The organism is Xanthobacter sp. SG618, assembly GCF_012932745.1.
Taxonomy (GTDB): Bacteria; Pseudomonadota; Alphaproteobacteria; order Rhizobiales; family Xanthobacteraceae; genus Xanthobacter; species Xanthobacter flavus.
This window is the reverse complement of record NZ_JABBHL010000001.1, coordinates 448,238-502,917: the sequence shown is the minus strand read 5'-3', so window position 1 is coordinate 502,917 and position 54,680 is coordinate 448,238. Positions and strand designations below refer to the sequence as shown.

The following is a 54,680-nucleotide window of genomic DNA, read 5'->3' as shown; positions in this document are numbered from 1 at the left end:
CGAAATCGACGCCTCCAAGGCCCCGCTCATCGAGCATCTGATCGAGCTGCGTTCGCGCCTCATCAAGTCGCTGGTGGCGTTCCTCGTGGCCTTCATCGCCTGCTTCATGCTGGCGAAGCAGATCTACAACATCCTGCTGTGGCCCTATGAGTTCGCCTCCGGCTTCGGCACCGGGGTGAAGCTCATCTACACGGCGCCGCAGGAATTCCTGTTCACCCAGATCAAGCTCGGCATGTTCGGCGCCGCCTTCATCTCCTTCCCGGTGGTGGCGACGCAGGTCTACATGTTCGTGGCGCCGGGGCTCTACAAGCACGAGAAGGCGGCCTTCCGGCCCTATCTCGTCGCCACGCCCATCTGCTTCCTCATCGGCGCGGCCTTTGTCTATTTCGTCGCCATGCCGCTGGCCATGACCTACTTCCTCGGCATGCAGCAGGTGGGCGGCGACGGGAAGGCCGAGATTTCGCTGCTGCCGCGGGTCTCCGAATACCTTTCGCTCATCACGACGCTGATTCTGGCGTTCGGCATCTGCTTCCAGCTTCCCGTCATCCTCACTTTGCTCGGGCAGATCGGCGTGGTGACGCGGGAGATGCTGGTGAAGGCCCGGCGCTACGCCATCGTCGGCGTGTTCGTGCTCGCCGCGGTGCTGACCCCGCCGGATGTCATCAGCCAGCTCTCCCTTGCCCTGCCGACGCTGCTTCTCTACGAGGTGTCCGTCTATCTGGTGGGCGTCGTCGAGAAGCGCCGGCTGGTGGCGGAAGCGGCGCGCAACGCAGCCGACGCCGCGACAGCGGACTGACGGCGGGGCCTTCCCGGATTATTGGAATTTGGGCGCGGGGTGGGTCTCCTCCCGGTCCGTCATGGCCGGGCTTGACCCGGCCATCCACGTGGCGCGGCTGGGCGCGTTTTCCGACCGCTAGCGCTGTCGGCGCGACGTGGATGCCCGGCACAAGGCCGGTCATGACGGTTGTGTGGGGGGCACGCCGCGCCCTATGAGGCGGAGCTTGCCATGCACGACATCAAATGGATCCGGGACGAGCCGGCCGGCCTGATCGACGCCCTCGCGCGGCGTGGCAACCGCTCCGACGAAGCCAAGGCGGCGGCGGAAGCTCTGGTCGCCAGGCTGCGTGGCCTCGACAATCGCCGTCGTGAGCTGTTGACCAACTTGGAAAACAAGCTGGCCCGCCGTAATAGCGCTTCCAAAGAGATCGGGCAGGCAAAAGCGAAGAAGGACGCGGTCGAGGCTGAGCGCTTGATGCGCGAGGTCGCCAACCTAAAGGCTGACATCCCGACTCTGGAAGCTGAAGTGAAGGAGGTGGAGAAATCGCTTGATCGCGAACTCGCCGCTATCCCCAACGCCCCACTCGCCGATGTGCCGCAGGGCGCAGACGAGCACGACAACGTGGAAAAGAGCCGCTTCGGCACGCCCCGCACCTACGCCTTCGCCCCGAAGCAGCATTTCGAGGTGGGCGAGGGCCTAGGCCAGATGGATTTCGAAACCGCCGCCAAGCTCTCCGGCGCGCGCTTTGTTGTCAACAAAGGCCCGTTGGCGCGGCTGGAGCGCGCGTTGGGGCAGTTCTTCCTCGATGTGCATACGGGCGAGCATGGGTACCTGGAGGTCAACCCGCCGCTGTTAGTGCGGGATGAGGCAATGTTCGGCACGGCGCAACTGCCGAAGTTTGAAGAAGATCAGTTCGGTGTGATCGACGGACTGACCTTTAGCCAGATTAAACATCAGTTTGATGAAGTGTCTGGACCTGACGCTAATCAATATCCTGAAGCGACCGTGAGCCTAGCCGGTGATGCGGCGAAGAAACTGGATCGCTGGATAGATATTTCTCGTCGTTGGCTCATCCCCACCGCCGAAGTCCCGCTGACCAACCTCGTGCGCGAGTCCATCCTCTCCGAGGAAGAGCTCCCTATGCGCCTCACCGCCTGCACGCCCTGCTTCCGCGCGGAAGCTGGCGCGGCGGGGCGGGATACGCGGGGGATGATCCGCCAGCACCAGTTCACCAAGGTGGAGCTGGTCTCCATCACCACGCCGGAGAAGTCCGCCGAGGAGCACGAGCGCATGCTCGCCTGCGCCGAGGCGGTGCTGAAGAAGCTGGACCTCGCCTATCGCGTCGTCACGCTCTGCACCGGCGACATGGGCTTCGCCTCACAGAAGACCTACGACATCGAGGTCTGGCTGCCGGGGCAGAACGCCTATCGCGAAATCTCCTCCTGCTCCGTCTGCGGCGATTTCCAGGCCCGGCGCATGAATGCCCGCTACCGGCCGGCGGAAGGGAAGGGGCCGCGCTACGTCCACACACTCAACGGCTCGGGTGTGGCGGTCGGCCGCGCCCTCGTCGCGGTGCTGGAGACGTACCAGCAGGAGAACGGCTCCGTCGCGGTGCCGGAGGCGCTGCTGCCCTACATGGGCGGGCTGAAGATGATCGAGAAGCTGAAGTAGGGCGGCAAGGGCCGTCCCGGTCGCCTCCGTCCCGTGATGTTGTCATGCCCCGGCTCGTACGGGGCATCCACCCCGCCGCCGGAGCGATCTCGGCGGACCGACGCCCAGCCCAACCGTGGATCCCCCGGACGAGCCGGGGGATGACGGCCCGGGAGGCGACAGAAGCAGATACTGCCGGCCGTGTGCCGGACAAAGGGACACCCCATGCGCATTCTGGTCACCAATGACGACGGCATCCACGCGCCGGGCCTCGACAGCTGCGCGGCCATCGCGCGCACCTTCACCGATGACGTGTGGGTGGTGGCGCCGGAGTTCGACCAGTCGGGCGTCGCTCACTCGCTCTCGCTCTCGGACCCGCTGCGGCTGCGGCAGGTGGAGGAGCGCCGCTATGCGGTGAAGGGGACGCCCACGGACTGCGTCATCATGGCCGTGCGGCATCTGCTCATCGACAATCCGCCCGACCTCGTGCTCTCCGGCGTCAATCGCGGGCAGAACATCGCCGAGGACGTGAGCTATTCCGGCACCGTCGCCGGCGCCATCGAGGGCACCATCCTCGGCATCCCCTCCATCGCGCTCTCGCAGGCCTTCGGCATGCGCACGCGGGAGAATCCGAACTTCGTCACCGCCGAAACCCATGCGCCGCGCATCATCAAGATGCTGCTGGACGAGGGCATTCCCCCCGGCATCGTGATGAACGTGAACTTCCCGGACCGCCTGCCGGAGGAGATCACCGGCATCGCCGCCACCGCCCAGGGCAAGCGCGACCAGCGCCTGATGCGCATCGACGAGCGTCGCGACGGCCGTAACAACCCCTATTACTGGATCGCCTTCGAGCGCCGCATCTACGAGACCTCCCCCGGCACGGACCTGCGCGCGCTGGACGAAGGCCGCATCTCGGTCACGCCGCTGCGCCTCGACCAGACCGACGAGCCCTGGATGACCCGCCTCGCGCTGCTGTTCGACGGGAAATAGGCGACAGGGCCCCTCCCCTCGTGCGGGGGGAGGGGAGATGCCTTCCGCAGCGGCATCTTTGCAAGGTGAGTCCCGCGTCGCCGAAACCGAAGCGGCCCGGCGCCGCCCCAGTCTTTTCAACAGCTGCGTGAGCCAAGCGGCCCCGCGTTTGCATTCGACGGGGCGGCCGCTATAGTCCCGCCGCTTCGCCGGACCCCGGCGGAATGCGGATTCCCTTCACAGACGAACGAGGATCGAGATGTTCATCACGCCCGCTTTCGCCCAAGGCGCCACGGGAGCCGGCGGCGGGGCCGACATGCTCATTCAGCTCGCCCCGTTCCTGCTGATCTTCGTGGTCATGTACTTCCTGATCCTGCGTCCGCAGCAGAAGCGGGCCAAGGCGCATCAGGAACTGGTGAACTCCCTGCGTCGCGGCGACGTGGTGGTCACCGGCGGCGGCCTCGTCGGCAAGGTCACCAAGGTGATCGACGAGAACGAGGTGGAGCTGCAGATCGCCGACAACGTCCGCATCCGCCAGATTCGCGCGCAGATCGCCACCGTGCGCGCCAAGGGCGAACCGGCCAAGGACGAGGTCTCGGCCGGTTGATCCGGCCGCATCACGCTTTCTGAAAGACCGCGCGCGATATGCTGCACTTCTCCCGTCTCAAGACCACGGCGATCCTCGTCACCATCGCCATCGGGATGCTGTTCGCGGTGCCCAACGTGCTCTCCCCGGGCATGCTCGACCACCTGCCCTCGTGGCTGGCGTCGAGCCGGGTCACGCTGGGCCTCGACCTGCAGGGCGGCTCGCACATCCTGCTGGAGGTGGACGGGCCGGCGCTCCGCAAGGAGCGCACCGAGCAGCTGCGCGACGAGGTTCGCCGCGTGCTGCGCGACCAGAAGATCGGCTATTCCAACCTCGCGCTGCGCGATACCAGCGTGACGCTTCGCCTGCGTGACCCCAACGACACGCAGAAGGCCGTCACCGAGCTGAGGAAGCTCGCGGCGCCCGTCACCAACGCCCTATTCGGCAATTCCTCCGGCGAGATGGACCTGACCGTCTCGTCGGGCTCGGACGGCACCGTCACGCTGCAGCTGACCGATGCCGGCCTCACCGCCAAGATGCGCTCCGCGGTGGACCAGTCCATCGAGATCATCCGCCGCCGTATCGATCAGCTCGGCACGGTGGAGCCCAACATCCAGCGCCAGGGCCTCGACCGCATCCTGGTGCAGGTGCCCGGCCTGCAGGACCCGCAGCGCCTGAAGAACCTGCTCGGCCAGACCGCCAAGCTCTCCTTCCGCATGGTGGACCAGTCCATGTCGCCGCAGCAGGCGCAGGAAGGCCGCGCGCCGCCGGAATCGGAAGTGCTTAAGGGCCAGGACGGCCAGCCCTATCTGGTGGAGAAGCAGGTGCGCGTCTCCGGCGAGGATCTGGTGGATGCCCAGCCGGGCTTCGACCAGAACTCCCGCGAGCCCATCGTCTCCTTCCGCTTCAACAATAACGGCGCCAAGCGCTTCGCCGCCGTCTCGCAGGAATCGGTCGGCCGGCCCTTCGCCATCGTGCTCGACAACCAGGTGATCTCGGCTCCGGTGATCCGCGAGCCGATCCTCGGCGGCGCGGGCCAGATTTCCGGCGCGTTCACCGTGCAGCAGGCCAACGACCTCGCCATCCTGCTGCGCGCCGGCGCCCTGCCGGCCCCGCTGAAGGTGGTGGAGGAGCGCACGGTCGGTCCGAGCCTCGGCGCCGACTCGATCCAGGCGGGCAAGACCGCGGCCTATGTGGCCGGCGGCCTCGTCACCGTGTTCATGCTTGCCGTGTATGGCCTGTTCGGCCTGTTCGCGCTCATCGCGCTGGCCGTGCACATCATCCTGATGTTCTCGCTCCAGTCGGTGCTGGGCGCCACGCTGACCCTTCCGGGTATCGCGGGTGTCGTCCTCACCATCGGCATGGCGGTGGATTCCAACGTCGTCATATTCGAGCGCATGCGCGACGAGGCGCGGGAAGGCCGGTCTGCCATCTCGGCCATCGACAAGGGCTTCGTGAACGCGCTGGGCACCATCCTCGACGCCAACATCACCTCTCTCGCCACGGCGGTCATCCTGTTCCTCATGGGTGGGTCGGGTCCGGTGCGCGGCTTTGCCGTCACCTACATCCTCGGCCTTCTGACCACCATGTTCACCGCCTACACCCTGACGCGGCTCATGATCGCCTACTGGGTGAAGTGGCGGCGGCCGGCGAAGCTGCCCATCTGAAGGTGCGCCGCACATGCCTTTGATCGATTACATCCCGGCGCAGACCAACATCCACTTCATGCGCCTGCGGCACTGGACGTTCCCGTTCTCCGCGGCGCTGTCCATCGTGGCCTGCCTGCTGTTCGCCATCCACGGCTTCAATCTTGGCATCGACTTCAAGGGCGGCACGCTCATCGAGGCCCAGACCAGCCAGCAGCAGGCCGATATCGGCGCGCTGCGCGAGCACCTGACCGACCTCGACGTGGGCGACGTGCAGATCCAGGAGTTCGGCTCGCCCCGCGACGTGCTGATCCGCATCGGCGCCTTCGGCACTACGGACGAGGCCCAGCAGGCCATCCTCGCCAAGGTGCAGGGCGTGCTCGGCACCGACTACAGCGTCCGTCGCGTGGAGACGGTCGGCCCGAGCGTGTCCGGCGAACTGGTGCGCCAGTCCATCCTGGCGCTCGTGCTCGGCGCGGTGGCGGTGCTCGGCTATCTGTGGTTCCGCTTCGAGTGGCAGTTCGCGGTGGGCGCCATCGTGACGACGATGCACGACATCTTCGTTACGCTGATGATCTATTCGGCGTTCGGTATCGACTTCGACCTGACGTCCATCGCCGCCATCCTGACCATCATGGGCTACTCGCTCAACGATACGGTGGTGGTGTACGACCGTATCCGCGAGATGCTGCGCCGCTACAAGAAGCTGCCGCTGCCCGAACTGCTCGACATCGCGGTGAACGCGACCTTCTCGCGGACCATCATCGTCTCCACCACCACCTTCTTCGCTACCCTCGCGCTCTATTTCTTCGGTGGCGAGGTGCTGCGCGGCTTCTCGCTGGCGATGACGGTGGGCGTGGTGATCGGCACCTATTCCACCATCTTCGTCGCCGCCCCCATCCTCATCCATCTCGGCCTGCGCGCCTCCACGGTCAGCCTGCCGACGAAGGACGCGGCCGATCCGGAGGTGAAGGAGCTGGACGAGTTGGTGAAGCTGGAGGCGAAGGACGCCGCCGCCGCAATCCCGCCCGAGGCCGCGCCCGCGACCGGCGTGTCGGCCAAGGGTGGCAAGGGCAAGAACGGAAAGCCCAACGGCAAGGCTGGTCCCGCCCGCCCGGCCAAGGCCTGAGGCGCGGGTGGTGGCCGCCCCGGACGGCGCGCCCTTCCTGCCGCGGCAGGTCGCCATCGACGGTTATGGCGACACCTTCTTCCACTTTGCCGGCATGTCCCATGCCGGCTCCATCCTCGCGCTGCCCTCGGGCATCCGCGGCTGGGCGCCTGTGCGCGTGGCCGAGATCGACGCCGCCTCGCTCGCCCCCGTGGTGGCGGATGCCGCTTCCGTCGAACTGCTCCTCATCGGCACGGGCAAGGACCCGGCGCACCTCAAGGAGCCGCTCAAGCAGATCCTGCGCGAGGCCGGCATTCGTTTCGAGCTGATGCCCACGCCGTCCGCCGCCGCCACCTACAACGTGCTCCTCGCCGAGGGCCGGCGGGTGGGTGCGGCGCTGATTGCGGTCTGAGCCATGGAAAGCCCGGCGCTGGACGACAAGGCACTCGACGAGGCCTATGCCTATTGCGCCGCGCAGGTGCAGGCGCAGGATCGCGACCGCTTCCTCGCCGCCTTGTTCGCCCCGCAGGACAAGCGCATGCACCTCCTCGCGCTCTACGCCTACAATCTCGATGTCGCCCGCGTGCGGGAGGTGGTGCGCGAGGCTCTGCCCGGCGAGGTGCGCCTCGCCTGGTGGCGGGAGGTGATCGAGGGGGAGGGCAGGGGCGATGTCTCCGGCCACCCGGTGGCCGCCGCGCTGCTCGATACCGTCGCGCGCTTCCGCCTGCCGCGCGCGAGCCTGATCGCCATGGCCGACGCGCGGGTCTTCGACCTGTACGACGATCCCATGCCCACCGTGGGCGATCTCGAGGGCTATGCGGGCGAAACCGCCTCGGCGCTGCTCCAGCTTTCCGCGCTCATTCTGCTGCCGGACGTGGGCCGCTCCGGCGACCTTGCGGGGCACGGGGGGGTCACCATCGCCATGACCGGGCTGATGCGCGCCTTCCCCATCCATGCGGCGCGCGGGCAGTGCTACATCCCGGTCGATGTCCTCGCCCGCCATGGCGTCGGGCGCGAGGAAGCGGTGTCGGGCAGTGTCACGCCCGGCCTTTTGGCGGCGCTTGCGGAGCTGCGGGAGACGGCGGCCCGTCACCTGTGGGAGGCACGGGAAGCGGCCGGGCAGACCTATGCTGCCACCTCCATCGCCGCGCCCTTCCTGCCGCTGGCGCTGGTTTCCGGCGATCTCAAGGCGCTGGCCAGGGTGAGCGACCCGTTCCGCCAGCCCGCCGGCCTCTCTCCCTTCCGCCGCCAGTTCGCCTTGTGGTGGGCGGCCCAGCAGGCGGTGCGCGGACGCATCTGGTTCTGAGAGTGGGCGTGACCCCTCCAGCCGTCATACCCCGGCTTATCCGCGGCATCCACTGCACCGTTTGAGCCGTGCCCCGGAAGGAAGATTCCGCCCGGCCGCCGGGTGGATCCCCCGGACAAGCCGGGGGATGACGGTGACGCAGAGGCGGTGAGCCCGGCGAACCGAATCCCCCTCAGCCTTCCCACAGCGGCAGGTCGCCCCGCGCCCAGCCGGCTTTGGTCTCGGCCACATAGTCCGCATATCGCCCGGCCGCGATGGCGGCGCGGGCGCCGGCCATGAGCTGCTGGTAATAGTGGATGTTGGCCCACGAGATCAGCATGGCCCCCAGCATCTCCTCGCAGCGCACGAGGTGGTGGAGATAGGCGCGGGAATAGTCCCGCAGGGCCGGGCAGTCGCTCTCCTCGTCGAGGGGACGGGGGTCTTCCGCGTGCCGGGCGTTCTTCAGGTTGATGCGGCCGAAGCGGGTGAAGGCGAGCGCGTGCCGCCCGGAGCGGGTGGGCATCACGCAGTCGAACATGTCGATGCCGCGCGCGACGCTCTCCAGAAGGTCGTCCGGCGTGCCGACGCCCATGAGATAGCGCGGCTTGGTGGTGGGCAGATGCGGCGCCACCGTCTCGATCATGGCGAGCATGACCTCCTGCGGCTCGCCCACCGCAAGGCCGCCGATGGAATAGCCGGGGAAATCCATATCCGCGAGAGCGCGGGCCGACTCGACCCGCAGCGCCGGCACGGCGCCGCCCTGGACGATGCCGAAGAGCGCGCGGCCCTTGGGCTGCGTCTCGAACGCACGCTTGGAGCGCTCCGCCCAGCGAAGCGACAGGCGCATGGCGCGCTCGGCCTCCTCGTCGGTGCAGGGCAGGCGCACGCACTCGTCGAGCTGCATCTGGATGTCGGCGCCGAGCAGGCCCTGGATCTCCACCGAGCGTTCCGGGCTCATCTCGTGATAGGCGCCGTCCACATGGGAGCGGAAGGTGACGCCCTGCTCGGTCATCTTGCGCAGGCTGGACAGGCTCATCACCTGGAAGCCGCCGGAATCGGTGAGGATCGGCCCGTCCCAGCGCATGAATTTGTGCAGGCCGCCGAGCTTCGCCACCCGCTCGGCGCCGGGGCGCAGCATGAGATGGTAGGTGTTGCCGAGCACGATGTCCGCGCCGGCCGCCTTCACCTGGTCGAAATAGAGCCCCTTCACCGTCGCGACCGTGCCCACCGGCATGAAGGCCGGCGTGCGGATGCGCCCGCGCGGGGTCGAGACGAAGCCGGTGCGGGCGGCGCCGTCAGTGGCGGAGAGGGTGAAGGAGAAGGTGTCGGCAGGCGTGTCGGACGTCATGCGCCGCCTTGTGGCAGAAGCAGGCACGCATCGCCATAGGAATAGAAGCGGTAATTTTCCGCGATCGCATGGGCATAGGCCCGCTTCTGCGGCTCGTGGCCGATGAAGGCCGCCACCAGCATCACCAGCGTGGAGCGCGGCAGGTGGAAGTTGGTGAGCATTCCGTCCACTGCGCGGAAGCGGTAGCCGGGGGTGATGAAGATGTCCGTCTCGCCCACGAAGGGGCGGATCAGGCCGTCCTCTCCCGCCGCGCTCTCGATGAGGCGGGTGGAGGTGGAGCCAATGGTGAAGATGCGCCCGCCCTTCGCCTTCACGGCATTGAGGGCGTCCGCCGTCTCGCGCGTCACCTCGCCCCACTCGGCGTGCATGGTGTGGCCGGAGGTGTCCTCCGCCTTCACCGGCAGGAAGGTGCCGGGGCCGACATGCAGCGTCACCTTGTGCAGGGTCGCGCCGGTTGCAGCCATGCGGGCAAGGAGGTCGGGCGTGAAATGCAGGCTCGCGGTCGGCGCCGCCACCGAGCCGGCGACGCGGGCGAACAGGGTCTGGTAGTCGTCCTTGTCGCGGGCATCCTCGTGGCGGCGGGCGGCGATATAAGGCGGGATGGGCATATGGCCCACCGCCGCCACCGCCTCGTCGAGCACGTCTCCGGCTAAATCGAAGGCGAGGACGATGGAGCCGTCCTCCTCCTTGGCTGCCACTGTCGCATCGAGCGTGCCGAGGAGGCAGGAGCCGCCCTCGCCGCCGAAGCGGATGCGGTCGCCGACGCGCAAGCGCTTGCCGGGCTTGGCGAAGGCGCGCCAGCGGTCAGGCGCGAGGCGTTTGATGAGCGTCGCCTCCACCGCCACGTCCGAGCCGCCTTCGCGCGAGCGCGCGCCTTCCAACGCGGCCGGTATGACGCGGGTGTCGTTCACCACCACCGCATCGCCGGGGCGCAGGAAATCCGGCAGGTCGCGGACGCTGCGGTCCTCCAGCTCTGGCGCGGCGCCGGGGCGGACGACGAGCATCCGCGCCGTGTCGCGCGGCTCGGCGGGGCGCAGCGCGATGCGGTCCTCGGGGAGGTGGAAGTCGAAGGCGTCAACGCGCATGGGGCAGGGCAGACATCAGGGAGGGCAACAGCTCAGAAGATGGCGACGGCGCCCTGGTAGATGGCCCAACTCATCAGCGCTGTCACCATCAGGCCGAGGATCGTCGCGGCGAAGCCCGCGAGGATGACGAGACCGTCCCGCTCCACCAGGCCAAGGCCGAAGATGCACACGGCAAATCCCGGCGGCAGATTGCCGAGGAAGGGGATGGGCAGCAGCAGGATGAAGCCCAGCAACACCACCGTCGCGCCCACCACCCGCCGTGCCGTGGGGCCGGCGAACTTCTCGAAGCGGGGGCGGGAGACGCGCTCGAACCGCTCGATCCACGGCCGCGAGCGGGTGACGATCGATTCCAGCATGGCGCGGGAGAAGGTGCGGCGGGCGATCCACGCCGGCAGCCACAATTCCTGCCGGCCCAGCATCATCTGCAGGCCGATGAGGCCGAGGATGATGCCGCAGACCACCGGGATGCCCGGCGGCATGGGAATGCAGTTGGGGATGCCGAAGATGAGGAAGAGAATGCCGAAAGCGCGGTTTCGCAGGGCATTGACGAGATCGCCGATGGCGATCTGATCCTCTTCCTGCGCCGCGAGCACGGCGGCCAGCAACTCGGAAGTGCGTGGAGTGCGGTGGTCCAAGGCGCCCTCATGACGTGGACGCTTGAGCTACAACGGGAAAACGGCAGCGGGAGGGCACTGGCGCGCAAAAATTCCGCTAGGTCACGTTTGCGCTGGTCCGATCGCGCCACTCACGCAATAGAGCGGACATGCACGCCCCACCCCCGCGGGGACGTGCATGTCCTCACCGCCCCTTCGGAACCATAAAGACCGTTGACTGATACGGAAAGCCCCTGACGTTCCGAGACTGATCCACATCAGTTCAAAAGGAACATTCCGTCCACGGACCGCAGCTCGGCGGGCTTGATGAGGCCGGAATGGGCGACACGCACGGAATGGAGCCGCCCCTCGATCTCGCGTTGCCAGAATTCCAGAAACTTGTTCAGCTCCGGAAAGCGCGGGCACAGATCGTACTCCTGCCAGAGGAAGGTCTGGAGCAGGCCGGGATGGTCGGGCATGCGATAGAGGATCTCGGCCGTGGCGAGGCCGTAGCCTTCCATCTGCAGGACGAAGTCACGCGACACCTTGGCAGCCATGGGTCACACCTCCAATCCACGGCCCCGCCGCCAACAGGGCTGGGGAAGACGGGACCGGACACTTCATTGTCGGCTACACACTTTGCCGGCGCCAAGGCTAAAGATTGGTTTCCGTCTGCAAAAACAATGCTCTAGCAGCCATTCCCGCCGATTGCTGACAATGGCACCAACTGCCCGGTGGCCCGGGACGCCGGAGCCGCGGGGCGGGCGGCTCCAGCGCAAATCCCGCGGAATGCGGGCTGCTAGCACTCCGTTCCATCGAGTGCTAAATTTTTTGGGCCGACCCCTTGCGGCTCCAATTTGCCGCCCTTAGATCGCGGTCGGGCCGGGTGGAGGGGTTCCCGGCGCCTTCAAAACAGGCAACCCCGATGGACAACATCGAACCGGAGGTTTCCCTATGGGTTTCCGTCCCCTGCACGACCGCGTGGTCGTCAAGCGCATCGAGGCCGAGCAGAAGTCGGCCGGCGGCATCATCATCCCCGACACCGCCAAGGAAAAGCCGCAGCAGGGCGAAGTCGTCGCGGTCGGTCCCGGCGCCCGTAACGAGAAGGGCGAACTGGTGGCGCTCGACGTCAAGGCCGGCGACATCGTGCTGTTCGGCAAGTGGTCCGGCACCGAAGTGAAGATCGACGGCCAGGATCTCCTCATCATGAAGGAGAGCGACATCCTCGGCGTCATCGAGAACGCGGCCGGCGCCAAAAAGGCGGCCTGAACTTAAGCGGCCTGTTTTTCAGTCGCAGGACCGAGGCAGCCCGAGGCGCCCTGTCCCGCGGCATTCGCCATCCCATTCAATCGTCCCAATCTGAAGGAGCACGCCACATGGCTGCCAAGGACGTGAAATTCTCCGTTGACGCGCGCGACAAGGTTCTGCGCGGCGTCGACATCCTCGCCAACGCCGTGAAGGTCACGCTCGGCCCCAAGGGTCGCAACGTGGTCATCGAGAAGAGCTTCGGCGCCCCCCGCATCACCAAGGACGGTGTGTCGGTGGCCAAGGAGATCGAGCTCGAGGACAAGTTCGAGAATCTCGGCGCCCAGCTCGTGCGTGAGGTCGCCTCCAAGACCAACGACCTCGCCGGCGACGGCACCACCACCGCCACCGTTCTGGCCCAGGCCATCGTGAAGGAAGGCGCCAAGGCGGTTGCCGCCGGCATGAACCCGATGGACCTGAAGCGCGGCATCGACGTCGCCGTGGACGCCATCGTGAAGGACCTCGCCGCCAACTCGCGCAAGGTGACCTCCAACGACGAGATCGCCCAGGTCGGCACCATCTCCGCCAACGGCGACGCCGAGGTCGGCAAGTTCCTCGCCGAGGCGATGAAGAAGGTCGGCAACGAGGGTGTCATCACCGTCGAGGAAGCCAAGACCGCCGAGACCGAGCTGGATGTCGTGGAAGGCATGCAGTTCGACCGCGGCTATCTCTCTCCGTACTTCATCACCAATGCGGAGAAGATGCGCGTTGAATTCGAGGAGCCCTACATCCTCATCAACGAGAAGAAGCTCGCCGGCCTGCAGGAGCTGCTGCCCGTGCTCGAGGCGGTGGTGCAGTCGGCCCGTCCGCTGCTGATCATCGCCGAGGACGTGGAAGGCGAGGCCCTCGCCACCCTCGTGGTGAACAAGCTGCGCGGCGGCCTAAAGGTGGCTGCGGTCAAGGCCCCCGGCTTCGGCGATCGCCGCAAGGCGATGCTGCAGGACATCGCGATCCTGACCGGCGGCACCGTGATCTCCGAGGAAGTCGGCATCAAGCTCGACAGCGTGAACCTCTCCATGCTCGGCCGCGCCAAGAAGGTGGTGATCGAGAAGGAGAACACCACGATCGTCGACGGCGCCGGCGAGAAGGCCGACATCGAGGCGCGCATCGCCCAGATCCGCGCGCAGATCGAGACCACCACCTCCGACTATGACCGCGAGAAGGCCCAGGAGCGCCTCGCCAAGCTCGCCGGCGGTGTTGCCGTGGTGCGCGTCGGCGGCTCCACCGAGGTCGAGGTCAAGGAGAAGAAGGATCGCGTTGACGACGCCCTGCACGCCACCCGCGCCGCGGTGGAAGAAGGCATCGTCCCCGGCGGCGGCGTCGCCCTGCTGCGCTCCATCAAGGTGCTCGACGGCCTGAAGGTCGACAACGCCGACCAGAAGACCGGTATCGAGATCGTCCGCCGCGCCATCCAGGCCCCGGCGCGCCAGATCGTGCAGAATGCCGGCGACGACGGCTCCGTCGTGGTGGGCAAGATCCTCGAGTCCGACGATTACACCTTCGGCTACAACGCCCAGACCGGCGAATATGTGGACATGGTGAAGGCGGGCATCATCGACCCCACCAAGGTCGTGCGCACCGCTTTGCAGGACGCGGCCTCCGTGTCCGGCCTGCTCATCACCACCGAAGCCCTCATCGCCGAGCTGCCGAAGAAGGCCGGCCCGGCCGCCCCGGCCATGCCGGGCGGCGGCATGGACTTCTGAGGCAACACAAGCCTCTGACGCCGCCCGGCCTCTTCGCGGGGGTCGCAAACCGGCAAGCCGGTTTGCTGGGGCGGCGGCATGGACTTCTGAGGCAACACAAGCCTCTGACGCCGCCCGAGTTTTCGGGCGGTCCTTGAACGGGAGCGGCCGGGCATTTTGCCCGGCCGTTTTCGTTTTGACGCTGCTGACATGCATTCCCCGGCGTTACGCAGAATTCCCCTGCGCAGATTGAAATCGCTCTATGTAACAGAGCTTTGGCCACATTGTTGGCCGGCACGGGTTAGCGTCGGCGATGAATGGGGGTATAAGGGCGTCAGCCAGCAATTCCCGGTTGGAGGGATCGCCAGCCTGTCCGTTTTGACTATTGGTGATGCGCGATGCCTGTTCGCTCGATCTCGCGCACGTCTCCCGGGCGTGCTGTTTTCCGTGGTTCTTTCCTGGCGCCGAAGGGCGCTGCGATCCTTTCCCTCGGGCTTTTCCTGGCCGTGACCTCCGGGCCCGCCGCCGTTTGGGCGCAGCCGGCCGCTCCCGCCGAGACGCACCAGCACGCGGCGCCGGCTGCCGTAGCGGCTCCCACCCCCGTTGCGGCTCCCTCCACGGGCGCTCCTGCCACGACCGCCCCTTCCGCTGCCGCTCCCTCCGCTTCCGTTCCTGCCGAACCCGCGCCCGCCCCCGCGGCGCCGACGCCGGTCGAGGCCGTCCCTTCTGTGCCGGCGTCCGAGAGCGTGGCCGACGCGCGCCTGCCCCATGACCTGTCCCCCTGGGGCATGTTCATGGCCGCCGACCTGGTGGTGAAGGCGGTGATGCTGGGCCTCGCCTTCGCCTCCGTCCTCACCTGGAGCGTGTGGTTCGCGAAATCCCTCGAACTGCTGTTCGCCCGCCGCGCGGTCTCCCGCACGCTGAAGGCGCTGCGCAGCGCCGTCACCCTCTCCGATGCCGCGGCCGAGATGCCCAAGGCGAACAGCCCAGCCACCGCCACCGTGCGCGCCGCGCTCGCCGAGTGGCACGCTTCCGCCGGCCTGCCGGTGGACGGCATCAAGGAGCGGGTCGCTGTCGCCCTCTCGCGCATCGAGGCCAAAGCCGGCCGGCGCATGACAGCGGGCACCGGCGTGCTCGCGACCATCGGCGCCACGGCGCCCTTCGTGGGCCTGTTCGGCACGGTGTGGGGCATCATGAATGCGTTCATCGGCATTTCTAAAGCCCAGACCACCAACCTCGCGGTGGTCGCGCCCGGCATCGCCGAAGCGCTGCTGGCCACCGCCATCGGCCTCGTGGCCGCCATTCCGGCAGTGGTGATCTACAACGTGTTTGCCCGCGCCATCGCCGCCTACAAGGCCAACCTCGCCGACACGTCCGCCGAGGTGATGCGCCATCTCTCCCGCGACCTCGACCGCGCCGCGGCCGAGGTGGAGACCCCGCGCCTGCGCGCTGCGGAGTGACCCGGGATGGCCGCCAAGCTCGATCATGGCGGGGACGACCTCGCCGAGAACCACGAGATCAATGTCACGCCGTTCATCGACGTGATGCTGGTGCTGCTCATCATCTTCATGGTGGCGGCGCCCCTCGCCACGGTGGACGTGAAGGTGGACCTGCCGGCCTCCAACGCCCAGCCGCAGCCGCGCCCGGACAAGCCGCTGTTCCTTTCCGTCAAGAAGGACCTCACGCTGGCGCTGGGCGATGATCCCGTCTCCCGCACCGGCCTCGGCGCGATGCTGGACGGCCGCACCAACGCCGATCGCCAGCAGCGCGTGTTCGTGCGCGCCGACAAGACGGTGCCCTATGGCGACGTGATGGAGGTGATGAACCTCCTGCGCACCGCCGGCTATCTCAAGGTCGCCCTCGTCGGCCTGGAAGGCGGTGAGCCGGCCCCCGCAGCCCCCGCCGCGCTTCCTGCCGTCGCGCCTGCGCCTGCCGGAGCACCCGGAGCGCCCCGGTGAGCGCGATTCACCATCACCACCACTGGCACGACTTCGACCGCTACCATCTGCGCAACATGATCCTGCGGCTTGCCGCGGGCGTGTTGCTGGTGGTCGGGCTCCATGCCGCCGCGGTCTATGTGGCGCTGAACTGGAACAAGGAAGCGCCGGGCGAGCAGTCGCCGCCCGCCGCCATCATGATCGAGCTGGCGCCCATGGCGGTGAGCCAGCAGTCCCAGGAGGAGGTCGCGCCCGGCCCGCAGATGGTGCAGGCGCCGGAGCCGGTGCCTGACGCCAAGGATGAGCCCGAGGAAGAGGCGGAGCCCCCGCCGGTTCCCCAGGTGAACGAGATGGTCGAGAAGATGCCGGAAACCCCGCCGGCGCCGGCCGAGGCCGAGGTGGTGCTTCCCAAGCCCGAGCCGAAGAAGGTGGAGGAGGCGAAGCCACGTCCGAAGGAGCCGGAGAAGCCGAAGAAGGAGGCAAAGCCCACCCGCCGGCCGTCCGCTCCCACCACCGCCGCCGCGCCGCGCTCGGATGCGCCGACCGCCCAGACCACGGCCGCGCCCTCGCCGGGCGCCGCGGCCGCACGCTCGGCCGCGCTGGCGGACTGGAAATCGCGCGCCTTCGCCCACCTCAACCGCTTCAAGCGCCCGCAGGGCTCGAACGTGGGGCGGCCGGGAATCAACATCTCCATCTCGGGGTCGGGCGCCGTCACCGGTGTGTCGCTGGCGAGTTCCTCGGGCAATTCGGTGCTGGACCAGGAGGCGGTGGCCATGGCTCGCCGCGCCTCGCCCTTCCCCGCGCCGCCCGACGGCAAGGGCATGAGCTTCGGCGTGGCCATCAACTTCCGCAACTGAGAGAAAGCGCGGCCCTGCGTCATGGCCGAGACAAGACCGGCCATGACGCAGGGGAGGGGGACGAGGAGCGCGGCACCCCAGTAGGCCTCCTTCGTCCCGGCTCAGCCCGCTTCCGCGCGCCGCCATCCCTGGCCTTTTCCGGGGGACCGAGCCCACACGCCGCACCAGCCGGCTTTGGACTTCACCTTCGCCCTGTGATAAGCGCAGGGTCCGCTCCGGCCGGGCGCCAGCCGCCCTTGCCCGGAGCCTCCACGCCATCACCGGAGACCTGCCATGGCCTCGCAGGACGCGAACCGCTCCTCCGTCACGGAGGAAATGAACCGCTTCTTCACCGCCTCTCTCGCCGAGACCGATCCCGAGATCGCCGGCGCGGTGCAAGCGGAGCTGGGTCGCCAGCGGGACGAGATCGAGCTGATCGCCTCCGAGAACATCGTCTCGCGCGCCGTGCTCGAAGCGCAGGGCTCCGTGCTCACCAACAAGTATGCCGAGGGCTATCCGGGCAAGCGCTACTACGGCGGCTGCCAGTTCGTGGACGTGGCCGAGAATCTCGCCATCGAGCGCGCCAAGAAGCTGTTCGGCTGCGGCTTCGCCAACGTGCAGCCCAATTCGGGCAGCCAGGCGAACCAGGGCGTGTTCTTCGCGCTGCTCCAGCCCGGCGACACCTTCCTCGGCCTCAACCTCGCGGCCGGTGGGCATCTGACCCACGGCTCGCCGGTGAACATGTCCGGCAAGTGGTTCAAGCCGGTACCCTACACCGTGCGCGAGGACGACCAGCGCATCGACTATGAGGCGGTGGCCCAGCTCGCCGACCAGCACAAGCCGAAGCTCATCGTGGCCGGCGGCTCCGCCTATCCGCGCATCATCGACTTCGCGAAGATGCGCGCCATCGCCGATTCCGTCGGCGCGCTGCTGATGGTGGACATGGCGCATTTTGCAGGGTTGGTCGCCGGTGGCGCCCATCCGAGCCCCTTTCCGCACGCCCATGTGGTGACCACCACCACCCACAAGACCCTGCGCGGCCCGCGCGGCGGCATGATCCTCACCAATGACGAGGACATCGCCAAGAAGGTCAATTCGGCCATCTTCCCTGGCATCCAGGGCGGCCCGCTGATGCACGTCATCGCCGCCAAGGCGGTGGCGTTCGGCGAGGCGCTGCGGCCCGAGTTCAAGCTCTATGCGAAGAACGTGGTGGAGAATGCCAAGGCACTCGCCGAAACCCTGAAGGGCCACGGCTTCGCCATCGTCTCCGGCGGCACCGACACCCACCTCATGCTGGTGGACCTGCGCCCCAAGCGCCTCACCGGCAAGGTCTCCGAGGCTGCCCTCGGCCGCGCCCACATCACCTGCAACAAGAACGGCATCCCGTTCGATCCCGAGAAGCCGTTCGTGACCTCGGGCGTGCGCCTCGGCACGCCGGCGGGCACCACCCGCGGCTTCGGGGTGGCGGAGTTCCAGCAGGTGGGCAACCTCATCGCCGAGGTGCTCGACGTGCTCTCCCAGAAGGGCTCGGACGAGGACAGCCTGGTGGAGGCTGCCGTGCGCGAGAAGGTCTCGACGCTGCTCGCCCGCTTCCCCATCTATCCCTGAGGTTCGATCGACGGGGAAGGCGTGAAGGATGCGGTGCCCCTATTGCGGCGGCCTTGAGACGCAGGTGCGCGATTCCCGGCCGACGGAGGACAACACCGCCATCCGGCGCCGCCGCATCTGCCCGGATTGCGGCGGCCGCTTCACCACGTTCGAGCGGGTGCAGCTGCGCGAGCTGATGGTGCTCAAGCGCTCCGGCCGGCGCGTGCCGTTCGAGCGGGAGAAGCTGGAGAAGTCCGTTAGCGTCGCCCTGCGCAAGCGGCCGGTGGAGAACGAGCGCGTCGAGCGCATGATCAACGGCATCGTGCGCCAGCTGGAAAGCGTCGGCGAGGGCGACATCACCTCCGAGACCATCGGCGAGATGGTCATGGAGGGGCTGAAGCAGATCGACGACGTGGCCTATGTCCGCTTCGCCTCGGTCTATCGCAACTTCCGCGAGGCCAAGGACTTCGAGAACGCCCTCGCCGAACTCTCCCACGAAGGCGAGCCCCGTTTGGGTGAGCCGCGTTTGGCCGATGCCGAGCCGGCGGTGGAAAAGCCGCGCACCCGCCCGACGACCCCGCGGAGCGGGGAATGAGCGGCCGTCCGGTGCCATCCGCGCCCGTCCTTTCGCCGCGCGAGGACGAGCTGTTCATGGCGGAGGCGCTGAAGGTCGGCCAGACCGGCCTCGGCCGCACCTGGCCCAATCCCTCTGTTGGCGCCGTGGTGGTGCAGCATATGGACGGCGTGCCGCGCGTCGTCTCCAGCGCCGCCACCGCCGCCACCGGCCGCCCCCATGCCGAGCCGCAGGCGCTCGCCGCCGCGGGTGAGCTGGCACGCGGATCGACGCTCTATGTCACGCTGGAGCCGTGTTCCCACCACGGCCGCACGCCGCCCTGCGCCGATGCCGTCATCAATGCCGGTGTCGCCCGCGTGGTCGCCGCCATCGAGGATCCCGACCACCGGGTGAAGGGCAGGGGCGTCGCCCGCCTGCGCGCCGCCGGCATCTGGGTCACCGTGGGCGTCGGGGCCGAGCAAGCGCTGTTCGACCATGCCGGCCACATCCGCCGCGTCACCGAAGGCCGGCCCCATGTGCTGGTGAAGATGGCGGTCTCCGCCGATGGCAAGGCCGCCCATGCCGGGCCGAATCCGGCCGTCGTCACAGGTGCGGAGGCACGGGCGCGGGCGCATCTCATGCGCGCCCATACGGACGCGATCCTCGTTGGCCTCGGCACCGTGCTCGCCGACGACCCCATGCTGACCTGCCGGCTGGAGGGCTATGAAAACCGCTCGCCGGTGCGGCTTGTGCTGGATGCCGAGCTGGACATTCCGCTCACCGCGGCGCTGGTGCGCACCGCCTGCGATGTGCCCCTGTGGGTGATCGCCGCCGAGGACGCCCCCGCCCACCGGGCGGCGGCCCTCAACGAGCGGGGCGTCGAAGTGCTGCGTGCGCCGCGCGGGGCGGACGGGCACATCAATATTCCGGCCGTGGTCAAGCTGCTGGGCCTGCTCGGCCTCACCCGCCTGATGGTGGAGGGCGGGCCGACCACCGCCGCCCGCTTCCTGGATGCAGGGGTGGTGGACGAGGTGGCGGTGTTCCGGAGCCCCGTCATTCTGGGGCCGGACGCTTACCCCGCTTTGGCCGGCCGTCCGCTCATCCGGCTGACCCAGCCGGTGGGATTTGCCGAGGTGGAGCGCGCTGAACTCGGCGCCGACCACCTCGTCCGCTTGTGGAGACGCTGAGATGTTCACCGGCATCGTGACCGACATGGGTGACCTCGTGAAGGTCGAGCGCAAGGGCGAGGTGAAGACCCTCACTGTCGCCACCGACTTCGATGCGGCCGGCATCGACATCGGCGCCTCCATCGCCCATGCGGGCGTGTGCCTCACCGTCACCTCGGTGACGCCCGGCGGCCCCCGCGCCACCCTCTTCACCGTGGATGCCGCGCCCGAGACCCTGGCCATCACCACCGTGGCGGGCTGGGACGAGGGCCGGCGCATCAATCTGGAGCGCTCGCTCAAGATGGGTGACGAGCTGGGCGGGCACATGGTTTCCGGCCATGTGGACTGCACGGCGAAAGTGGTGTCGCGGGAGGATCTCGGCACCACAACGCGCTTCGTGTTCGAGGTGCCGGAGAAGCTGGCGCGCTTCGTCGCGGCCAAGGGCTCCGTGGCGCTCGACGGCACCTCGCTGACGGTCAACGAGGTGAACGGCAACACCTTCTCCTGCCTGCTCATTCCCCACACGTTGGCCGTCACCACCTGGGGCGGCGTGAAGGCGGGCGATACGGTGAATTTCGAGGCCGACCTGATGGCCCGCTATGCCGCCCGGCTTGCGGAGTTCCCCCGGGCCAGCTAGGCCTTCGGCCCAATTCCGGCGCGGTGCGCCGTCCAGATTTCGGAGAATGCCCATGGTCACGACGCGCAGGGAAACCGCCGTCGAAGCCGACTCCGCGCTTGAGGGCGCGCGTGTCGTCATCGTCGAAGGCCGCTATTACGAGGCACTGGCCGACGAACTGCTCGCCGGCGCCCGCGCCGTGCTGGAGGCCGCCGGCGTCGCGTTCGAGGTCATCACCGTGCCCGGCGCGCTGGAGATTCCCGTCGCCGCCGAGATCGCCATCGCCGCGTCCGAAGAGGGTGGCGAGCCGGTGGATGCGGTGGTCGGCCTTGGCGTCGTCATCCGCGGCGAGACATTCCATTTCGACATCGTGGCCGGCGAATCCGCGCGCGGGATTATGGAACTGGGCATGGCCCACGCTTTGCCGGTGGGCAACGGCATCCTCACCGTGGATACCGAGGCGCAGGCCTGGGAGCGCGCCCGCGTTTCCGAGGGCAACAAGGGCGGCGGTGCCGCCGAGGCCGCGCTCAGCCTGCTCAGGCTGAAACGCCGGCTGGAAGCGTGACCGTCATGAGCGACCAAGCCAAGAGCCAGGCCGAGAAGACCGCGCCGCAGAAGCCCATGAAGAAGAGCGCGGCCCGCCTCGGCGCGGTGCAGGCGCTCTACCAGATGGATATGGCCGCCACGCCCCTCAACGATGTGCTCGCCGAGTTCGAGAGCCATTGGCTCGGGCAGGAAGTGGAAGGCATCGAGTTTCCCGAAGCCGACCGCCGGCTGTTCCGCTCCGTGGTGGAAGGCGTGTTGAACGCCCAGAGGCAGATCGATCCGCTGGTGGACGGCACCCTCTCCAAGGGCTGGCCGCTGAAGCGGGTGGAGGCGGTGCTGCGCGCCGTGCTGCGCGCCGGCGCCTTCGAGCTGATGGCGAAGGACCCGCCCGCCCGCGTGGTCATCACCGAATATGTGAACGTGGCCGGCGCCTTCCTCGACCGCGACGAGACCGGCATGGTGAATGCCGTGCTCGATGCGCTGGCGCACGAGCTGCGGCCCGACGAATTCAGGGGCGCCTGAGATGGAGGGCGGCGGCTCGGGCGAGGATCGCTTCATCGCCCGCTACTTCCGCCCCATCGCCGGGTCGCAGGGCGCGCTCGGCCTTCTGGACGACGCCGCGCTCCTGTCGCCGCCCGAAGGCTGTGACCTGGTCCTGACCAAGGATGCAGTGGTGGCCGGGGTGCACTTCTTCCCCGACGATCCGCCCGCCGCCATCGCCCGCAAGGCGCTGCGGGTGAACCTCTCAGACCTCGCCGCCAAGGGTGCGGCGCCTATTGGCGCCTTGATGGCCATCGCTTTGCCCAAGGGCACGTCCGATGCGTGGATGGAAGCCTTCGCCGCCGGCCTCGGGGCCGATGCGGAGGCCTTCTCCTGTCCCATTCTCGGCGGTGACACGGTCTCCACGCCCGGCCCGGTGACCATCACCATCACGGCGCTGGGCGCGGTGCCCAAGGGCGAATTCGTGCCGCGCACCGGGGCGCAGGCGGGCATGGCCATCTTCGTGTCCGGGACCATCGGCGATGCCGCCCTCGGCCTCCGGCTGCGGCAGGACGGCGACGCGCCGGCCTTCGCCGGGCTGTCCGGCGAGCAGCGCGCGCATCTGCTGGATCGCTATCTGAACCCCCAGCCGCGGCTTGCCCTCGCCCGCGTCCTGCGCCGGCATGCGGCTTCCGCCATGGACGTGTCGGACGGGCTCGCCGGCGACCTCGCCAAGATGCTCGCCGCCTCCGGCTGCGGCGGGAAGGTGGAGGCGCGGCGCGTGCCCCTCTCGGCTGCGGCCGTAGCTGCAGTGAAGGCCGATCCAAGTCTGCTTGCGGTCGCCCTGTCGGGCGGCGACGATTACGAGATCCTCGCCTGCGTGCCCCATGCGGCCATTCCGGCTTTCACCCTCGATGCGGCGCAGGCCGGTGTGCCCGTGGCGCTGATCGGCGAGACGCGGGCGGGCTCCGGCCTCGACGTGACGGATGCGGGCGGCCATCCGCTCGACCTTGGCAGCGGCAGCTACAGCCACTTCTGACGGCTGCGCTCAGCCGAGCGCCACCAGCACCGCCCCCGCCGCGATGAGCGCGACGCCGAGGGCGGCGACCGCCGACAGCTTCTCCCCCAGGAAGATCACGCCGAACACCGCCACCAGCACGACACTGAGTTTGTCCACGGGCGCCACGCGGGCGGCATCGCCCATCTTCAGGGCGCGGAAGTAGCACAGCCACGAGGCGCCGGTGGCGAGGCCCGAGAGCAGCAGGAATAGCCACGTGCGCCCCGACACGCTGGCGATTGGCTGCCACGCGCCGTGCGCGAAGGCGATGACTGCCACCAGCGCGAGGATGACGACGGTGCGGATCAGCGTCGCGAAGTCGGAATCAACACCCGCCACGCCGACCTTGGCGAAGATGGCCGTGAGCGCGGCGAATGCGGCCGAGAGAACGGCCCAGAACACCCAGTTGGCGAGAAGCGACCGCGTCATGCCGGCTCCATCCTGTTGCTCCCGGCAGCATACGGGTCCGCCCGGCAGAGGATAGCGGGGGCATGGTCGCGGTGACCGGTGTTTGGATAACGAGCCGCTCTTCTCTGCGCGGCAATCGGGGCTACCTTAAGGGAGAACGAATCCCCGCTCTGCGAACGGTGCCCCGAGCTTCATGTCCACGGATCCCGGCTTCATCCACCTGCACGTCCATTCCTCCTATTCGCTGCTGGAGGGCGCGCTCTCCGTCGGCAAGCTGGCGGACCTGGCGAAGGCGGACTATCAGCCGGCCATCGCCCTCACCGACACCGGCAATCTCTTCGGCGCGCTGGAGTTTTCCGAGAAGATGTCGGGCTCGGGCATCCAGCCCATTCCCGGCGTGTCGCTGGCGCTCGATCTGCCTGAGCCCGCCGGGCCGCGTGGCGGCTTGCGCCCGCGGAAGCCGCGTGTGGTGCTGCTGGCCAAGGATGATGCGGGCTGGCGCAGCCTGATGCGCCTCGTCTCCCGCTCCTTCCTCGAAACCGCGAGCGAGGACGAGCCGCGCATCCTGCCCGAATGGTTGGCCGAGGCGAATGACGGCCTCATCTGCCTCACCGGCGGCCCTTCCGGCCCGCTGGACCGCGCCATCGTCGGCGGGCATCCGGAGATGGCGGCGGACCGGCTGGATCTGCTCACCTCCCTGTTCGGCGACCGCCTCTATGTGGAGGTGCAGCGCCACGGCGCCGATCCCGAGCGTCTGGCCGAGCCGGCGCTGCTCGATCTCGCTTATGCCAAGGGCGTTCCGCTGGTTGCGGCCAATGAGCCCTTCTTCGCGGCGAAATCCGACTATGAGGCCCATGACGGCCTCCTCGCCATTGCCGAGGGGCGTCTGCTCTCGGAAGGCGACCGGCGGCGGCTGACGGCGGAGCACCGCTTCAAGACCCGCGCCGAGATGCTGGACTTGTTCGCGGACCTGCCCGAGGCAACCGCCAACACGGTGGAGATCGCCAAGCGCTGCGCCTACCGCGTGCGCACGGTGAAGCCCATCCTGCCGCGCTTCACCACGGCGGACGAGAAGGCCGAGGGCTCAGATCCGCTGGAGGCGGAGGCCGCCGAGCTGAAGCGGCAGGCGGAGGAGGGGCTCGCGGCCCGCCTCGCCAAGCACGGGCCGGCGCCGGGGCTGGACGAAGCCGCCTATCACGACCGCCTCGCCTACGAGGTCTCGGTCATCACCAAGATGAAGTTCCCCGGCTACTTCCTCATCGTGTCGGACTTCATCAAGTGGGCCAAGGCGCACGACATCCCGGTGGGGCCGGGCCGTGGATCGGGCGCCGGCTCGCTGGTCGCCTATTCTCTCCAGATCACGGACCTTGATCCGCTGCGGTTCGGCCTCCTGTTCGAGCGCTTCCTGAACCCGGACCGCGTGTCCATGCCCGACTTCGACGTGGACTTCTGCCAGGAGCGCCGCGACGAGGTAATCCGCTACGTGCAGGAGCGCTACGGCCGCGCGCAGGTGGCGCAGATCATCACCTTCGGTACCCTCCAGGCGCGCGGCGTGCTGCGCGACGTGGGGCGCGTGCTGGAGATGCCCTATGGGCAGGTGGACAAGCTCTGCAAGCTCGTGCCGCAGAACCCGGCCAATCCCGTCACCCTCAAGCAGGCCATCGAGGACGAGCCGCGCCTTCAGGCGGCGCGCGATCAGGAAGAGGTGGTCAAGCGCGCCTTCGACATTGCGGTGAAGCTGGAGGGGCTGAACCGCCACGCCTCCACCCACGCCGCAGGCATCGTGATCGGCGACCGCCAGCTGCACGAGCTGGTGCCGCTCTATCGCGATCCCAAGTCCGACATGCCGGTCACCCAGTACAATATGAAGTGGGTGGAGCAGGCCGGCCTGGTGAAGTTCGACTTCCTCGGTCTCAAGACGCTCACCACCATTGAGAAGGCGGTGAAGCTGGTTCACCAGAGGGGCATCGAGCTCGATATCTCGAAGATCCCGCTGGATGATGCCAAGACCTACCACATGCTCGGCAAGGGCGAGACGGTGGGCGTGTTCCAGGTGGAAAGCGCGGGCATGCGCCGCGCGCTCGTGGACATGAAGGCCGACCGCATCGAGGACATCGTCGCCCTCGTCGCGCTTTACCGGCCGGGCCCCATGGCCAACATCCCGGTTTATTGCGACTGCAAACACGGGCGGGCGACGCCGGATTATCTCCACCCCATGCTGGAGCCGTACCTGAAGGAGACGTTCGGCGTCATCATCTATCAGGAACAGGTGATGCAGATCGCCCAGGCCATGGCGGGCTACTCGCTCGGCGAAGCCGACCTGCTGCGCCGCGCCATGGGCAAGAAGATCCGCGCCGAGATGGAGAAGCAGCGCGAGCGCTTCGTCTCCGGCGCCGCCGGGCGGGGCATCGAGAAGGCGCAGGCGGACACCATCTTCGACCTCTTGGCGAAGTTCGCCGACTACGGCTTCAACAAGTCCCACGCCGCCGCCTACGCGCTGGTGGCCTACCAGACGGCATGGCTGAAGGCGAACTACCCGACCGAGTTCCTCGCCGCCTCCATGACGCTGGATAAGGGCAACACCGACAAGCTCGCGGAATTCCGGCAGGAGGCGCAGCGCCTCGGCATCGAGGTGGTGCCGCCAAACATCAACCTGTCCGCCCGCGAGTTCGGCGTGAAGGACGGCAAGATCATCTACGCCATGGCCGCCATCAAGGGCGTGGGTGAGGCGGCGGTGGAAGCACTGGTGGCAGCGCGGGGCGACCGGCCGTTCCGCTCCTTCGCCGACTTCGCGACGCGCCTGCCGGTGAAGCTCGTGAACAAGCGCACGCTGGAAAGCCTCATGGCTGCCGGCTGCTTCGACGTACTGGAGAAGAACCGCGCCCGGGCTTTCGCCGCCATCGAGCCTATCGTGGCCGAGGCGCAGCGGGTGGAGGCCAATGCCCAGTCCGGCCAGAACGACATGTTCGGCTCTGGCCCGGCAGCGGCGGCGTCCCTCCCCATTCCAGAGGCGTCGCCCTGGCTGCCCTCCGAGCGGCTGCAGAAGGAATATGATTCCATCGGCTTCTTCCTCACCGGCCATCCGCTCGACGACTACGCCGAGGCTCTGAAGAAGATGCGGGTGCAGTCCTTCGCCGACTTCTCCCGCGCGGTGCGCTCGGGCGCTGCGGCGGGACGGCTGGCGGCGACGGTGGTCTCCAAGCAGGAGCGGCGCACCAAGTCCGGCACCCGCATGGGCATTGTCGGCCTCTCGGACCCCTCCGGCCATTACGAGGCGGTGATTTTCTCCGAAGGCCTCGCGCATTACCGCGACCTGCTGGAGCCCGGCACCCCGCTGCTCATGATGGTCGCGGCCGAGATGAACGGCGAGGATGTGCGGGTGCGCATCAATTCCTGTGAGAAGCTCGATCCCGTGACCGCCAAGCACCAGAAGGGCCTGCGCATTTTCCTGCGCTCGCCGGAGCCCATCGAGGGCATCGCGCGGCGCCTGTCGGACGGCAAGTCGGGAGAGAAGGGCGCGGGCGAGGTGAGCCTGATCCTGCTGGTCGACGACGCCCATGCCGAGGTGGAGGTAAGCTTGCCCGGCAAATATTCCGTGTCGCCTCAGATTGCCGGGGCGATCAAGGCCATTCCCGGTGTCGTGGCGGTTGAAGCGGCGTGACGGTGCGTCTATCAGACCTTCGGTAAGCGGCGGGTGCGGGCGGCCCCGTCATTCGAGGAACCACCCGTGACGACAGACAAGCGCGCCGTCCTGGTGCTGGGCATGCACCGAAGCGGCACATCGGCGCTCACCCGCATCATCAACCTGATGTGCTTCTCCGCCCCGAAGACCCTCATGGCCGCCACCGAGGCCAACGAGGCGGGTTTTTGGGAGAGCGAGGTCTTCATGGACCTCGACGAGCGGATCCTGAAAGCGTGCGGCCACAAATGGTCCTCGCGCAAGCGGCTTCAGGAGGACGCCATGGCGGTGGCCCGCCGCACCGGTCTGCTCGAAGAGGTGCGCCGGGCACTCGCCAACGAATATGGCGACGCGCCGGACATCGTCCTCAAGGACCCGCGGATCTCCCGGCTCATGGCCATCTATGGGCCGGTGCTGAAGGAGGCCGGCTACCGCATCCTGCCGTTGCTGGCCCTGCGCAATCCCGTGGAGGTCGCCGCCTCCCTCACCAAGCGCGACGGCTTCGATTTGGGCAAGGGGCTCGGCATCTGGCTGCGCTACACGCTCGATTCGGAGATCGCGACCCGCGGGATGCCGCGCACCGTCATCTCCTTCGACGGCCTGATGGGCGACTGGCGCAGCACCATGGAGCGGGCCGCGCGCCAGCTGGGCGAGCCGTGGCCGCAGCTTCCGCCGGAAAGCCTCGCGGAGATCGACGGTACGCTGAAGCCGAACTTGCGCCACCATGCGCTGCCGCCGCCGTCCCGCACCAGCTGGCGGGGCCTTCTGGCCGCCCAGACCTACGATGCCATGCAGCGCCTGATGGTCGATCCACAGGATCGCGCCGCCTGCCGCAGACTGGATCTGATCCGTGCGGTGTTTCGGCCCCTTTGACTTTCACGCGCGCGGGCCCGGCGGTTTCGCGCTATGAAGCCGCTGTTGCTTGGAACACCTGCGATCACCGCGAGCGTCTGGGGGAACCATGGTTTCGGACCGGGATGTGGCACGGCGTGTCGCCATCGCGTGCATCGTCATCGCGCTCGGCTGGCTCTCGTGGAAGATCTACGACGTCATCCTCCAGGTGTTCGCCGCGTGCCTCGTCTCGCTCGCGCTTCATGCGCTCGCCGAGCCCTTCGCCAAGTGGACGCGCTTCCCGGAGCGCTATGCGGTGATCCCGGTGGGGATCCTCGTCTTCGGCGGGCTCGGGCTCGCGCTCTATCTGTTCGGTTCGACCATTCAGACCCAGGTGACTCAGCTGGTGAACGAGCTGCCCACCGCCTGGTCGGCCTTCGAGCAGCGCTTTCATCTGGAGGGGATGAGCGATGACCTGCTGAAGCGGGCGGAAGCGGCCGCGCCCTCGGGTGAAACCGTCCTCTCCTTCGTGCAGGGCTTCACATCCAACCTGTTCCAGGTGGTGCTGGGCACCTTCCTCGTGGTGGTTGGCGGCATCTATTTCGCGGTCTCGCCGGAACTCTACCGCCGCATGTTCCTGTCCCTGTGGCGCCCTTCGGAGCGGCCGGCGGCGGCGCGGCGGCTCGCCATGGTGTCGGAGGATCTCAGGCACTTCCTCAAGGCGCAGCTGATCGCCATGGTGGTGGTGGGTGTGCTCACCTTCATCGGCCTCACGGTGGTGGGCGTGCCCTCCTCGCTAGCCTTGGCCCTCTTCGCCGGCCTCGCGGAATTCGTGCCGATGATCGGGCCGGTGATGGCGGCCGCCCCGGCGGTGCTGATCGCGCTGACCATGGGCGCGGACACCGGGCTGTGGACGCTTCTCGTCTTCGTCGGTGTCCAGCAGGCGGAGAGCAACATCATCACGCCCCTGCTGCAGCAGCGCATGGTGTCGCTGCCGCCGGCGGTGACGCTGTTCGCGGTGGTGGCGTTCGGCAGCATCTTCGGTGCGCTGGGCGTGGTGCTGGCCACGCCGCTGACCGTGGTCGCCTTCGCCGCCTTCAAGGCGCACAGCGAGCAGGTGGCCGAGGAAGACGCCGCGGCCTGAGGCCGTGTGCCCATCTCGATCAGTTCGGCAGAACCAGCCGCCCCGCCGCCCGATCATAGCGCCACATGGCGCCGGCGCAGATGCGCGTGCCGCCGAGGTGGCGCTCCACCCCGTTGTTCGCGGCATGGTCAAAGGCCCCCTTCAGCGCCGCGGCGCCGGCGGGGGTGAGGGACACCTCGGCCGCGGCATAGGCCCGATAGCTGCGCTCCGCCGCCCCGTCCTCGCCGGGCGTGAAGCTGAGGCTCGGTGCCTCGCTGGAGCGGAAGGGCAGGCCGGTGACGAGCGGCTCATGGGCGAAGGCGAGCCCGTCGAGCCGCAGGAAGAAGGGCAGGTCGGCCAGGAACTGCGCCTGATCCATGGAATGGACCGCGGCAAAGAGGTGGGCCACCTTCATTGGCCCGCCGGCCAGATGCCGCAGGATGCGCTCCTCGGTGAGCGACAGGCCGCTGTCCGGCGCCGGCAGCTCGCAGACGAGGCGGGAGAGCGCGGGCGACAGGTAAGGCAGCGCCTCGTGCGGTCGTTCGAGAAAGCTGGAGAGCAGACGCGGTGTCGGCGCGGTGAACGCCTCCCACGCCTCGCGCGCCGTCTCCATCTGAACATGGGTGACGGGGGCGCGGTGTGCTTCGAGGGCGCGCAGGTCCTCAAGCTCCATCACGGCGAGATAATGGGAGGCCTGCACCAGGCTCACCCCCATGCGCTCGGGCTCATGGGCGAGGTAGTCGAGGATCTGGATCAGCTGGAGCTGGTCATAGAGGTCGTGCTCGAACCACAGCTCCACCTCACCATAGGCCGAATGCACCTCCATCTGCGCGTCGCGATGGGCGAAATCGGCCCTCACCTCGTCGAACGGGAGGCCCAGCGCGGAGGAGAGGAAATCGGCGCGCACGTCGGAGACGTCGTCGAGCAGGGTGGCGGCGGGCACCGGGCCGTCATGCAGCATGTCCCGCCACGGGATGATGTGGCCCTTAATCCCCGCCTCGCGCAGCCGCTCGGCCGCGCTGTCGCCGTTGGTCACGATGAGCTTCGGCATCCTGATGCCCTCGGGTTGGCCCGCGCAGCGCGGCTTCCCCAGCGCGTGGCGGCGTCATTCATCCCCCCGTCGGCCGTCTCATGCGGCTGTCGGCCCCAGCTTCACCCGCGACCGCGATAGGGCGCAACCCCCGTGTCGGGCAGCCAGACGCCCTCGGGCAGCTTACCCGTTTGCCAGAACACGTCGATGGGAATGCCGCCGCGCGGATACCAATAGCCGGCAATGCGCAGGAAGCGCGGCTCCAGCAGGCTCACCAGCCGCTTGCCGACAGCGACGGTGCAATCCTCATGGAACGCGCCGTGGTTGCGGAAACTGCCCAGATAGAGCTTGAGCGACTTGGATTCCACGAGGTGTAAATCGGGCACGTAGTCGATGACGAGGTGCGCGAAATCCGGCTGGCCCGTGACCGGGCAAAGCGATGTGAATTCGGGGCAGGTGAAGCGCGCCACATAGTCGGCATCGGGGTGGGGATTGGGCACGCGGTCGAGCACCGCCTCCTCGGGGGACGGGGGCAGGGCGCTCTGGGCGCCGAGCTGCAACGGGCGGTCGGTCATCACGCTTCCTTGGGAATGGATCGGCGGCATAGCTTTCGGGCCGGCAATGTTCAACCGTCGTCGGGCGGTTTTGCGACCGATCACCTCTTTGCGATCAAGCCCCTTCGCATCCGCGAAGGTTCGCGCTAGAAGCACGGCGCTTGGAGGGCGCCTCGCCTTCCACTCCCGGGGGCGGGCGAGGTTGAAGGGTGAGGGGGTCCGTCACGGCCCCGCGGGCAGCCATCAGGCCGCCGCCGCTCGCCGCCACGGGCGCCCCCACGCGGGACACCAAGGAAGGGACCTTCATGACCGCCATCGTGGATATCATCGGCCGCGAGATTCTCGACAGCCGCGGCAATCCCACCGTCGAGGTGGACGTGGTGCTGGAAGACGGCTCCCTCGGCCGCGCCGCGGTTCCCTCGGGTGCCTCCACCGGCGCCCACGAGGCGGTGGAGCTGCGCGACGGCGACAAGAGCCGCTATCTCGGCAAGGGCGTTTCCAAGGCCGTGGACGCTGTGAATGGCGAGATCTTCGACGCCGTCGGCGGCTACGAGGCCGAGGACCAGGCCCATATCGACGCGGTGCTGCTCGGTCTGGACGGCACCCCCAACAAGGCCCGCCTCGGCGCCAACGCCATCCTCGGCGTGTCGCTGGCGGTGGCCAAGGCCGCGGCGCAGGCGAGCGGCCTGTCGCTCTACCGCTATGTGGGCGGCGTGAACGCCCGCGTGCTGCCGGTGCCGATGATGAACATCGTCAATGGCGGCGCCCATGCGGACAACCCCATCGACTTCCAGGAATTCATGATCCTGCCCGCCGGCGCCTCCTCCTTCGCCGAGGGCCTGCGCTGGGGTGCGGAGATCTTCCACACGCTGAAGAGCGGCCTGAAGAGCGCCGGCCACAACACCAATGTGGGCGACGAGGGCGGCTTCGCCCCCAACCTCGCTTCCGCCGAGGCGGCGCTGGACTTCGTGATGGGCGCCATCGACAAGGCCGGTTTCAAGCCGGGCGAGGACGTGTTCATCGGCCTCGACTGCGCCTCCACCGAGTTCTTCAAGGACGGCGCCTACCACTATGAGGGCGAGGGCAAGGTGCGCGACATCGAGGCCCAGGTGAAGTACCTGGCCCAGCTCGTCGCCGGCTATCCCATCGTCACCATCGAGGACGGCATGGCCGAGGACGACTGGGCCGGCTGGAAGCTCCTCACCGACACCATCGGCACCAAGTGCCAGCTGGTGGGCGACGACCTGTTCGTCACCAATGTCGAGCGCCTGTCGCGCGGCATCAAGGACGGCGTGGGCAACGCCATCCTCGTCAAGGTGAACCAGATCGGCTCCCTCACCGAGACGCTGGATGCGGTGGAAATGGCCCACAAGGCCGGCTATCGCGCCGTGATGTCCCACCGCTCGGGCGAGACCGAGGATTCCACCATCGCCGATCTGGCAGTGGCCACCAACTGCGGGCAGATCAAGACCGGCTCGCTGGCCCGCTCGGACCGCACCGCCAAGTACAATCAGCTGCTGCGCATCGAGCAGGAGCTGGGCGACTCCGCGCGCTACGCCGGCAAGGCCGCGATCAAGTCGCTGGCCTGATCCCTCTGCGCCGCGCTCGCGCGCGGCGTGTGATGACATAAACAGGAAAGGCCGCCGCGGGCTCGGGCTCGCGGCGGCCTTTCTTTTTCGCTCAATGCCGATGGCGGAACACGCGCCCCCTCAGTCCGGGCCGCGCACCGCGATGGGGTCGCTGTCGGGGAAGCTCTCTTCCAGCGCTTCGTCCAGCCGCGCGCTGATCTCGGCCTGCTCGTCGCTGACATCGGCGGCGTGCTTGAGGGCGACGATCTGCGTGAGCAGCGCATCGCGCCGCTGCGCCAGATCCGTCATGGAGCGGCTGGCGGCCTCGGCCTCCACGCCCGCCACCAGCGCCGCCTGAAGCTCCGGCGTCATGGTGGGGGCGCCGAGGTCGTCCCACCAGGTCTCCACCGCCGGCAGCAGGTGGTGCATGAAGTGCCCCAGCCCGCCCGCGCCGCCGCCCAGATGGAAGGTCATGTGCTGACCCATGAGGGCCCAGCGCAGGCCCGGCCCCTCGGACACCGCGGCGTCCACATCTTCCACCGAGGCCACGCCCTCCGCCACCAGATGGATCGCCTCGCGCCACAGGGCCGCCTGCAGGCGGTTCGCCACATGGCCGGGCACCTCCTTGCGGATCTCGATGGGATGCTTGCCAAGCCAGCGATAGAAGGCCATGGCCCGGGCGATCGCGTCCCGGCTCGCATGCGCGCCGCCCACCACCTCCACCAGCGGGATCAGGTGGGGCGGGTTGAAGGGATGGCCGATGAGGCAGCGCTCGCGGTGGCGGCAGCCCTCGGAAATGCGGCTCGCCAGAAGGCCGGAGGAGGACGAGGCAATCACCACCTCCGGCGGCAGCACCGCATCGAGGGCGGGAAACAGCTTCTGCTTTACCTCGTAGCGCTCGGGCGCATTCTCCTGCACGAAATCAGCGCCTTCCACCGCGGCCACCGGGTCCGGTTCGAAACGCCAGGCGGTGGGGTCGATCCAGCCCTCGCCGCCGAGCTGGGTCAGTATCGGCCAAGCCCCGGAAATCAGCGCCTGCGTCGCCTCGCATGCGCCGGGGGCGGGATCGCTCACCACCACCTCCAGCCCGCGCGAGAGGAAGAGCGCGGCCCAGCTGGCCCCGATGGTGCCGGCTCCTATCACGGCGACGCGGCGGATGGGGGGCGACAGGTGGGACATGGTCCAGCTCCGGATCGGCAGTCAGGGAGGCACCGTTCTAGCAGCCGGATACGTCAGGCTGCACGGCCTGCGAAGGTATGACAGGATTGCGCGGGCCTCCGCCCTCAGCGCGGCAGCTGGATGATGAGCGCTTCCACGCCCAGCCAGATGATCTGCACGCCGATGGCGAACAGGATGAAGGCAAACAGGCGCACCAGCACATTGGTGCCGGTCTTGCCCAGCACCCGTTCCAGCGTGGGCGCCTCGCGGAACGAGAAATAGACCGTCAGCGACACCGCCAGCAGCCCCGCCAGCGCGCCTAGGACGGAGGAGAGCTGGAACAGTGGGTCCGTCTTCCAGGTGGGCGTATGGCCGGCCGCGAGTGCCACGGTCGCGGCGATGGAGCCGGGTCCGACCGTCAGGGGGAGGGTGAGGGGATAGAAGGCCTCGTCCTGCGCGCGCGCCTCGTCTAGTTCCACGCCCTGCGCCTTGTCGGGGGCGTTCTCATCCTCGTGCAGGATGTTCCAGCCCACCACCGCCACCACCAGTCCGCCCGCGACCCGCAGAATGGGAAGCGAAATGCCGAAGAACAGGAGGATCTGCGCGCCGATGGCCAGCGAGCCGAACAGCAGCAGGAAGCCGTAGATCGCGACGCTGCGGGCGATGCGCTCGCGCACCTGCGGCGAGCAGCGGCGCACGAAGGTCAGGAAGATGGGCGCCGTCCCGAGCGGGTTCACGATAGGGAAGAGCGCCGCGAAGACGGTGATGAAGATGTTGACCGCGTTGGTCAGATGCATCCGGCTCCCCCTGCGCGGTGCCTTGCTCCGGCTCTATTCGTCGATGCGCTCCCAGCCGTGGGGCGAGAGGCGTTCCTGCGGCAGGAAGCGCCGCTTGTAGTCCATCTTCCGCGACCCGTGCACCCAATAGCCGAGATAGACGTAGGGCAGGCCCATCTGCCGCGCCCGCGTCACATGGTCGAGGATCAGGTAGGTGCCCAGCGAGCGGTCCTGCGCCAGCGGATTGTAGAAGGAATAGACCATGGAGAGGCCGTCGGAGAGGATGTCGGTGAGGGCCACCGCCATCAGGTCTCCGGTGCCATAGCCGAGGATGCGGCTGTCCGGTCCGCGCTTGCGGTATTCGACGAGGCGGGTGTGGACGTGGGTGTCCTCCACCATCATCGCGTAGTCGAGCACGCTCATGTCCGCCATGCCGCCGGTGCCGTGGCGGGAGGTCACGTAGGTGCGGAACAGGCTGTATTGCTCGGAGGTGGGCGTGGGCGGCTTCACCTGGCCCACGATGTCTTCGTTGTGCGCCTTCACCCGCCGGAAGCTGCGGCTCTCCTCGAAGTCCGCCACGCAGATGCGCACGGAGACGCAGGCCTTGCAGCCCTCGCAGGCGGGGCGATAGGCGATGGACTGGCTGCGCCGGAAGCCACCTTGCGTCAGCACATCGTTGAGCGCGGCCGCGCGGTCGCCGACGAGGTGGGTAAACACCTTCCGCTCCTCCCTGCCCGGTAGGTAGGGGCAGGGGGAGGGCGCCGTCAGATAGAATTGTGGTGTGTCGCGGGGGTGCTCACTCACGGGGATCTGGCCTCTGAACCAGGATCATCGCGCCTGCGTGCAGGCAGGTCAAAGGCGCAGTCGCCGGGCGGGTGAAATTTCAGCGGATGCGGCGCAGCGCCTCGGCCCGCTCGGCGCTGTTGATGACCACGGTGCCGCAGAGAAAATCGTGCAGCAGCCGGCGCCGGTCGTTGAACAGGCCCACCAGCAGCACGAACGGGGTCAGCACCGAGACCGACACCCAGAAGCACACCGCGCGCACGCCGCCCAGCAGCGCGTAGCAGGGCGCGCCGTACCAGGTGCGCAGCTCGATCTCCATGAGTCGCATCCCGAGGGTGGCGGAGGCGGGCGAGCCGAGGGTGAAGGCGTAATAGGCGACGGCCCACAGGATGAAGACCGGCCCGATCAGCCAGAACAGCAGCCAGCCAAGGCCCAGGGTCACGATACCGAACACGAAGACGAACACGCCGAACAGCACCACCGGCCCGATGACCATCAGCGCATCCACGAGGAACGCGATGATACGGCGGGAGAGGACGCCCTCGAACAGTTCCGGCTGCGTCACCGGATCAAACGCGTGCGGCCGATACGCGATATCGGTGTCGGCAGGCTCGCGGGACGTGTCGCCGGTGTAGCTCATGGCAATGCAACTCCTTCAGCACGCAAACGTGGTGACGCAGCGCGGGCGACGCAAGGGGACGCAATGACCGGGAGAGGCACGGGAGAGGATAGGCTGGCCGGCGGGGAACGGGCGGGGAGGCCTCCCGCGACGCTCACCCACCGGCCAAACCCCACGGACCCAGGAGATGCGGCGGACCTGAGCACTCCGTAGGGTTGTCTGGCGGCGAAAGGACCTCTTGACCGGCATGGCCGGCCGCGCACCTTCCGCCTCGCATCTGGAAGCCACGAAGACTAGCACAACGGGGCGAAAGGAAAAGCCGGTGATTCGGCCGTCCCCACCTCAGCCGCCGGTATACTGGCGCACCGTCTCGAGGAATCGCGCCACCGAAATGGGCTTGGAGAGATAGGCCTCGCAGCCGCCGGCGCGGATGCGCTCCTCATCGCCCTTCATGGCGAAGGCGGTGACGGCCACCACCGGGATGGCGCGCAGTTCGGGATCGGCCTTCAGCTTGCGGGTGACGTCGAGGCCGGAAATCTCCGGCAGCTGGATGTCCATGATGATGAGGTCCGGCCGGTTGGCGCGGGCGAGCTCCACCGCCTCCACGCCGGAGCGCGTCTCCACCGTGCGATAGCCGTGCGCCTCCAGGAGATCGTGGAAGAGCTTCATGTTGAGCTCGTTGTCCTCCACGATCATCACCGTCTTGGTCATCGCGTCCCCCGAACCCGGCCCGACTTCGCCGCATCCTGCCACCCTTCGCAGCACGCGGCGAACGTGCTGGAATGCCGCCGACAGCTAGACCTCAATCCTTGCGGAAGCGCAAATGCCCATTCAGGACAAACCAAGGGGCCTCAAGGCCCAGCGTGACGCGGCGCAGGAGGTGGCGGTATCCGCCCTCTCCTTCATCGCCGCCGATGGCGAGCGCCTCGTGCGATTCCTTGCCGAGACCGGCCTCACCCCCGCCAGCCTGCGCGAGGCTGCGAGCCGGCGCGATTTCGGTGCCGGCGTGCTCGCCTTCGTCATCGCCGACGAGCCTCTTCTTCTTGCCTTCGCCGCCGAAAAGGGGCTCGATCCGCGCCATGTGGTTGCTGCCCACGAGATCCTGTCGCCGCCCATCGATCCGGACGCCATCGTCCGCCGTCCCATGTAGCCGGCGGCGCCGCCCCCTGAAGCCATGACCGCGCCCGGCCTCTGCCGCGACTGCCTCTCGGACGTTCCCGCGCTGGATGGGCCCCGGGGTGCGCGGTGCCCTGCGTGTGGCAGCCCGCGGGTGGTGCGGCATGGCGAGCTGCACAGCCTCAGCGTCGCCCATGTGGATTGCGACGCCTTCTATGCGGCGGTGGAAAAACGGGACAATCCGGACCTCGCGCATGTCCCGCTCATCATCGGCGGCGGCAAGCGCGGGGTGGTTTCCACCGCCTGCTACATCGCCCGCATCCACGGGGTGCGCTCGGCCATGCCCATGTTCAAGGCGCTGGCCCTGTGCCCGGATGCGGTGGTGTTGAAGCCCAACATGGAGAAATACGTGAAGGTCGGCCGGGAGGTCCGCGCCCGCATGAAGGCGCTGACCCCACTGGTGGAGCCGCTCTCCATCGACGAGGCCTTCCTTGATCTCTCGGGCACCGAAGCCCTGCATCTGGCCAGCCCCGCGCGGACGCTCGCGCGTTTCGCCCGGGATGTGGAGCGGGAGGTGGGCATCACCGTCTCGGTGGGGCTCGCGGCCAATAAGTTCCTCGCCAAGATCGCCTCGGACCTCGACAAGCCGCGCGGCTTCTCGGTCATCGGCCAGAGCGAAGCGGCGGAATTCCTGGCGCCCCGCCCCGTCACCTTCATCTGGGGGGTGGGGGCGGCCTTCGGCGGCAAGCTGGCGCGGGATGGATTCTCCACCATCGGCGATCTGCAGCGCGCCGAACCGGCCGACCTCGCCCGCCGCTACGGCGCGGAGGGCTTGCGGCTGTCGCGCCTCGCCTTCGGCCTCGACACGCGCAAGGTGGAGCCGGAGCGGGAGGCGAAGAGCGTGTCCGCTGAGACCACCTTCGATCGCGACATCGGCGCGCTGCGCCCGCTGGAGCAGACGCTCTATGCGCTGTCTGAGGAAGTGAGCGACAGGCTCAAGCGCGCCGGCATCGCCGGGCGCTCCGTGACCCTGAAGCTGAAGAGCGCGGATTTCCGCCTGCGCACCCGCTCGCGTACGCTGGATGCCCCGACCTGCCTCGCCGCCCGCATCAACGCGGCGGCCCATGAGCTGCTGGTGAAGGAGACGGACGGAACCCTCTTCCGGCTGATCGGCATCGGCGTCTCCGACCTCGGCCCCATCGCCGATGCCGACCCGGCCGATCTCGTGGACACCACCAGCCAGCGCCTCAAGGCCACGGAGACGGCCATGGACGCCCTGCGCGCCAAGTTCGGCCGGGGCGCCGTCTCCCGCGGCATCCTGCTCGACGCCACCACCGATCGCCGCAACCGCAAGAAGTGACGGCTCTCACGCCGCGGGCCGCTCGCAGGCGGAACGCGGAAGGCTCCCCTGCGCTTTTCTCCTTCAGGAGGACGCGCCATGAACCATGTGATCGGCATCATCCGAGAGGAAGAAAGCGGGCTTCGTCTGAGTTTCCCGGATTTTCCCGGGCTTCAGGCGGATGGCGAGACGCTCGCCGCAGCCGTGGGCCGGGCCGCCGAGATGGTGGCAGCGGAGATTTCAGACGGAAAGGCCCCGTTCCCCGCTCCGGCAAACATGGACATGCTGGATACGGGACAGCCGGACTGGATGGGGCGGGGCATCGCCGTGCTGGTCCCGTTGCCGCTCCAGGCGGCCACAGCGCAAGAAGATGAGGTGGGGAGGCCTTCGCCGGGCGATGCGCCACCGGCCGAAGGTCAGGTGCCCCTCAGCGGACGGGTATCACCGGAAGAAGTGCCGACCGACAAGGCAAGGTCTGCGGCGCGCCAAATGACGGACGGTGGAGCGGCGGCGGTTCAGCGGTCCACCGACGACTTGTAGACCCAGCCGCGCTTGTCGCCGGTCGAGACCTCGCACCAGCTCTTGCACGAATAAAGCTTCACCTTCGTGCCACCCTCCAGCGTGCCAATGGCCGAGGCGGAGCGGCGTGGGCCGGAGCGGAGCGTGACCGCCGAGCGGATGCGGGCGGATGTGGCGGAGTCGTCGTCGGAGGCTGCGGTGTCGGCGGACGCCATTTTCACAGGACGGGGCACGGGCAGCGGCGCGGCGGCGTCGGGCGGGGTGCGTTCGGCCACCGTCTCCACGGCGCTCGCCGGGAGGGTTTCCTCGTCCGTATCGTTGAGAGGCTCAAGGAAGGCGGGCCGGGAAAAGTCGGCGGCCGTCGGCCCGGCTTCGGCCGTAAGGGGGGCCGCAGTCTCCCCGCCAGCGCCGAGAATGGAGGCCACTTTCATGGCGGACTGGCCGTGCCCTGCGTCGGCGATGCGCTTGGGTTGAGCTGGCGTCGCGGGTTTCGGCGCCGTGGTTGCGGCTGCGGTGGCAGGGGCGGCGACGGGGGCGGTTGGAGTCGGCTGGGTGGGAGCGGCTGCGGTCTGTGATGTGTCGGAGCACGGAGAAACAAGATTGTAAGCCAGCAAACCACCCATCCCGAGGATGAGCACCGCCGCAGATGCGCCGAGCACCCGCCAGAGCATGAGCCCGTCGCGGCGCTTGGAACTGCGGCGGGGGCGGCTTCCGGCACCTATGCGGGCCGGAACAGTGGGGCGCTGGTTCTGCGCGGTCTCTGTGCGATAGCGCATCGGGTATTCGGGGCGGGTGGCCTCGAATTCATCCCGGCCGTGCGCCGCAAGTCCAGGGCGAGCCATCGAATTCACCTCCCAACGGAGCCCCTCTTGCCAGAACTGGCGGAGGCCGGCGTTGAAGACACTCACGGACGAACCATCCCCTGACCCGATGGTCCCTGCCGAACTCCTTGTATTCACCGCGTTTTTGGATTTCGCGGCGGTTGCCGGCGCATTCGGCGCCAAGCGGCGTGCATCCTCACGCCATTTCGTAGTTGCGACCAAGTACAGCGGACCAAGTATTGCCGCAAGGTACTACCGCAATCAGCGCGTCGGAGCTTCTTCGCCAATTGCGGCCGATATTTGCCCTTGCGGCATAACGTGCTGCGTTGCGATGGCGCTGTCCAGCCCAAGCCGGATGTATTTGCGCGCCTCCAAACTGGCTGCCGAAGCATGCCGAGCCGCAAAGACGGGGCGTGCGGAAAGCTTGACGCTGCGGCATCATGATCCAGCACAGCGAGGGGGCAGACATGTTCGACCCGACCACACTCACCGGCCTGCACACCTGGATCAGCCTGATCGCCATCGTTCTCGGGATTCCGGTCACGCTCGCCTTGATGCGGGGCGAGCGGGCAGGGGCGGGGATCACCGCCGCCTTTCTGGCTCTCGCCTTCCTCACGAGCGCGACCGGCTTTCTCTTTCCCTTCTCGGGGGTGAAGCCATCGCACGTGGTGGGCGCCATCGCGCTTGTGGTGGTGTTGGGGGCCGCCTATGCGCTCTACGGTGCCGGCCGTGTGGGCGTGTGGCGCCCGGTCTATGCGGCTGCTGCCGTGGCGAGCCTTTATTTCCTGGTGTTCGTCGCCGTCGCGCAGGCATTCGCCAAGGTGCCGGCGCTGGCGGCGCTGGCGCCCACCCAGTCGGAGCCGCCGTTCGCCATCGCTCAGGGCGTGGTGCTGCTGGCTTTCGTGATCGTTGGGACGTTGGCCGCGCGGGCCCGGCCCGCCTCCGTGCCGGCCTGACGGCTCATTTGCCCGGCACCCGCCACCACGTTTCCGGCAGGGTGCCATAGAGCGAGGCCCGTTCGGGCCGGGCGATGCGTGTCCAGCGCGCGAGCCATTGCCCGGGCGTGTGGAACAGCGGCACCGCATAGGCGCCGGAGATCAGCACCCGGTCCAGCGCCCGCGCGGCGGCGACATACGCCTCCTCGTCCCGCGCGGCGATGAGGGCAGCGATGGTGGCGTCGATGGCCGGCGCCTTCGCGCCCATATAGTTGCGGCTGCCCGGCGTGTCGGCGGCGGCGGCGCCGAAATAGAAGGCCTGCTCGTTGCCCGGCGACAGGGATTGCGACCAAGCATAGGGCATCATATCGAAATCATAGGCCTGCCGGCGGGTGTCGAACTGCACCGCATCCACGCTGCGCACGTTGAGGGTGATGCCCGCCCGCTTCAACTGCGCCTGCCAGGCGAGGGCGAGGCGCTCCTGATCGCGTGTGACCACCATGAGTTCCAGCGCGAACGGCCGTCCGTTCCCCGCATCCACCAGCGCGCCCTTGCGCAGCACGAATCCCGCCTGTTCCAGAAGGTCGAGCGCCGTCTTGAGCCGGATGCGGTCGCGGCCTGTTCCGTCTGAGACCGGCGGGTGATAGGTGCCGGCGAGCACGTCCGGCACCACGGAGCCGGGGAAGGGCGCCAGCAGCGCGCGTTCGCGGGCATCTGCCGGCCGATCGATGCTGGAGAGTGCCGAGCCTTCGAAGAAGCTGCCCGTCCGGCGGTAGAGGCCGTGATAGAAGCTGCGGTCCAGCCATTCGAAATCGAACAGCTCGATCAGGGCCTGCCGCACCCGGATGTCTGCCAGCAGCGGGCGGCGCGTGTTGAAGACGAAGGCGGAATAGGGCTTCGGGATGCCGGTGGGGATGGTCTCCTTCACCACCTCGCCGCTGCGGACGGCGGGGAAATCGTAGGCCGTCTCCCATCTGCCGGGGTCGTTCTCGAACCGGGCGTCGATCAGACCTTTGCGGAACGCCTCGAATTCGCTGTTGGCATCGCGGAAATAAACGGTGTCGAGCCGGTCGAAATTATAGAGGCCGCGATTGAAGGCGACGTTCCGGCCCCAATAGTCCGGATTGCGCTCCAGCGTGAGCGCCGCGCCGGCATTGACGTTGGTGACCCTGTAAGGGCCGGAGCCGAGGAGGGGGGTGAGGGTCGTCTCCTCGAACCGCGCCCGGTCGGTCGCCTGCGCGCTGAAGACCGGCATCAGCCCCATGATGAGCGGCAGCTCGGGGTCCGGCTCGGCGAAGGTGAAGCGCACTGTGTGCGCGTCCGGCGCCTCCGCCTTGGTGATCTTGCCGTAATAGAGCCGGTGGTTCGGCCGGCCCATGTCCCGCATGAGGGCGAAGGAGAACAGCACGTCCGCGCTGGTCAGCGCACTGCCGTCGGAGAAGCGGGCGGCCGGGTCGAGGGCGAACTCGACGAAGGAGCGCTTTTCGTCGGTGGAAACGGTGCGGGCGATCAGCGGATAGAGGGTGAAGGGCTCGTCCAGCGAGCGGGCCATCAGGCTCTCTGTCACCGTGCCGCGCAGGACGCCGGGGGAGGTGCCCTTCACGATGAACGGGTTGAGGCTGTCGAAGGTGCCGAGCAAAGAGAGCGTGAGCCGCCCGCCCTTGGGCGCGTTGGAATTGGCATAAGCGAGAGAAGTGAAGCCGGGGGGCAGGGCCGGCTTGCCCCGCATCGTGATGGCTGAAGCCTTGTCAAGCGCCTGGGCGACCGCCGGTTTGGTGGCGCCGAAAACCAGCAGCAGAAGCACGAGGACCGCAGGAGCCGTCCTCGTCAGGCGCGCGGCGTTTCCGCAGCCGGTCATCATGGCGCCTCCGATGCTGCATCGCGTCACACGAAGCCAAGCCTGGCAAAGGCGGCCTCATGATTCGTGTGCCATGATAGGGGCTCGCGGGCGGCCGCCTATCAGCATTTCCCATGGGTTGCAGAATGCGCCGTCAGTTGGCCGCATTCCTCCGCAATCTAGCGCCCGCCGCCAGATGTGAAGATGACGGCCGGTTTGTCACCTTCTCGCCTTAATTGGGCCGGAGAGAGCCGGTGTCCGAGAGGGGGCGCGGGGTGCTCCGGCGTGCGCGTGCGCCTGCGCATGCGGGAGCCCGGCGGCAGAGACCACAGGAAAGGCCACAATGACGAAGACCCATTCCACCGCGCGGCTCACGGCGTTCATCGCCGCCACGCTGCTCACTGTGGCGCTCGCCGGTCCGGCCTTTGCCCAGACCCAGCCCTCCACGACCCAGCCGGCGAAGCCCGCGGCGCCCGCCAAGCCTGCGGCGCCCGCCGCGGCCAAGCCTGCCGCTCCCGCCGCCGCTGCCCCGGCCCCGGCCGGTGCCCCCCAGCAGGGCCAGGCGCCGCAGGGCGAGCCTGACGTGAAGTTCTCCGCCTCGCCGTGGCAGAAGATCTGCCAGGAAGTGCCTGAGCGGAAGAAGCAGGTCTGCGTGCTGACCCAGGTGCTCGGCGTCGAGAGCCAGGCGATCGCCAAGGTCGACATCATCGAGATGCAGGATGAGCCCAAGAAGCACATCAACATCTCCGTGCCGCTCGGCATGCGCCTGCAGCCCGGCCTGCGCATCACCCTCGACAAGGATCCCGTGAACATCCCGTTCGTGCTGTGCCAGCCCATCCAGGGCGGCGGCGCGACCTGCATCGGCGACCTCGAGGTCGACGGCACCTTCGTCGCCAAGCTGCGCAAGGCCAATGCGGTCTATCTGCAGATGGTGAATGGCACCGGCCGCACCCTCAGCCTGCCCATCTCCAACACCGACTTCGGCAAGGCCTATGACGGCCCCGGCATGGACGCGAAGGTCGCCATGGAGCTTGAGCGCAAGCGCATGGAAGAAGCCCGCGCCGCCGCCCAGCAGCAGGAAGAGCAGAGCAAGGCCGCCCTCCTCAAGAAGGGCCAGGAGCTCGAGAAGGCCAAGACGGGCCAGTGAGGTCCTGCCAGTGATTTCCGGCCGGCGATCTCCGGCCGGTGTCTGGCTGAAACGAAAAACCCCCGGCAGTGCCGGGGGTTTTTGTTTGCCGGCCCTCTTGTGCAAAGGGCCGGGTCTCACGTCGGGGCAGACGGATCAGGTCACTGCGGCTCCAGCACAGGCTCGGTCGCAGCGGGAAGGAACATGTCGAGCAGGCGGCCGGTTGCTAGGCGCTGGGCCTGGAGCACGGCGCCCGCCATGCCCTGGGCGTCCGCCGCCGCTTCCTGCGCCAGAGACAGCGCAGTGGGGAAGGGCGCGACCAGCTCGGCCGTGACCTCGTCGTGCTCGAACTTCAGCTCGGCGTCATACTTGCGCGCGATCTGCTGCATGCGCCGATTGTGGGCGAGGCAGCTCATGAACAGCGAGCGGATGCCGCGATTGCGCGCGGACAGGATCACCCGGTCGAGCAGCAGCGTGCCGAGGCCATGGTTCTGGTATTCGGTCTCGACGCTGAAGGCGGCTTCCGCCTCGCCGGGCAGCACGTCGCCCATGGGATAGAGCTCGGCGGCGGCACGCAGCTCGCCGTCGACGAAGCAGCCATGCACGATGGCTCCCGTGCGGAACACCCGCGACGCATAGCGCTCGATGAATTCAGGGGATACTGCGGAGCCGAACCTGAACCGGCGGCTCTCCGTATCGAGCCTCAGGAGATGGTCCCGGAACCGTCCGGTCTCTCCGCTCCAAAGCTTCCGGATGATCCCCGGTGCGACCTCATCGGTCATTGTGGTCTCCAGACTGGCGTCTAAAACCCCGGTTTCCTCCCGGTCGCCCCCCGGTTTGTTCGTGCCTCAAACTATGTGCAGCGCAGCAAAGGTCAATAGGGTTTACCTTGACCAATACGGCAAAGCGATGCCGATTTGGTGGCCAGACCGCTCAGCGTTTTGATATCGCTCAATTTAATTGAGCCATGCGCCCGCTGCAGCTCTGCTGCGCTGCAACAGGCGCGTGCAGGCATACGCCCGCCGCAATCGGCTCTGCTGGTGTCAGCGCACCAGAATCGCGCGGAAGTCGTTGACGTTGGTCAGCGTCGGGCCGGTCATCACCAGTCGGTCGAGGGCCGAGAAGAAGCTGTAGCCGTCATTGTTGGCAAGGTAGTCGTCGGGCTTCAGCCCACGGCTCGCGGCATCGGCGAGCAGCGCGGCGTCGAACCAGGCGCCGGCATTGTCTTCCGTGCCGTCCACGCCGTCCGTGTCGCAGGAGATGGCGGAGACGCCCTCCCGGCCCTTGAGCGCGATGGCCAGCGCGAGGAGGAATTCCACGCTTCGGCCCCCGCGTCCCTTGCCCCGCACCGTCACCGTGGTCTCGCCGCCGGAGAGCAGCACGCAGGGCGCGGCCGCCGGCAGGCCGTGCTCGGAGGCGGAGCGGGCGATGCCGGCGAAGACATTGCCGGCCTCCCGCGCCTCTCCCTCTATGGCGTCGCCGAGGATGAGCGGGGTCAGGCCGAGCGTCTTCGCCTTTGCCTCGGCCGCCTTCAGCGCCATGAGCGGGGTCGCGATCATGTGCACCTCCTGGCCGGGAATGGCCTCGCCCGCCACCGTGTTGGCGCGGATGACCTGCTCCAGCTTGTCGGTGATCTCGATGCCCCAGGTGCGCATCAGGCCGAGCACGGCCTCCGGATCGGACGCCTCGGGAATGGTGGGGCCGGAGCCGATGGCGGCGGGGTCGTCGCCCGGCACGTCGGAGATGAGGTAGGTGACGGCCCGTGCCGGCGCGATGGCGGCGGCAAGGCGGCCGCCCTTGATGGCGGACATGGACTTGCGCACCCGGTTCATCACCCCGATGGGCGCGCCGGACTTGAGCAGAGCGGAGTTGAGCGCCTGCTTGTCGGCGAGCGTCAGCCCCTCGGCCGGGAGGGTGAGCAGCGAGGAGGCGCCGCCGGACATAAGGCACACCACGAGATCGTCCGGCCCGGCGCTGCGCGCCAGTTCCAGGATGCGGCGGGCGGCATCGAGCCCCGCTTGGTCCGGCACCGGATGGGCGGCCTCGACGATCTCGATGTGCTTCGTCTCGCAGCCATGGCCGTAGCGGGTGACGATGAGGCCCTCGCAGGGGCGGCCCCATTCCTCCTCGAAGGCGCGCGCCATGCGGGCGGAGGCCTTGCCGGCGCCGATCACGATGGTGCGGCCGCCCTTGGCCGCATCGGGCGGGGCGGGGAGGCTGTCCTTGAACTTGCCTTCCGGTAGAGCGGCGGCAAGGGCGGCATCGAAAAGCGCGAGCAGGATCTCCCTGTCGGAGGCCGTGTTCGTGCCGTTTGCCTTGTCCATGGCCGCTCTCCCGTGCCCTTGTGCGAAAGTCTTATGGGTCCCGTGGCCTGTAGCGGCTCCCCGGGCGCCGATCAATAAGCGCAGCCGGAAAGGCATCTTTCCCGCGACGGGGGGAAACGGCGGGCGCGTGCATCCGGCACGGCAAGCGCTTATATGCGCGCCATGAGCCCTGCCTCCGAAACCGCGCCCCACCTCGTCTTCGATCGCGACCTGCTGCGCCGGCGGCTTGCCCGTGCGGCTGCGCTCGGGCCGGAGACATTCCTGCTGGAGCGCGCGGCGGAGGATGTGGCGGACCGGCTCTTGGCCGTGAAGCGGACCTTTTCGACCGCCGTGGATCTCGGCACCCCGACCGGGGCGCTCGCTACCGCCCTGTCCGGGCACCCGGCCGTGGAGCGCCTGATCCGTGCCGCGCCTTTGGCGGGCGATCTCGTCCCACCCGCCGTGGTCGCCGACGAGGAGGCGCTGCCATTCGCTGCCGGCAGCCTGGATCTGGTGGTTTCGGCGCTGGCGCTGCAATCGGTCAACGACCTGCCGGGGGTGCTGGCTCAGGTGCGCCGGGCGCTGAAGCCGGACGGGCTGTTCATGGGCGCGCTGCTCGGCGGCGGCAGCCTCACCGAACTGCGGCAGGCCTTCGCCATTGCCGAGAGCGAGACCACGGGCGGCCTCTCGCCCCGCGTGGCGCCATTCGCCGATGTGCGCGATCTCGGCGCCCTGCTGCAGCGGGCGGGGTTCGCCCTGCCGGTGACGGACGTGGATCGCGTGGTGGTGCGCTATTCCTCGCCCTTCACCCTGTTTGCGGACCTGAGGCGGATGGGCGGGGCCAATGCGCTCAATGAACGCCGCCGCGTGCCGCTGCGCCGGGCGACATTGCTGCGCGCGGCGGAAGTCTATGCCGAGCGGTTCGCGGACCCGGACGGCAAGGTGCGGGCGACGTTCGAGATCGTCTTCCTCTCCGGCTGGGCGCCCCATGAGAGCCAGCAGAAGCCGCTGCGCCCCGGCACCGCGCGCATGCGCCTCGCCGACGCCCTCAAGGTGCCCGAGCAGCCGCTGCCGCCCGGCGACGAGCCCGGCTGAAGCTCCGGCCCGCATTGCTTCGCGGCTCGCCCTTGGCCTCGCCCGTCCGTTCCCTCTAAATGGCGGCGGATGCGATAGGGAGGCTGGAATGAGCGGTGGGGCAGGGACGGGCGCAGGTGGGGGCACGGCGCGCGAGGAGCCCGTGACGATCGACGGCTTCAAGCATATGCTGCCGATCACGACCCGATGGATGGACGTGGACGTCTACGGGCACGTGAACAACGTCGTCTATTATTCCTACTTCGACACGGTGGTGAACGAGCAACTGGTCTCGGCCGGGCTGCTGGACCCGCAGACGAGCCCTGTCATCGGTCTCGTGGTGGAAACGCGCTGCACCTATTTCCGCAGCCTCACCTATCCGGCCCCGGTCAAGGCGGCCATGCGGGTGACGAAGCTCGGCTCGTCCTCGGTGCGCTACCAGATTGCCCTGTTCCAGGGCGACGACCCGAGCGCGGCGGCGCAGGGGCATTTCGTCCATGTCTATGTGGAGCGGGCGACCCAGCGGCCGGTGCCGATTCCCGAGCCGGTGCGGGCCCTGCTGCAGACGCTGGTGGTCTGAGACGGGCCTATGGCCTGAAACGCAAACGGCCCGCGTCCAGAGGGGACGCGGGCCGTCTTGTGTCGCCGGATGGCGCGATCAGCAGATGTACTGCGCGCCGTTGACGGTCATGGTCGAACCGGTGACGAAGCCGGCGTCGTCGGAGGTGAGGAACACCACCGCGCGGGCGATATCCTCCGGCTCGCCGAGGCGGCCGACCGGGATGGTCGCCACGATCTTGGCCAGCGCGTCCGCCGGCACCGCCTTCACCATCTCGGTGGCGATGTAGCCCGGGGCGATGGCGTTCACGGTGATGCCGAGCTTCGCGCTTTCCTGCGCGAGGGCCTTCACGAAGCCGATCTCGCCGGCCTTGGCAGCCGAATAGTTGGTCTGGCCGAACTGGCCCTTCTGGCCGTTGATCGACGAGATGCAGACGATGCGGCCGAACTTGCGGTCACGCATGCCCTCGATGACGTTGCGCGTCATGTTGAAGGCGGAGTTGAGGTTGGTGTTGATCACCGCGTTCCACTGCTCAAGCGACATCTTGTGCAGCTGGCCGTCGCGGGTGATGCCGGCGTTGTTGACGAGAATTTCGATCGGGCCGACTTCGGCCTCCACCTTGGCGATCCCCGCCTTGCAGGCCTCGAAATCGGACACGTCCCACTTGTAGGCGGGAATGCCGGTCTTTTCGGTGAAGGCCTTGGCGGCCTCTTCATTGCCCGCGAAATTGGCGACGACGGTCTTTCCGGCGGCCTTCAGCGCCACCGAGATTGCCTCGCCGATTCCCCGCGTGCCGCCCGTGACCAATGCGACGCGTCCCATGGTTTCCCTCCTTCACTTCACTCTATTGGCTCGACCTGGAGACTCCCCCACCCAGCCCTAGCGGGTCGAGCCACGCTCGGGCGGTGTGTAGCAAGTCGGTATTTCCGTTCGGAAACGGAGGGCCGCGATTGAAGGTCGCGGCCCTGATCTGGAGGGATCGGCCCGGGGCGAGGCCTTCCGTCCGGTTGCCTGAAACGACGCGCTCAGTCGCGCGCGAGGCACATGGCGATGCCCATGCCGCCGCCGATGCAGAGGGTGGCGAGGCCCTTCTTGGCATCGCGCTTCTGCATTTCGTGCAGCAGGGTCACGAGGATGCGGGTGCCCGAGGCGCCGATCGGATGGCCGATGGCGATGGCGCCGCCGTTCACGTTGACCTTGGAGGTATCCCAGCCCAGGCCCTTGTTGACGGCGATGGCCTGCGCGGCGAACGCCTCGTTGGCCTCGATGAGGTCGAGGTCGTCCTTGGACCAGCCGGCCTTCTCCAGCGCCAGCTTGGACGCCGGGATCGGGCCCGTGCCCATCACCGACGGATCGACGCCGGCCTGCGCCCAGGAGACGATGCGGGCGAGAGGGGTCTTGCCCTCGGCCTTGGCGCGGGCGGCGCTCATGAGCACAACGGCGGCGGCGCCGTCATTGATGCCGGACGCGTTGCCGGCGGTCACGGTGCCGTCCTTCGCGAAGGCGGGCTTCAGCTTCTGCATCGCGTCGAGGCTGGAGCCGTGGCGGATGTACTCGTCCTGGTCCACCACCACGTCGCCCTTGCGGGTGGAGATGATGACGGGGACGATCTCGTCCTTGAACTTGCCGCCCTTCTGGGCCGCCTCGGCCTTGTTCTGGGAGGCGACGGCGAACTCGTCCTGCTCGATGCGGGTGATCTGGAATTCCTTGGCCACGTTCTCGGCGGTCACGCCCATGTGGTAGCCGTTGAAGGCATCCCACAGGCCGTCCTTGATCATGGTGTCGGCGAAGTCGGCATTGCCCATGCGCACGCCGTTGCGCAGGTGCGCGGCGTGGGTGGACTGGCTCATGGATTCCTGGCCGCCGGCCACCACGACCTCGCTGTCGCCGTTGGCGATGGCCTGGGCGCCGAGCGCGACGGAGCGCAGGCCCGAGCCGCACACCATCTGCACTTCATAAGCGGGCGCCTCAATGGGCACGCCGGCCTTGATGGAGGCCTGGCGGGCGGGGTTCTGGCCCTGGGCGGCGGTGAGCACCTGGCCCAGAATCACTTCGCTCACGGCAGCCGGCGCGACGCCGGCGCGCTCGAGGGCGGCCTTGATGGCGATGGCACCGAGCTCATGCGCGGGCAGCGTGCCGAGCGCGCCGTTGAACGACCCGACAGGGGTGCGCGCGGCGGCGACGATGACGACCTCGTCCTTCATGGAAGTCTCTCCTGGGAAGATCGGGCGGGTGGCTCCGCGCCTCTTTGCCGAATGGCGAGTGGGAAGGCTTGACCTCTATCGTGTCCGGGCCGGACCATGTGTCAATGACCCATCGCATGGCAAGGGGGCCGGTCAAAAGCAGCTATTCAACCTTGGTCGGCCGCAGGCCCGGCGCGCTTCGCCAAAGGGCGGAGTCTGCGCTGCGAAAGGATGGATGGGCAGCGCACACAAAGTGGTAGCTCTGCACTTGGAAACGCCTTAACCTACCGTTCCGCCCAAGGAAACGGATGACCGGACGATGGCAAAAACGCAAGAGCCAGTCACCATCAAGAAATACGCGAACCGCCGTCTCTACAACACGGGGACGAGCACCTATGTAACCCTCGAAGACCTCGCCAACATGGTGAAGGAAGGCGAGGACTTCGTGGTGTACGACGCCAAGAACGGCGAGGACATCACGCATTCGGTGCTGACGCAGATTATCTTCGAGCAGGAAAACAAGGGGCAGAACCTTCTCCCCATCGCTTTCCTGCGCCAGATTATCCGCTTCTACGGAGACAGCATGCAGATGCTGGTTCCGCGGTACCTGGAAGCGTCCATCGACAGCTTCACCAAGGATCAGGGCAAGTTCCGCGATCACCTGTCCCAGACGCTCGCGGGGACGCCCTTTCCGGTGCCGGGCGCTCCGTTCGCCGGCCTGGACGAGACGGTGCGTCGCAACATGGAAGTGTTCGAGCGCGCCTTCCACATGTTCCTGCCCTTCCCTAAGGGGGACGAGCCGGCCACGGCCGCCACCACCACTCCGGCCGCTGCACCTGCGCAGCCTGCGCCGCAGCCCGAGCGGGTGGACGAGCTTGACGCTCTGAAGCGCCAGATGGCCGACATGCAGGCGAAGCTGGAGCAACTCGTTCCCAAGCCCGAGCCCAAGCTCGTCGCCAAGAACGATGCGCCGAGCGAGACCCGCAGCCCAAAGGAAGGCAGCGGCAGCTGAAACGCCGACGCCGGCCACCCGATGCGGGGCCGGCGTCTTGATCCCAAGAGAAGCGCGATAGAGATGCGCGATGGCCGGGCTCAGCCCGGCCGCGGCGCGTGGAGCAGTCCTTTACTGCTGCGCGCGCGGATCGACCGAGAAGTCGCGCTGGGCGACGCGGATCGAAACCGAGAAGCCGGCCACCACATCCAGCAGCATGATGCACAGCAGGATGGCGAATACCGAGTTGCCGGCCGGGCGCACCAGCAGGAACTCGGCGAGACCCGCCGCGAACACCAGCATCGACAGCATGTGATCGATGATCGAGCGCGAGCTGATGCGCGTCGACTTCAGAATCTCGAAAAACAGGAAGAACAGGCTGAGAACGATGAACCCTTCCGCAAGGGTGATCGTCCAATGGGCCCCTGACATCATCTCGACCGTGGTGAGCACGGTGGTCCATTCCGTGCCGGGCATCAGAAAGACCATGATGTTGTAGAGGGCGAGGGGGACGATCAGCAACGGGACGGGCGTCAGCATTGGTGCTCCTCGGGGCCGCTCAGCCGGGAAAATGCCCAGGGCCTTCGCCCATGGCGCCGCCCCGGCTCCGCCGATGCGATGACACATCGGGCGCCGAATGTCACGAATGCGGAGGCATCAGGGGATTGCACGCGCCAGCCGATCGCCTCGGGCCGATCCCGGGAGAATCAAGCGCTGGGCAGGGCCGCAACCGGATGGCCGCATGGCGCACGCAGCGGCACGGGCGCGATGTCGCGCGCTGGTCAGCGTTAATGAATGATGGTGGGATCGGGTCGCCCCGCCCGCAGGGAAGAGCGAATCGCTCAGCGGTTGCGGGAGCGAGAATCACCCTCAGAGAGGGTGGGTGCGCCGGCGGCGAGCGCCGGCGCTGCAGCGGGCGGCCGTGAGGGCCGCCGCGACGTGAAGCTCAGGCCTCGGCCTTGGGCTTCAGAATCTGCCGGCCGCGATACATGCCGGTCTTCAGGTCGACGTGGTGCGGACGGCGCAGCTCGCCCGAATCCTTGTCTTCCACATAGGTGGGCTGCTTCAGCGCGTCGGCCGAACGGCGCATGCCGCGACGGGACGGCGAGGTCTTTCTCTTCGGGACAGCCATTGTCCAAACTCCTGAACGGCGTAACGAGCCAGGTGACTCGCCAACTGGCGCAACATGCGAGCGCGCCGGCTGGCGCCCTTGCGGCTTTCGAACTTGTGATCGGTGCGCGCCGAACCCGAAGACGGATGACGAAGCCTGTGCGCGTTCGTCTCGAGCCCGGTTGCGAACTGCGTGAGGGCAGTGCGCGGGGCTCGCCCGTGGGCCAGCATTCCCGATTGAAGGCGCGCCTTATACAGGCTCGCGCGTGGGAACGAAAGCCCCGCCGTGCGTTTTCCGGTCGCGGGTATGCCGCAACAATGCCCTCTTGTCAGCGGAGGACACGTGAGCAAGGTTGCGCGCGCATCGGCGCATCCGACGACACATATCCGAGGAAAACGGCCCTATGAAGCGTTCCGCTCAGCTTTCCCTCTTCGCCGCCCTGCTCGCGGCCTCGGTTTCCGCGGCCTCCATGGGGGCGGCGTTGGCGCAGGGAGCCCCGGCACCCGCGGCCGCTCCTGCTGCGGCCCCCGCGGCAGCCCCCGGCGCCGATCCGGTCCTCGTCACCGTCAACGGGACGCCGATCCGCCAGAGCGAGCTGAACATCGCCATCGAGGACATCGGCTCCGGCCTGCCGCCCGAGGTCCGCGGTCCCGCCCGCGATGAATACGTCCTGTCGTTCCTGACCGACATGACCCTCATCGCCAAGGCCGCCGAGGCGCAGAAGGTCGACCAGACCCCCGAGTTTCAGAATCGTCTCGCCTACGCCCGCATGAAGGCGCTGATGGAAGCGCTCATGATGCAGGAGGCCAAGAAGGCCGTTTCTGCCGAGCTCAAGCGCAAGACCTACGACGAGCTGGTGAAGTCGGCGCCTGCCGACATGGAAGTCCACGCCCGCCATATCCTGGTGGACGACGAGGCCAAGGCCAAGGAAATCGCCAAGAAGGCCAAGGCCGGCGAGGATTTCGCCAAGCTCGCCAAGGAGAATTCCAAGGACAGCGCCGAGGACGGCGGCGACCTCGGCTATTTCACCAAGGACCAGATGGTGCCGGAATTCGCCGAGGCGGCGTTCAAGCTGGAGAAGGGCCAGGTCTCAGACCCGGTGAAGACCCAGTTCGGCTGGCACGTCATCAAGGTCGAGGACAAGCGCCAGAAGGCGGTGCCGTCCTATGAGCAGGTCGAGGACCAGGTGGAGCAGTATCTCGTCCGCAAGGCCCAGGCCGACATGGTGACGAAGCTGCGCGCCGACGCGAAGATCGAGAAGACCGCCGCGCCTGCCAAGCCTGCCGCTCCCGCCCCGGCGGCGCCCGCTCCGGCAGCGCCTGCCGCTGATCCGGCGAAAAAGTGAGCCGGCGGCACCTGCCGTCGCCTTCTCTCCAAAAGAAAAAACCCCCGGCTTATGGCCGGGGGTTTTTTATTAATTCCGGTGCTGCGTGAACCGCTCGTCAGTTCACGAGATCAGGCCGCACCCGCCAGCCGCCGGCGCCATCCTCGGACAGGGCCTCGGTGACCTTGGGGTGGCGCACCGGCTCCTCGGAGGGGTCGCGCTCCAGATTCTGCTCGGAGACGTAGGCGACGTATTCGCTGTCCGCATTCTCGGCGAGCAGGTGGTAAAACGGCTGGTCTTTGTGGGGGCGGATGTCCTCGGGAATCGACAGCCACCATTCCTCGGTATTGTCGAACACCGGGTCCACGTCGAACACCACGCCCCGGAAGGGGAAGTGTTTGTGGCGCACCACCTCGCCGATGCGGAACTTCGCCTGACGCATGCCTGCGCCGAGTTCTGACCCAACGTAATGCGCGGGGTCTTCGGGGATGCCGTCGCCAATGGGAGCAACGATTGCGGGCTTTGCGCGCGCTTTGTCCTGGCTGGCCATATCCCGCCTCTTCCTGACTTTTCCGCTCCGCCCGAATTCGGGCGGGAGAGCCGCGGCGACCTTCGCCGCGGCCGTTGGTTAATCAATTCTCTCACAATCCGTAGGCTTTGCCCATTTCCGGGTCCTTGGCTGCGACAATCCGGGCAAGGTCGACGATCACCTTGGCCTGCTTCCAGGTGGCGTCGTCCTGCATCTTGCCGTCGATCATCACCGCGCCGGCACCGTCCGGCATGGCTTCTAGGATCTTGAGCGCGAACGCCACCTCGCCCGGATCGGGCGAGAAGACGCGCTTGGCGATCTCGATCTGCGTGGGATGCAACGACCAGGCGCCGACGCAGCCCTGGAGGAAGGCATTGCGGAACTGGCTCTCGCACGCGGCGAGGTCCGCGAAATCGCCGAACGGGCCGTAGAAGGGCTTGATGCCGTTGGCGGCGCAGGCATCCACCATCTTCCCGACGGTATAATGCCACAGGTCCTGCTGGTAGCCGACGCGCGGCTTGTCGCCGTCCGGATCGGCCAGCACCTTGTAGTCCGGGTGGCCACCGCCGACGCGGGTGGTCTTCATGGCGCGCGAGGCGGCAAGGTCGGCCGGGCCGAGGCTCATGCCGTGCATGCGGGGAGATGCGGCGGCGATCTCCTCCACATTCTTCACGCCCTCGGCCGTCTCCAGAATGGCGTGGATGAGGATGGGCTTCTCGATGGAATGGCGCGCCTCGAGCTGGGCGAGGAGCTGGTCGAGATAGTGGATGTCCCAGGCGCCCTCGACCTTGGGCAGCATGATGACGTCCAGCTTGTTGCCGATCTCGCTGACGATCTCGATGATGTCGTCCAGCACCCACGGGCTGTTGAGGCAGTTGATGCGGGTCCACAGGCCGGTGGAGCCGAAATCGGTGGCCTTGGCCATCTCGATGAAGCCCTTGCGGGCGGCTTCCTTGGCATCGGAGGGAATCGCATCCTCCAGATTGCCGAGAACCACGTCCACCTGCTTGGCGATATCCGGCACCTTGGCGCGCATCTTCTCCAGATGCGGCGGCACGAAATGGATCATGCGCTCGAGCCGCACCGGCAGCTCGCGATATGGTGCGGGCGCGCCGATGGCGAGCGGCTTGAAGAATTGGCGCGGCAGCTTCATGAGTCCCCCCGTGTGGATGCGGCAGGGGGTGCATAACCCCCCGCAGAACCTGTTGATTGCAATGCAGCATAGGTCGCCGGCCTGCGCAACACGACTTCAGGGCGACCAAGCGGGCGCCCATCGGGCAGGGGGAAACAGGGCATGACGATTACGCGGCGCGGTGTGCTCGGCGGTCTCGCCGGGCTGGCGGCTTCTTCAACCCTGCCAGCGGCGGCTAAGGATTTCTGGGGCCAGCGCCTCGCCAATGCCCCGCGAGAGTTCCTGTTCGGATACGGCTCGCTCATCAGCGGACCGTCCCGGACCGCAACGTCCGGGCGGCCGGTGCCGGCCATCGCCGCCCGAATCTCCGGCAGCTTCGGCTATGTGCGCTCGTGGGCATCGCGGTTCACCCCGCGCGAAGGCACCGCGGGCTTCA

At 67.9% G+C, this 54,680-nt stretch carries 56 protein-coding genes (2 of these 56 running past the window's edge); 34 read left to right on the top strand and 22 right to left on the bottom strand.

Features of this window, described 5'->3' with window-relative positions; genetic code table 11:
- The 8 genes from tatC to FHT36_RS02405 form a co-directional block, all read left to right on the top strand.
- Positions 1-796, top strand: partial view of a twin-arginine translocase subunit TatC gene (gene tatC / locus FHT36_RS02440; protein WP_169120819.1) — the 3' portion only. 14 nt of this gene lie to the left of the window's left edge; 796 of the gene's 810 nt are visible here — the last part of the coding sequence; its start codon lies beyond the left edge, outside the window; the stop codon is at positions 794-796.
- 210 nt (positions 797-1,006) lie between these two features.
- Positions 1,007-2,449, top strand: coding sequence for a serine--tRNA ligase (gene serS, locus FHT36_RS02435; RefSeq protein WP_169120817.1), 1,443 nt, complete (start codon positions 1,007-1,009; stop codon positions 2,447-2,449).
- A 204-nt stretch (positions 2,450-2,653) separates the two neighbouring features.
- The gene (gene surE, locus FHT36_RS02430; RefSeq protein WP_169120815.1) at positions 2,654-3,421 is read left to right on the top strand and encodes a 5'/3'-nucleotidase SurE; all 768 of its coding nucleotides are present in this window, start codon (positions 2,654-2,656) and stop codon (positions 3,419-3,421) included.
- 238 nt (positions 3,422-3,659) lie between these two features.
- The gene (gene yajC / locus FHT36_RS02425; protein WP_169120813.1) at positions 3,660-4,007 is read left to right on the top strand and encodes a preprotein translocase subunit YajC; all 348 of its coding nucleotides are present in this window, start codon (positions 3,660-3,662) and stop codon (positions 4,005-4,007) included.
- Positions 4,008-4,045: 38 nt separating this feature from the next.
- The gene (gene secD / locus FHT36_RS02420; RefSeq protein WP_169120811.1) at positions 4,046-5,653 is read left to right on the top strand and encodes a protein translocase subunit SecD; all 1,608 of its coding nucleotides are present in this window, start codon (positions 4,046-4,048) and stop codon (positions 5,651-5,653) included.
- A 13-nt stretch (positions 5,654-5,666) separates the two neighbouring features.
- Positions 5,667-6,761, top strand: a complete 1,095-nt coding sequence (secF, locus tag FHT36_RS02415; protein WP_169120809.1) for a protein translocase subunit SecF — start codon at positions 5,667-5,669, stop codon at positions 6,759-6,761.
- A 10-nt stretch (positions 6,762-6,771) separates the two neighbouring features.
- A complete protein-coding gene (locus FHT36_RS02410) occupies positions 6,772-7,152 on the top strand; it encodes an Mth938-like domain-containing protein (RefSeq protein ID WP_169120807.1) in 381 nt (126 codons plus the stop codon).
- 3 nt (positions 7,153-7,155) lie between these two features.
- Positions 7,156-8,046 carry a phytoene/squalene synthase family protein gene (locus tag FHT36_RS02405; RefSeq protein ID WP_169120805.1) on the top strand — a complete coding sequence of 297 codons (891 nt, stop codon included), beginning with the start codon at positions 7,156-7,158 and terminating at the stop codon, positions 8,044-8,046.
- 172 nt (positions 8,047-8,218) lie between these two features.
- Here FHT36_RS02405 and tgt read toward each other — a convergent pair whose 3' ends face one another.
- The 4 genes from tgt to FHT36_RS02385 all read right to left on the bottom strand — a co-directional run bounded on the left by tgt (position 8,219) and on the right by FHT36_RS02385 (position 11,608).
- A complete protein-coding gene (tgt, locus tag FHT36_RS02400) occupies positions 8,219-9,373 on the bottom strand; it encodes a tRNA guanosine(34) transglycosylase Tgt (RefSeq protein ID WP_169120803.1) in 1,155 nt (384 codons plus the stop codon).
- On the bottom strand, positions 9,370-10,458 hold the full coding sequence (gene queA / locus FHT36_RS02395) for a tRNA preQ1(34) S-adenosylmethionine ribosyltransferase-isomerase QueA (protein WP_169120801.1): 1,089 nt from the start codon (positions 10,456-10,458) through the stop codon (positions 9,370-9,372). Before queA ends, tgt begins: the two co-directional genes overlap by 4 nt.
- 32 nt (positions 10,459-10,490) lie before the next feature.
- Positions 10,491-11,093, bottom strand: coding sequence for an exopolysaccharide biosynthesis protein (locus FHT36_RS02390; protein WP_210257534.1), 603 nt, complete (start codon positions 11,091-11,093; stop codon positions 10,491-10,493).
- A 236-nt stretch (positions 11,094-11,329) separates the two neighbouring features.
- A complete protein-coding gene (locus FHT36_RS02385; RefSeq protein ID WP_169120799.1) occupies positions 11,330-11,608 on the bottom strand; it encodes an usg protein in 279 nt (92 codons plus the stop codon).
- Positions 11,609-12,005: 397 nt separating this feature from the next.
- Between FHT36_RS02385 and groES the strand changes: the two genes are divergently transcribed.
- The 12 genes from groES (at position 12,006) to thiL (ending at position 22,798) form a co-directional block, all read left to right on the top strand.
- Entirely contained in the window at positions 12,006-12,320 is a 315-nt protein-coding gene (gene groES / locus FHT36_RS02380; protein WP_024279254.1) for a co-chaperone GroES, read from the top strand.
- 107 nt (positions 12,321-12,427) lie between these two features.
- Complete coding sequence (gene groL, locus FHT36_RS02375; protein WP_169120797.1) at positions 12,428-14,059, top strand: chaperonin GroEL; 1,632 nt, start codon at positions 12,428-12,430, stop codon at positions 14,057-14,059.
- A gap of 725 nt (positions 14,060-14,784) precedes the next feature.
- Entirely contained in the window at positions 14,785-15,498 is a 714-nt protein-coding gene (gene exbB / locus FHT36_RS02370) for a tonB-system energizer ExbB (RefSeq protein ID WP_407077054.1), read from the top strand.
- Between the two features lie 6 nt (positions 15,499-15,504).
- Positions 15,505-15,996, top strand: a complete 492-nt coding sequence (gene exbD, locus FHT36_RS02365; RefSeq protein ID WP_169120793.1) for a TonB system transport protein ExbD — start codon at positions 15,505-15,507, stop codon at positions 15,994-15,996.
- Complete coding sequence (locus FHT36_RS24790) at positions 15,993-16,832, top strand: TonB family protein (RefSeq protein WP_169120791.1); 840 nt, start codon at positions 15,993-15,995, stop codon at positions 16,830-16,832. The genes exbD and FHT36_RS24790 overlap by 4 nt, the downstream gene beginning before the upstream one ends.
- A 273-nt stretch (positions 16,833-17,105) precedes the next feature.
- Positions 17,106-18,419, top strand: coding sequence for a serine hydroxymethyltransferase (gene glyA, locus FHT36_RS02355; protein ID WP_281408733.1), 1,314 nt, complete (start codon positions 17,106-17,108; stop codon positions 18,417-18,419).
- A gap of 28 nt (positions 18,420-18,447) precedes the next feature.
- The gene (nrdR, locus tag FHT36_RS02350) at positions 18,448-18,993 is read left to right on the top strand and encodes a transcriptional regulator NrdR (protein WP_169120789.1); all 546 of its coding nucleotides are present in this window, start codon (positions 18,448-18,450) and stop codon (positions 18,991-18,993) included.
- Positions 18,990-20,138, top strand: coding sequence for a bifunctional diaminohydroxyphosphoribosylaminopyrimidine deaminase/5-amino-6-(5-phosphoribosylamino)uracil reductase RibD (gene ribD / locus FHT36_RS02345; RefSeq protein ID WP_169120787.1), 1,149 nt, complete (start codon positions 18,990-18,992; stop codon positions 20,136-20,138). The genes nrdR and ribD overlap by 4 nt, the downstream gene beginning before the upstream one ends.
- 1 nt (position 20,139) lies before the next feature.
- Positions 20,140-20,754: a riboflavin synthase gene (locus tag FHT36_RS02340; protein ID WP_169120785.1), complete on the top strand. Its 615-nt coding sequence runs from the start codon at positions 20,140-20,142 to the stop codon at positions 20,752-20,754.
- A 52-nt stretch (positions 20,755-20,806) separates the two neighbouring features.
- Positions 20,807-21,298 (top strand): 6,7-dimethyl-8-ribityllumazine synthase, encoded by a 492-nt coding sequence (gene ribH, locus FHT36_RS02335; RefSeq protein WP_169120783.1) that lies wholly within the window; start codon positions 20,807-20,809, stop codon positions 21,296-21,298.
- Positions 21,299-21,303: 5 nt separating this feature from the next.
- Complete coding sequence (gene nusB / locus FHT36_RS02330; RefSeq protein ID WP_169120781.1) at positions 21,304-21,801, top strand: transcription antitermination factor NusB; 498 nt, start codon at positions 21,304-21,306, stop codon at positions 21,799-21,801.
- Position 21,802: 1 nt separating this feature from the next.
- The gene (gene thiL, locus FHT36_RS02325; RefSeq protein WP_169120779.1) at positions 21,803-22,798 is read left to right on the top strand and encodes a thiamine-phosphate kinase; all 996 of its coding nucleotides are present in this window, start codon (positions 21,803-21,805) and stop codon (positions 22,796-22,798) included.
- 9 nt (positions 22,799-22,807) lie between these two features.
- On the opposite strand, the gene FHT36_RS02320 is transcribed toward thiL, so the two are convergent.
- Positions 22,808-23,245, bottom strand: coding sequence for an EamA family transporter (locus FHT36_RS02320; protein ID WP_169120777.1), 438 nt, complete (start codon positions 23,243-23,245; stop codon positions 22,808-22,810).
- 172 nt (positions 23,246-23,417) lie between these two features.
- Here FHT36_RS02320 and dnaE point away from each other — a divergent pair, with 172 nt between their 5' ends.
- The 3 genes from dnaE (at position 23,418) to FHT36_RS02305 (ending at position 28,878) form a co-directional block, all read left to right on the top strand.
- The gene (dnaE, locus tag FHT36_RS02315) at positions 23,418-26,885 is read left to right on the top strand and encodes a DNA polymerase III subunit alpha (protein WP_169120775.1); all 3,468 of its coding nucleotides are present in this window, start codon (positions 23,418-23,420) and stop codon (positions 26,883-26,885) included.
- Positions 26,886-26,951: 66 nt separating this feature from the next.
- The gene (locus tag FHT36_RS02310) at positions 26,952-27,776 is read left to right on the top strand and encodes a sulfotransferase family protein (protein WP_169120773.1); all 825 of its coding nucleotides are present in this window, start codon (positions 26,952-26,954) and stop codon (positions 27,774-27,776) included.
- Positions 27,777-27,864: 88 nt separating this feature from the next.
- A complete protein-coding gene (locus FHT36_RS02305; protein ID WP_169120771.1) occupies positions 27,865-28,878 on the top strand; it encodes an AI-2E family transporter in 1,014 nt (337 codons plus the stop codon).
- A gap of 19 nt (positions 28,879-28,897) precedes the next feature.
- Here the strand turns inward: FHT36_RS02305 and FHT36_RS02300 are convergent, their stop codons facing one another.
- Positions 28,898-29,908 (bottom strand): DUF1835 domain-containing protein, encoded by a 1,011-nt coding sequence (locus tag FHT36_RS02300; protein WP_169120769.1) that lies wholly within the window; start codon positions 29,906-29,908, stop codon positions 28,898-28,900.
- 101 nt (positions 29,909-30,009) lie between these two features.
- A complete protein-coding gene (queF, locus tag FHT36_RS02295) occupies positions 30,010-30,462 on the bottom strand; it encodes a preQ(1) synthase (RefSeq protein WP_169120767.1) in 453 nt (150 codons plus the stop codon).
- Between the two features lie 284 nt (positions 30,463-30,746).
- Between queF and eno the strand changes: the two genes are divergently transcribed.
- A complete protein-coding gene (gene eno / locus FHT36_RS02290) occupies positions 30,747-32,030 on the top strand; it encodes a phosphopyruvate hydratase (protein WP_169120765.1) in 1,284 nt (427 codons plus the stop codon).
- A gap of 120 nt (positions 32,031-32,150) precedes the next feature.
- Here the strand turns inward: eno and FHT36_RS02285 are convergent, their stop codons facing one another.
- The 5 genes from FHT36_RS02285 to FHT36_RS02265 all read right to left on the bottom strand — a co-directional run bounded on the left by FHT36_RS02285 (position 32,151) and on the right by FHT36_RS02265 (position 36,056).
- Complete coding sequence (locus FHT36_RS02285) at positions 32,151-33,188, bottom strand: 3-hydroxyacyl-CoA dehydrogenase NAD-binding domain-containing protein (RefSeq protein ID WP_169120763.1); 1,038 nt, start codon at positions 33,186-33,188, stop codon at positions 32,151-32,153.
- Positions 33,189-33,292: 104 nt separating this feature from the next.
- Positions 33,293-33,964 carry a MarC family protein gene (locus FHT36_RS02280; protein ID WP_169120761.1) on the bottom strand — a complete coding sequence of 224 codons (672 nt, stop codon included), beginning with the start codon at positions 33,962-33,964 and terminating at the stop codon, positions 33,293-33,295.
- A 33-nt stretch (positions 33,965-33,997) separates the two neighbouring features.
- Positions 33,998-34,747, bottom strand: a complete 750-nt coding sequence (locus tag FHT36_RS02275; RefSeq protein WP_169120759.1) for an arginyltransferase — start codon at positions 34,745-34,747, stop codon at positions 33,998-34,000.
- A 79-nt stretch (positions 34,748-34,826) separates the two neighbouring features.
- Complete coding sequence (locus FHT36_RS02270) at positions 34,827-35,366, bottom strand: RDD family protein (RefSeq protein ID WP_169120757.1); 540 nt, start codon at positions 35,364-35,366, stop codon at positions 34,827-34,829.
- Between the two features lie 321 nt (positions 35,367-35,687).
- A complete protein-coding gene (locus tag FHT36_RS02265) occupies positions 35,688-36,056 on the bottom strand; it encodes a response regulator (RefSeq protein ID WP_024279231.1) in 369 nt (122 codons plus the stop codon).
- A 112-nt stretch (positions 36,057-36,168) separates the two neighbouring features.
- On the opposite strand from FHT36_RS02265, the gene FHT36_RS02260 reads away from it, so the two are divergent.
- The 3 genes from FHT36_RS02260 to FHT36_RS02250 all read left to right on the top strand — a co-directional run bounded on the left by FHT36_RS02260 (position 36,169) and on the right by FHT36_RS02250 (position 38,340).
- Entirely contained in the window at positions 36,169-36,495 is a 327-nt protein-coding gene (locus FHT36_RS02260; RefSeq protein WP_169120755.1) for a DUF3572 domain-containing protein, read from the top strand.
- Positions 36,496-36,519: 24 nt separating this feature from the next.
- Positions 36,520-37,821 carry a DNA polymerase IV gene (locus FHT36_RS02255; RefSeq protein ID WP_169120753.1) on the top strand — a complete coding sequence of 434 codons (1,302 nt, stop codon included), beginning with the start codon at positions 36,520-36,522 and terminating at the stop codon, positions 37,819-37,821.
- A gap of 78 nt (positions 37,822-37,899) precedes the next feature.
- Positions 37,900-38,340, top strand: a complete 441-nt coding sequence (locus FHT36_RS02250) for a type II toxin-antitoxin system HicB family antitoxin (RefSeq protein ID WP_169120751.1) — start codon at positions 37,900-37,902, stop codon at positions 38,338-38,340.
- On the opposite strand, the gene FHT36_RS24785 is transcribed toward FHT36_RS02250, so the two are convergent.
- Positions 38,316-39,227 (bottom strand): SH3 domain-containing protein, encoded by a 912-nt coding sequence (locus FHT36_RS24785; RefSeq protein WP_169120749.1) that lies wholly within the window; start codon positions 39,225-39,227, stop codon positions 38,316-38,318. The genes FHT36_RS02250 and FHT36_RS24785 overlap by 25 nt on opposite strands.
- A 353-nt stretch (positions 39,228-39,580) precedes the next feature.
- Here FHT36_RS24785 and FHT36_RS02240 point away from each other — a divergent pair, with 353 nt between their 5' ends.
- Positions 39,581-40,096: a hypothetical protein gene (locus FHT36_RS02240; protein WP_246701980.1), complete on the top strand. Its 516-nt coding sequence runs from the start codon at positions 39,581-39,583 to the stop codon at positions 40,094-40,096.
- 4 nt (positions 40,097-40,100) lie between these two features.
- Here the strand turns inward: FHT36_RS02240 and FHT36_RS02235 are convergent, their stop codons facing one another.
- On the bottom strand, positions 40,101-41,936 hold the full coding sequence (locus FHT36_RS02235; RefSeq protein ID WP_246701979.1) for an extracellular solute-binding protein: 1,836 nt from the start codon (positions 41,934-41,936) through the stop codon (positions 40,101-40,103).
- A gap of 319 nt (positions 41,937-42,255) precedes the next feature.
- Between FHT36_RS02235 and FHT36_RS02230 the strand changes: the two genes are divergently transcribed.
- Positions 42,256-43,059 carry an invasion associated locus B family protein gene (locus FHT36_RS02230; protein WP_169120747.1) on the top strand — a complete coding sequence of 268 codons (804 nt, stop codon included), beginning with the start codon at positions 42,256-42,258 and terminating at the stop codon, positions 43,057-43,059.
- Positions 43,060-43,199: 140 nt separating this feature from the next.
- Here the strand turns inward: FHT36_RS02230 and FHT36_RS02225 are convergent, their stop codons facing one another.
- Together FHT36_RS02225 and FHT36_RS02220 are read right to left on the bottom strand one after the other, a co-directional pair.
- Positions 43,200-43,820, bottom strand: a complete 621-nt coding sequence (locus tag FHT36_RS02225; RefSeq protein ID WP_169120745.1) for a GNAT family N-acetyltransferase — start codon at positions 43,818-43,820, stop codon at positions 43,200-43,202.
- Between the two features lie 261 nt (positions 43,821-44,081).
- On the bottom strand, positions 44,082-45,362 hold the full coding sequence (locus FHT36_RS02220; protein ID WP_169120743.1) for a glycerate kinase: 1,281 nt from the start codon (positions 45,360-45,362) through the stop codon (positions 44,082-44,084).
- 153 nt (positions 45,363-45,515) lie between these two features.
- On the opposite strand from FHT36_RS02220, the gene FHT36_RS02215 reads away from it, so the two are divergent.
- Positions 45,516-46,436, top strand: coding sequence for a methyltransferase domain-containing protein (locus tag FHT36_RS02215; RefSeq protein ID WP_407077053.1), 921 nt, complete (start codon positions 45,516-45,518; stop codon positions 46,434-46,436).
- 88 nt (positions 46,437-46,524) lie between these two features.
- On the top strand, positions 46,525-46,995 hold the full coding sequence (locus tag FHT36_RS02210) for a thioesterase family protein (RefSeq protein WP_169120739.1): 471 nt from the start codon (positions 46,525-46,527) through the stop codon (positions 46,993-46,995).
- A gap of 78 nt (positions 46,996-47,073) precedes the next feature.
- On the opposite strand, the gene phbB is transcribed toward FHT36_RS02210, so the two are convergent.
- Entirely contained in the window at positions 47,074-47,796 is a 723-nt protein-coding gene (phbB, locus tag FHT36_RS02205) for an acetoacetyl-CoA reductase (RefSeq protein WP_169120737.1), read from the bottom strand.
- 203 nt (positions 47,797-47,999) lie between these two features.
- Complete coding sequence (locus tag FHT36_RS02200; protein WP_169120735.1) at positions 48,000-49,178, bottom strand: acetyl-CoA C-acetyltransferase; 1,179 nt, start codon at positions 49,176-49,178, stop codon at positions 48,000-48,002.
- Between the two features lie 298 nt (positions 49,179-49,476).
- On the opposite strand from FHT36_RS02200, the gene phaR reads away from it, so the two are divergent.
- Positions 49,477-50,169, top strand: a complete 693-nt coding sequence (gene phaR / locus FHT36_RS02195) for a polyhydroxyalkanoate synthesis repressor PhaR (protein WP_169120733.1) — start codon at positions 49,477-49,479, stop codon at positions 50,167-50,169.
- A gap of 111 nt (positions 50,170-50,280) precedes the next feature.
- Here the strand turns inward: phaR and FHT36_RS02190 are convergent, their stop codons facing one another.
- Both FHT36_RS02190 and rpmF read right to left on the bottom strand, forming a co-directional pair.
- Entirely contained in the window at positions 50,281-50,688 is a 408-nt protein-coding gene (locus FHT36_RS02190) for a hypothetical protein (protein ID WP_169120731.1), read from the bottom strand.
- A gap of 406 nt (positions 50,689-51,094) precedes the next feature.
- On the bottom strand, positions 51,095-51,280 hold the full coding sequence (gene rpmF / locus FHT36_RS02185) for a 50S ribosomal protein L32 (RefSeq protein WP_024279215.1): 186 nt from the start codon (positions 51,278-51,280) through the stop codon (positions 51,095-51,097).
- A 382-nt stretch (positions 51,281-51,662) separates the two neighbouring features.
- Here rpmF and FHT36_RS02180 point away from each other — a divergent pair, with 382 nt between their 5' ends.
- Positions 51,663-52,604: a peptidylprolyl isomerase gene (locus FHT36_RS02180; RefSeq protein WP_169120729.1), complete on the top strand. Its 942-nt coding sequence runs from the start codon at positions 51,663-51,665 to the stop codon at positions 52,602-52,604.
- 97 nt (positions 52,605-52,701) lie between these two features.
- Here FHT36_RS02180 and hspQ read toward each other — a convergent pair whose 3' ends face one another.
- Together hspQ and FHT36_RS02170 are read right to left on the bottom strand one after the other, a co-directional pair.
- Positions 52,702-53,025, bottom strand: a complete 324-nt coding sequence (gene hspQ / locus FHT36_RS02175; RefSeq protein ID WP_024279213.1) for a heat shock protein HspQ — start codon at positions 53,023-53,025, stop codon at positions 52,702-52,704.
- A gap of 199 nt (positions 53,026-53,224) precedes the next feature.
- Complete coding sequence (locus tag FHT36_RS02170) at positions 53,225-54,265, bottom strand: CoA ester lyase (protein WP_169120727.1); 1,041 nt, start codon at positions 54,263-54,265, stop codon at positions 53,225-53,227.
- 141 nt (positions 54,266-54,406) lie between these two features.
- Here FHT36_RS02170 and FHT36_RS02165 point away from each other — a divergent pair, with 141 nt between their 5' ends.
- Positions 54,407-54,680, top strand: the 5' portion of a protein-coding gene (locus FHT36_RS02165; RefSeq protein WP_246701978.1) for a gamma-glutamylcyclotransferase family protein. 542 nt of this gene lie beyond the right edge of the window; only the first 274 of its 816 coding nucleotides appear in the window; it begins with the start codon at positions 54,407-54,409; its stop codon lies beyond the right edge, outside the window.

Excerpts from the sequence above, each read along its gene's own strand:
- phbB (WP_169120737.1), bottom strand. The coding sequence starts at position 47,796 with ATGGGACGCGTCGCATTGGTCACGGGCGGCACGCGGGGAATCGGCGAG.
- groES (WP_024279254.1), top strand. The coding sequence starts at position 12,006 with ATGGGTTTCCGTCCCCTGCACGACCGCGTGGTCGTCAAGCGCATCGAG.
- FHT36_RS02340 (WP_169120785.1), top strand. The coding sequence starts at position 20,140 with ATGTTCACCGGCATCGTGACCGACATGGGTGACCTCGTGAAGGTCGAG.
- ribD (WP_169120787.1), top strand. The coding sequence starts at position 18,990 with ATGAGCGGCCGTCCGGTGCCATCCGCGCCCGTCCTTTCGCCGCGCGAG.
- FHT36_RS02255 (WP_169120753.1), top strand. The coding sequence starts at position 36,520 with ATGACCGCGCCCGGCCTCTGCCGCGACTGCCTCTCGGACGTTCCCGCG.
- FHT36_RS02265 (WP_024279231.1), bottom strand. The coding sequence starts at position 36,056 with ATGACCAAGACGGTGATGATCGTGGAGGACAACGAGCTCAACATGAAG.
- FHT36_RS02235 (WP_246701979.1), bottom strand. The coding sequence starts at position 41,936 with ATGATGACCGGCTGCGGAAACGCCGCGCGCCTGACGAGGACGGCTCCT.
- nusB (WP_169120781.1), top strand. The coding sequence starts at position 21,304 with ATGAGCGACCAAGCCAAGAGCCAGGCCGAGAAGACCGCGCCGCAGAAG.
- FHT36_RS02225 (WP_169120745.1), bottom strand. The coding sequence starts at position 43,820 with ATGACCGATGAGGTCGCACCGGGGATCATCCGGAAGCTTTGGAGCGGA.
- FHT36_RS02190 (WP_169120731.1), bottom strand. The coding sequence starts at position 50,688 with ATGCTGACGCCCGTCCCGTTGCTGATCGTCCCCCTCGCCCTCTACAAC.
- FHT36_RS02285 (WP_169120763.1), bottom strand. The coding sequence starts at position 33,188 with ATGTCCCACCTGTCGCCCCCCATCCGCCGCGTCGCCGTGATAGGAGCC.
- queA (WP_169120801.1), bottom strand. The coding sequence starts at position 10,458 with ATGCGCGTTGACGCCTTCGACTTCCACCTCCCCGAGGACCGCATCGCG.
- FHT36_RS02300 (WP_169120769.1), bottom strand. The coding sequence starts at position 29,908 with ATGCCGAAGCTCATCGTGACCAACGGCGACAGCGCGGCCGAGCGGCTG.
- secD (WP_169120811.1), top strand. The coding sequence starts at position 4,046 with ATGCTGCACTTCTCCCGTCTCAAGACCACGGCGATCCTCGTCACCATC.
- FHT36_RS02230 (WP_169120747.1), top strand. The coding sequence starts at position 42,256 with ATGACGAAGACCCATTCCACCGCGCGGCTCACGGCGTTCATCGCCGCC.
- FHT36_RS02220 (WP_169120743.1), bottom strand. The coding sequence starts at position 45,362 with ATGGACAAGGCAAACGGCACGAACACGGCCTCCGACAGGGAGATCCTG.
- FHT36_RS02180 (WP_169120729.1), top strand. The coding sequence starts at position 51,663 with ATGAAGCGTTCCGCTCAGCTTTCCCTCTTCGCCGCCCTGCTCGCGGCC.
- glyA (WP_281408733.1), top strand. The coding sequence starts at position 17,106 with ATGGCCTCGCAGGACGCGAACCGCTCCTCCGTCACGGAGGAAATGAAC.
- FHT36_RS02200 (WP_169120735.1), bottom strand. The coding sequence starts at position 49,178 with ATGAAGGACGAGGTCGTCATCGTCGCCGCCGCGCGCACCCCTGTCGGG.
- serS (WP_169120817.1), top strand. The coding sequence starts at position 1,007 with ATGCACGACATCAAATGGATCCGGGACGAGCCGGCCGGCCTGATCGAC.
- phaR (WP_169120733.1), top strand. The coding sequence starts at position 49,477 with ATGGCAAAAACGCAAGAGCCAGTCACCATCAAGAAATACGCGAACCGC.
- FHT36_RS02385 (WP_169120799.1), bottom strand. The coding sequence starts at position 11,608 with ATGGCTGCCAAGGTGTCGCGTGACTTCGTCCTGCAGATGGAAGGCTAC.
- eno (WP_169120765.1), top strand. The coding sequence starts at position 30,747 with ATGACCGCCATCGTGGATATCATCGGCCGCGAGATTCTCGACAGCCGC.
- FHT36_RS02250 (WP_169120751.1), top strand. The coding sequence starts at position 37,900 with ATGAACCATGTGATCGGCATCATCCGAGAGGAAGAAAGCGGGCTTCGT.
- dnaE (WP_169120775.1), top strand. The coding sequence starts at position 23,418 with ATGTCCACGGATCCCGGCTTCATCCACCTGCACGTCCATTCCTCCTAT.
- ribH (WP_169120783.1), top strand. The coding sequence starts at position 20,807 with ATGGTCACGACGCGCAGGGAAACCGCCGTCGAAGCCGACTCCGCGCTT.
- FHT36_RS02260 (WP_169120755.1), top strand. The coding sequence starts at position 36,169 with ATGCCCATTCAGGACAAACCAAGGGGCCTCAAGGCCCAGCGTGACGCG.
- FHT36_RS02320 (WP_169120777.1), bottom strand. The coding sequence starts at position 23,245 with ATGACGCGGTCGCTTCTCGCCAACTGGGTGTTCTGGGCCGTTCTCTCG.
- nrdR (WP_169120789.1), top strand. The coding sequence starts at position 18,448 with ATGCGGTGCCCCTATTGCGGCGGCCTTGAGACGCAGGTGCGCGATTCC.
- queF (WP_169120767.1), bottom strand. The coding sequence starts at position 30,462 with ATGACCGACCGCCCGTTGCAGCTCGGCGCCCAGAGCGCCCTGCCCCCG.
- tgt (WP_169120803.1), bottom strand. The coding sequence starts at position 9,373 with ATGACGTCCGACACGCCTGCCGACACCTTCTCCTTCACCCTCTCCGCC.
- thiL (WP_169120779.1), top strand. The coding sequence starts at position 21,803 with ATGGAGGGCGGCGGCTCGGGCGAGGATCGCTTCATCGCCCGCTACTTC.
- rpmF (WP_024279215.1), bottom strand. The coding sequence starts at position 51,280 with ATGGCTGTCCCGAAGAGAAAGACCTCGCCGTCCCGTCGCGGCATGCGC.
- yajC (WP_169120813.1), top strand. The coding sequence starts at position 3,660 with ATGTTCATCACGCCCGCTTTCGCCCAAGGCGCCACGGGAGCCGGCGGC.
- exbD (WP_169120793.1), top strand. The coding sequence starts at position 15,505 with ATGGCCGCCAAGCTCGATCATGGCGGGGACGACCTCGCCGAGAACCAC.
- surE (WP_169120815.1), top strand. The coding sequence starts at position 2,654 with ATGCGCATTCTGGTCACCAATGACGACGGCATCCACGCGCCGGGCCTC.
- FHT36_RS02215 (WP_407077053.1), top strand. The coding sequence starts at position 45,516 with ATGCGCGCCATGAGCCCTGCCTCCGAAACCGCGCCCCACCTCGTCTTC.
- FHT36_RS02240 (WP_246701980.1), top strand. The coding sequence starts at position 39,581 with ATGATCCAGCACAGCGAGGGGGCAGACATGTTCGACCCGACCACACTC.
- secF (WP_169120809.1), top strand. The coding sequence starts at position 5,667 with ATGCCTTTGATCGATTACATCCCGGCGCAGACCAACATCCACTTCATG.
- FHT36_RS02280 (WP_169120761.1), bottom strand. The coding sequence starts at position 33,964 with ATGCATCTGACCAACGCGGTCAACATCTTCATCACCGTCTTCGCGGCG.
- FHT36_RS02170 (WP_169120727.1), bottom strand. The coding sequence starts at position 54,265 with ATGAAGCTGCCGCGCCAATTCTTCAAGCCGCTCGCCATCGGCGCGCCC.
- hspQ (WP_024279213.1), bottom strand. The coding sequence starts at position 53,025 with ATGCGTCAGGCGAAGTTCCGCATCGGCGAGGTGGTGCGCCACAAACAC.
- FHT36_RS02305 (WP_169120771.1), top strand. The coding sequence starts at position 27,865 with ATGGTTTCGGACCGGGATGTGGCACGGCGTGTCGCCATCGCGTGCATC.
- FHT36_RS02210 (WP_169120739.1), top strand. The coding sequence starts at position 46,525 with ATGAGCGGTGGGGCAGGGACGGGCGCAGGTGGGGGCACGGCGCGCGAG.
- FHT36_RS02270 (WP_169120757.1), bottom strand. The coding sequence starts at position 35,366 with ATGAGCTACACCGGCGACACGTCCCGCGAGCCTGCCGACACCGATATC.
- FHT36_RS02405 (WP_169120805.1), top strand. The coding sequence starts at position 7,156 with ATGGAAAGCCCGGCGCTGGACGACAAGGCACTCGACGAGGCCTATGCC.
- groL (WP_169120797.1), top strand. The coding sequence starts at position 12,428 with ATGGCTGCCAAGGACGTGAAATTCTCCGTTGACGCGCGCGACAAGGTT.